General features: G+C 74.6%; 36 protein-coding genes (1 of these 36 running past the window's edge). 22 read left to right on the forward strand and 14 right to left on the reverse strand.

The genetic code is table 11. The features are described from left to right. The 8 genes from AB0D01_RS31265 to AB0D01_RS31300 all read left to right on the forward strand — a co-directional run. Nucleotides 1-1,899: condensation domain-containing protein (locus AB0D01_RS31265; RefSeq protein ID WP_363061155.1), on the forward strand; the 1,899-nt coding region annotated here is incomplete at its 5' end. After that, nucleotides 1,896-9,068 carry an amino acid adenylation domain-containing protein gene (locus AB0D01_RS31270; RefSeq protein ID WP_363061157.1) on the forward strand — a complete coding sequence of 2,391 codons (7,173 nt, stop codon included), beginning with the start codon at nt 1,896-1,898 and terminating at the stop codon, nt 9,066-9,068. The genes AB0D01_RS31265 and AB0D01_RS31270, both read left to right, overlap by 4 nt. 182 nt (nt 9,069-9,250) lie before the next feature. After that, on the forward strand, nt 9,251-10,060 hold the full coding sequence (locus AB0D01_RS31275; RefSeq protein ID WP_363061159.1) for a 2,3-dihydro-2,3-dihydroxybenzoate dehydrogenase: 810 nt from the start codon (nt 9,251-9,253) through the stop codon (nt 10,058-10,060). 96 nt (nt 10,061-10,156) lie between these two features. Beyond that, nucleotides 10,157-11,362, forward strand: coding sequence for an isochorismate synthase (locus AB0D01_RS31280; RefSeq protein ID WP_363061161.1), 1,206 nt, complete (start codon nt 10,157-10,159; stop codon nt 11,360-11,362). Continuing rightward, nucleotides 11,359-13,065, forward strand: a complete 1,707-nt coding sequence (locus AB0D01_RS31285; protein ID WP_363061163.1) for a (2,3-dihydroxybenzoyl)adenylate synthase — start codon at nt 11,359-11,361, stop codon at nt 13,063-13,065. The genes AB0D01_RS31280 and AB0D01_RS31285 overlap by 4 nt, the downstream gene beginning before the upstream one ends. Nucleotides 13,066-13,076: 11 nt before the next feature. Further along, complete coding sequence (locus AB0D01_RS31290; RefSeq protein ID WP_363061165.1) at nt 13,077-13,709, forward strand: isochorismatase family protein; 633 nt, start codon at nt 13,077-13,079, stop codon at nt 13,707-13,709. After that, the gene (locus tag AB0D01_RS31295; RefSeq protein ID WP_363061167.1) at nt 13,706-14,572 is read left to right on the forward strand and encodes a 4'-phosphopantetheinyl transferase superfamily protein; all 867 of its coding nucleotides are present in this window, start codon (nt 13,706-13,708) and stop codon (nt 14,570-14,572) included. Before AB0D01_RS31290 ends, AB0D01_RS31295 begins: the two co-directional genes overlap by 4 nt. Next, nucleotides 14,569-15,036 carry a DoxX family protein gene (locus AB0D01_RS31300; protein WP_363061169.1) on the forward strand — a complete coding sequence of 156 codons (468 nt, stop codon included), beginning with the start codon at nt 14,569-14,571 and terminating at the stop codon, nt 15,034-15,036. Before AB0D01_RS31295 ends, AB0D01_RS31300 begins: the two co-directional genes overlap by 4 nt. Before the next feature lie 116 nt (nt 15,037-15,152). Here AB0D01_RS31300 and AB0D01_RS31305 read toward each other — a convergent pair whose 3' ends face one another. After that, nucleotides 15,153-15,923 (reverse strand): AraC family transcriptional regulator, encoded by a 771-nt coding sequence (locus AB0D01_RS31305; protein ID WP_363061171.1) that lies wholly within the window; start codon nt 15,921-15,923, stop codon nt 15,153-15,155. 135 nt (nt 15,924-16,058) lie between these two features. Here AB0D01_RS31305 and AB0D01_RS31310 point away from each other — a divergent pair, with 135 nt between their 5' ends. From AB0D01_RS31310 to AB0D01_RS31330, 5 genes are all read left to right on the forward strand, one after another. Then, nucleotides 16,059-17,108, forward strand: coding sequence for an iron ABC transporter permease (locus tag AB0D01_RS31310; RefSeq protein ID WP_363061173.1), 1,050 nt, complete (start codon nt 16,059-16,061; stop codon nt 17,106-17,108). A gap of 5 nt (nt 17,109-17,113) precedes the next feature. Then, the gene (locus AB0D01_RS31315) at nt 17,114-18,214 is read left to right on the forward strand and encodes an iron ABC transporter permease (RefSeq protein WP_363061175.1); all 1,101 of its coding nucleotides are present in this window, start codon (nt 17,114-17,116) and stop codon (nt 18,212-18,214) included. Beyond that, the gene (locus AB0D01_RS31320; RefSeq protein WP_363061177.1) at nt 18,211-19,017 is read left to right on the forward strand and encodes an ABC transporter ATP-binding protein; all 807 of its coding nucleotides are present in this window, start codon (nt 18,211-18,213) and stop codon (nt 19,015-19,017) included. The genes AB0D01_RS31315 and AB0D01_RS31320 overlap by 4 nt, the downstream gene beginning before the upstream one ends. A gap of 13 nt (nt 19,018-19,030) precedes the next feature. Beyond that, complete coding sequence (locus AB0D01_RS31325) at nt 19,031-20,074, forward strand: ABC transporter substrate-binding protein (protein ID WP_363061179.1); 1,044 nt, start codon at nt 19,031-19,033, stop codon at nt 20,072-20,074. A 117-nt stretch (nt 20,075-20,191) separates the two neighbouring features. Then, on the forward strand, nt 20,192-22,021 hold the full coding sequence (locus AB0D01_RS31330; protein WP_363061181.1) for a siderophore-interacting protein: 1,830 nt from the start codon (nt 20,192-20,194) through the stop codon (nt 22,019-22,021). A gap of 123 nt (nt 22,022-22,144) precedes the next feature. Here AB0D01_RS31330 and AB0D01_RS31335 read toward each other — a convergent pair whose 3' ends face one another. Together AB0D01_RS31335 and AB0D01_RS31340 are read right to left on the reverse strand one after the other, a co-directional pair. Beyond that, entirely contained in the window at nt 22,145-23,719 is a 1,575-nt protein-coding gene (locus tag AB0D01_RS31335; protein WP_363061183.1) for an amidohydrolase, read from the reverse strand. Next, complete coding sequence (locus AB0D01_RS31340) at nt 23,719-23,937, reverse strand: MbtH family protein (RefSeq protein WP_363061185.1); 219 nt, start codon at nt 23,935-23,937, stop codon at nt 23,719-23,721. Before AB0D01_RS31340 ends, AB0D01_RS31335 begins: the two co-directional genes overlap by 1 nt. A 149-nt stretch (nt 23,938-24,086) precedes the next feature. Between AB0D01_RS31340 and AB0D01_RS31345 the strand changes: the two genes are divergently transcribed. Beyond that, nucleotides 24,087-25,166, forward strand: coding sequence for an alpha/beta hydrolase-fold protein (locus AB0D01_RS31345; protein ID WP_363061187.1), 1,080 nt, complete (start codon nt 24,087-24,089; stop codon nt 25,164-25,166). 45 nt (nt 25,167-25,211) lie between these two features. Here the strand turns inward: AB0D01_RS31345 and AB0D01_RS31350 are convergent, their stop codons facing one another. From AB0D01_RS31350 to AB0D01_RS31385, 8 genes are all read right to left on the reverse strand, one after another. Next, nucleotides 25,212-26,912, reverse strand: a complete 1,701-nt coding sequence (locus tag AB0D01_RS31350; protein WP_363061189.1) for an ABC transporter ATP-binding protein — start codon at nt 26,910-26,912, stop codon at nt 25,212-25,214. Then, entirely contained in the window at nt 26,899-37,950 is an 11,052-nt protein-coding gene (locus AB0D01_RS31355) for an amino acid adenylation domain-containing protein (protein ID WP_363061191.1), read from the reverse strand. The genes AB0D01_RS31350 and AB0D01_RS31355 overlap by 14 nt, the downstream gene beginning before the upstream one ends. Nucleotides 37,951-38,005: 55 nt before the next feature. Further along, nucleotides 38,006-39,793: an ABC transporter ATP-binding protein gene (locus AB0D01_RS31360; protein WP_363061193.1), complete on the reverse strand. Its 1,788-nt coding sequence runs from the start codon at nt 39,791-39,793 to the stop codon at nt 38,006-38,008. Beyond that, nucleotides 39,790-40,866, reverse strand: coding sequence for an iron-siderophore ABC transporter substrate-binding protein (locus AB0D01_RS31365; RefSeq protein ID WP_363061195.1), 1,077 nt, complete (start codon nt 40,864-40,866; stop codon nt 39,790-39,792). The genes AB0D01_RS31360 and AB0D01_RS31365 overlap by 4 nt, the downstream gene beginning before the upstream one ends. Before the next feature lie 114 nt (nt 40,867-40,980). Continuing rightward, on the reverse strand, nt 40,981-41,820 hold the full coding sequence (locus AB0D01_RS31370) for an ABC transporter ATP-binding protein (protein WP_363061197.1): 840 nt from the start codon (nt 41,818-41,820) through the stop codon (nt 40,981-40,983). A gap of 38 nt (nt 41,821-41,858) precedes the next feature. Next, nucleotides 41,859-42,893 (reverse strand): iron ABC transporter permease, encoded by a 1,035-nt coding sequence (locus AB0D01_RS31375; protein ID WP_363061285.1) that lies wholly within the window; start codon nt 42,891-42,893, stop codon nt 41,859-41,861. Nucleotides 42,894-42,982: 89 nt separating this feature from the next. Next, nucleotides 42,983-44,041, reverse strand: coding sequence for an iron ABC transporter permease (locus AB0D01_RS31380; RefSeq protein ID WP_363061199.1), 1,059 nt, complete (start codon nt 44,039-44,041; stop codon nt 42,983-42,985). A 99-nt stretch (nt 44,042-44,140) separates the two neighbouring features. Continuing rightward, nucleotides 44,141-45,496 (reverse strand): lysine N(6)-hydroxylase/L-ornithine N(5)-oxygenase family protein, encoded by a 1,356-nt coding sequence (locus AB0D01_RS31385; RefSeq protein ID WP_363061200.1) that lies wholly within the window; start codon nt 45,494-45,496, stop codon nt 44,141-44,143. A gap of 272 nt (nt 45,497-45,768) precedes the next feature. On the opposite strand from AB0D01_RS31385, the gene AB0D01_RS31390 reads away from it, so the two are divergent. Then, nucleotides 45,769-46,716 carry a methionyl-tRNA formyltransferase gene (locus AB0D01_RS31390; protein ID WP_363061202.1) on the forward strand — a complete coding sequence of 316 codons (948 nt, stop codon included), beginning with the start codon at nt 45,769-45,771 and terminating at the stop codon, nt 46,714-46,716. A gap of 119 nt (nt 46,717-46,835) precedes the next feature. Next, on the forward strand, nt 46,836-47,741 hold the full coding sequence (argB, locus tag AB0D01_RS31395) for an acetylglutamate kinase (RefSeq protein ID WP_363061204.1): 906 nt from the start codon (nt 46,836-46,838) through the stop codon (nt 47,739-47,741). A 159-nt stretch (nt 47,742-47,900) separates the two neighbouring features. Here the strand turns inward: argB and AB0D01_RS31400 are convergent, their stop codons facing one another. Beyond that, nucleotides 47,901-48,374 (reverse strand): GNAT family N-acetyltransferase, encoded by a 474-nt coding sequence (locus AB0D01_RS31400; RefSeq protein WP_363061206.1) that lies wholly within the window; start codon nt 48,372-48,374, stop codon nt 47,901-47,903. Between the two features lie 194 nt (nt 48,375-48,568). Here AB0D01_RS31400 and lanKC point away from each other — a divergent pair, with 194 nt between their 5' ends. The 4 genes from lanKC (at nt 48,569) to AB0D01_RS31420 (ending at nt 55,167) form a co-directional block, all read left to right on the forward strand. Further along, the gene (gene lanKC / locus AB0D01_RS31405) at nt 48,569-51,190 is read left to right on the forward strand and encodes a class III lanthionine synthetase LanKC (RefSeq protein WP_363061208.1); all 2,622 of its coding nucleotides are present in this window, start codon (nt 48,569-48,571) and stop codon (nt 51,188-51,190) included. A gap of 14 nt (nt 51,191-51,204) precedes the next feature. After that, nucleotides 51,205-51,342, forward strand: a complete 138-nt coding sequence (locus AB0D01_RS31410) for a SapB/AmfS family lanthipeptide (RefSeq protein ID WP_031143925.1) — start codon at nt 51,205-51,207, stop codon at nt 51,340-51,342. A gap of 67 nt (nt 51,343-51,409) precedes the next feature. After that, the gene (locus tag AB0D01_RS31415; RefSeq protein ID WP_363061210.1) at nt 51,410-53,386 is read left to right on the forward strand and encodes an ABC transporter ATP-binding protein; all 1,977 of its coding nucleotides are present in this window, start codon (nt 51,410-51,412) and stop codon (nt 53,384-53,386) included. Next, entirely contained in the window at nt 53,383-55,167 is a 1,785-nt protein-coding gene (locus AB0D01_RS31420; protein ID WP_363061212.1) for an ABC transporter ATP-binding protein, read from the forward strand. The genes AB0D01_RS31415 and AB0D01_RS31420 overlap by 4 nt, the downstream gene beginning before the upstream one ends. A gap of 41 nt (nt 55,168-55,208) precedes the next feature. Here the strand turns inward: AB0D01_RS31420 and AB0D01_RS31425 are convergent, their stop codons facing one another. Further along, nucleotides 55,209-55,817, reverse strand: coding sequence for a response regulator transcription factor (locus AB0D01_RS31425; RefSeq protein WP_363061214.1), 609 nt, complete (start codon nt 55,815-55,817; stop codon nt 55,209-55,211). A gap of 436 nt (nt 55,818-56,253) precedes the next feature. On the opposite strand from AB0D01_RS31425, the gene AB0D01_RS31430 reads away from it, so the two are divergent. Next, on the forward strand, nt 56,254-56,619 hold the full coding sequence (locus AB0D01_RS31430) for a transglycosylase family protein (protein WP_363061216.1): 366 nt from the start codon (nt 56,254-56,256) through the stop codon (nt 56,617-56,619). A 133-nt stretch (nt 56,620-56,752) separates the two neighbouring features. Continuing rightward, on the forward strand, nt 56,753-57,046 hold the full coding sequence (locus tag AB0D01_RS31435; RefSeq protein WP_363061218.1) for a VOC family protein: 294 nt from the start codon (nt 56,753-56,755) through the stop codon (nt 57,044-57,046). Nucleotides 57,047-57,090: 44 nt separating this feature from the next. Here AB0D01_RS31435 and AB0D01_RS31440 read toward each other — a convergent pair whose 3' ends face one another. Beyond that, nucleotides 57,091-57,671 carry the 3' portion of a histidine phosphatase family protein gene (locus AB0D01_RS31440; protein WP_363061220.1) on the reverse strand. It continues 49 nt past the right edge of the window, so 581 of the gene's 630 nt are visible here — the last part of the coding sequence; the start codon falls outside the window, past its right edge; its stop codon occupies nt 57,091-57,093.

A 57,671-nucleotide genomic window follows, 5' to 3' on the forward strand; every position in this document is an offset into this window, starting at 1 on the left:
CCCGACTACATGCACCCCACCCACTACATCCACCTCGACCACCTCCCCCTCAACCCCAACGGAAAACTCGACCGCAACGCCCTCCCCGCACCCGTGATCGCGCCCCGGCCCGAGCCCTCGACCGGCGCCGCGACCACGACCACGACCACGGTCCCCACCGGCACGCCCGAACAGGTGCTGTGCGCGCTCACGGCCGAGGTCCTCGGACTCTCGGCGGTCGGCCCGCAGGAGAACTTCTTCGAGCTGGGCGGCGACAGCATCGTCTCGATCCGCCTGGTCAGCCTGGCCCGCAAGGCCGGCCTGACCATCTCGGCCCGGCAGGTCTTCCAGCACCCGACCCCGGCCGCCCTGGCCGGCGTCGCGGTGGTGCGCGACGCCGCCGCGGCCCCCGCTCCCCGTCCCTCCGACGGCGGCCCCGGACCGCTGCCGCTGCCCCCGGTGGCGCAGTGGCTCGCCGAACGCGGCGGCCCCTTCGCCTCCTTCGGCCAGGCCCGGCTGGTCCGGCTGCCGGCCGGGGTGGAGCACGCGCACCTGACGGCCGCCCTCCAGGCGGTCCTGGACCTGCACGACGCCCTGCGCATGGACCTGACCGTGCACCACCCCGGGGTGTGGAGCGCGCGGATCCGCGAGTCGGCCGACGTACGGGCCGACGCGGTGCTCGAACGCGTCGACGCGGCCGGGCTGCCGGACGAGGGGCTGCGGGCGCTGATCGCCTCCGAGTCGGGCCGCGTGTCGGCCCTGATCGACCCGGCGGCCGGGGTGACCGTACGCGCGGTGCACTTCGACGCGGGTCCCGGGCAGGAGGGCAGGCTGCTGATCGCCGCCCACCACCTGGCGGTGGACGAGGTCTCCTGGCAGATCCTGATCCCCGACCTGCGGGCCGCGTACGAGGCGGTCGCCGCCGGGCGCGCCCCGGCCCTGGAGCCGGTGCCCACCTCGCTGCGCGGCTGGACCACGCACCTGCTCGCCGAGGCGCAGCACCCGCGCCGGACGGCCGAGTTGGAGCGCTGGTTGGCGGCGGCGCCGGGCCGGCCGCTGCTGGCGGACCGGGCGCTGGACCCGTCGACGGACACGGCCGGTACGGCCCGTCGGCTGAGCGTGCGGATGTCGGCCGAGCGCACCGCCCCGCTGCTCCAGGCGGTTCCCGCGGCCTTCCACGGCACCGTCGGTGACGCCCTGCTGGCGGCGCTGGCGCTGTCCGTCGGGGACTGGGCCGCGCGGACGGGCCGGGGCGACGGCTCCGGGCTCACCGTGGACCTGGAGGGCCACGGCCGGGAGCAGGAGTCGCTGCCGGGCGCCGATCTCACCCGTACGGTCGGCTGGTTCACCACCATCCACCCGCTGCGGCTGCCCGCCGGCTCGTACGACCCGGTCGCGGTTTCGGCCGGGCGCGAGGACGCCGGGGCCGTGCTGAAGGAGGTCAAGGAGCTGCTGCGCGGCGTTCCGGACGGTGGCATCGGGGCGGGTCTGCTCCGGTACGCCAACCCGGCCTCCGCCCGGCTGTTCGACCCCTCGGCGCGCGCCGAGGTCCTGTGGAACTACCTGGGGCGTCAGACCGGGCGGGCCTCGTCCGCCTGGGGTCCCGCGGCGGAGGCGGACGCCCTGTCGGCCCGCCGGGATCCGGCGCTGCCGCTGTCGCACGTCCTGGAGATCACCGCGGAGGTCACCGACGGGGACGAGGGGCCGGAGCTGACCGTGTCCTTCACCTGGGCGGGCGGGGCGCTCTCCCAGGACACGGTCGCCGCGCTCGCGGACGGCCTGTTCGGCGCCGTCGACACCTTCGCCGCCTGGGCCGAAGGCACCACCACCGGGGGGTACACCCCCTCGGACCTCGACCTGGTCGACCTCGACCAGGACCAGATCACCATGCTCGAAGAAATGTGGAGGGCCCAGCAGTGACGCAGGCGCGAATCGAGGACATGCTTCCGCTGTCCCCCTTGCAGCAGGGAATGCTGTTCCATTCGGTGTACGACCAGAGCGCGCCCGACGTCTACACCGTCCAGGTCTCCGTGACCCTGGCGGGCCCGCTCGACGCGGACCGGTTGGAGCGGGCGGGTGCGGCCCTGTTGCGGCGCCACCCGAACCTGCGGGCCGGGTTCTGGCACGAGGGGGTGCCGCAGCCGGTGCAGTTCGTGCCGGCGGAGGTGGCGTTCACGCTGGGCCGGGTGGACCTGAGCGACGATCCGTCGCCGTCGGCCGTGCGCCGCGTGGAGCGGGCCGAGCTGAGCCACCGCTTCGCCCTGCACAAGCCGCCGCTGCTGCGCCTGACCCTGGTGCGCCGGGGCCCGGACGACCACCTGCTGGTCATCACGGTGCACCACATCCTGGTCGACGGCTGGTCGATGCCGCTGCTGGTCGGTGACCTGCTGGCGCTCTACGACAACGGCGGCGACGTCGCCGCCCTGCCCGCCGTGCACCCGTACCGGGACTACCTGAAGTGGCTGAAGGCGCAGGACGGGCCGGCGGCCGAGGGGGCCTGGCGCGGTGCGCTGGCGGGTCTGGAGGAGCCCACGCTGGTGGCGCCCGCCGACCCGTCCCGGGCCGGGGTCCGGCCGGGGGTGCACCGGCTGGAGCTGTCGGAGGGGGACACGGCGGCCCTGAAGGCGGTGGCGCGCCGGCTGGGCACGACGCCGAGCACGGTGATCGAGGCGGCCTGGGGGTTGTTGCTGGGTTCCCTGACCGGCCGGCAGGACGTGGTGTTCGGACTGACGGTCTCCGGCCGGCCGGAGGAGCTGCCGGGCGTGGAGTCCATGGTCGGGCTCTTCATCACCACCGTTCCGGTCCGGTTGGCGGCCCGGCCCGCGGAGAGCGTGGCCGATCTGCTGCGCCGCTTCCGTGACGAGCAGAACGCGCTGCTGGCCCACCACCACCTCGGGCTGCGCCGCATCCAGAAGGAGGCGGGCGGCGGCGAGCTGTTCGACACGCTGGTGGTCATCGAGAACTACCCGGTGGACCCGTCCGCCCGGCCCGCCCTGTCGGGCGGGCTGCGGGTGGCGGACGTGTCGGCCCGGGACGCGACGCACTACCCGCTGACGCTCGCGGTGGCCCTGGACGAGCGGGCCGAACTGGCCCTGGAGTACCGGCCCGACCTGTTCGACGCCCGGGCCGTCGAGGGGATCGCGGAGCGGCTGTCGGGGCTGCTGCGGCAGGTGACGCGGACGCCCGAGGCCCCGGTGGGCCGGCTGGAGCTGATCACGGCGGGCGAGCGGGAGCTGCTGCGGGAGGGCTGGGCCGGCACCGTGCGCGACGTGCCGGCGGGTACGGTCGCGGACCGGTTCGCGGAGCGCGCGGCGGCCACGCCCGACGCCTGCGCGGTGGTGGCGGGCGAGCGTCGGCTCACCTTCGCGGAGCTGGACGCGCGGGCGGCCCGGTTGGCGACCCTGCTGGCCGGCCGGGGCGTGGGTCCGGAGTCGGTGGTGGCGTTGGCGCTGCCGCGGTCCGTGGACTCGGTCGTGGCGATCCTGGCGGTCCTCAAGGCGGGCGCCGCCTACCTCCCGATGGACCTGGACTATCCGGCGGACCGGCTGGCGCTGATGCTGGCCGACGCGGCTCCGGCGTGCGTGGTGACGGGCGGGGCCGCGACGGCCCTGCTGCCGGCGCCGACGGCGGGCGACCCGGAGCGGATCGTGCTGGGGTCCGCGCGGACCGAGGCCGAACTCGCCTCGTACGGGGAGCGGTTCGAGGGGCCCGCGGTGGACTCGGCGCACCCGGCCTACGTGATCTACACCTCGGGTTCCACGGGCCTGCCCAAGGGCGTGGTGCTGACCAGCGGTGGCCTGTCGAACCTGTACGCCAACCACCTGGCCGAGGTGTTCGCGCCGGCGGTCGGCGCGGCGGGCGGGCGCCGGATGCGCGCCCTGCACACCGCCTCCTTCAGCTTCGACACCTCCTGGGAGCAGCTGTTCTGGCTCGTCGCGGGCCACGAGCTGCACGTCCTGGACGAGACGGGCCGCCGCGACGCGGAGTTCACCGTCGGGTACGTGCGCGAGCACCGCATCGACGCGATGGACGTGACGCCGACCTACGCGCAGGCGCTGCTGGAGTGGGGGCTCCTGGCCCCCGAGGCTCACCGCCCGGGTCTGCTGCTGCTGGGCGGCGAGGCGGTGCCGGAGGCCCTGTGGTCCGAGGTGCGCGGCGCTCCGGGCGTGATGTCGGTGAACCTGTACGGGCCCACCGAGTACACGGTGGACGCGCTGGCGGCCGACCTGGCCGACTCGGCCACCGCGATCGTCGGCCGGCCGATCGGCAACACCTCGGCGTACGTGCTGGACGGGGCGCTGCGCCCGGTGCCGGCCGGTACCGTCGGTGAGCTGTACCTGTCGGGACACGGCACGGCGCGCGGCTACCTGGGGCGTCCCGCGCTGACGGCGGGCCGGTTCGTGGCCGATCCGTTCGGTGCGCCGGGTGCGCGGATGTACCGTACGGGCGACCTCGTGCGGCTGCGCGGCGACGGCCGGCTGGAGTTCCTCGGCCGGGCCGACGACCAGGTCAAGATCCGCGGGTTCCGGATCGAGCCGGGCGAGGTGGAGGCGGCGCTGAGCGCCGTGGCGGGGGTGACGACGGCGGCCGTGGTGGTCCGCGAGGACACGCCCGGGGTGAAGCGGCTGGTCGGGTACGTGACCGGTGACGTGGATCCGTCGGCGGTCCGCGCGGAGCTGGCCGCTCGGCTGCCGGACCATCTGGTCCCGGCGGCGGTGGTGGTGCTGGAGCGGCTGCCGTTGAACGTGAGCGGCAAGCTCGACCGGGCGGCCCTGCCGGCGCCCTCGCTGGGCGGGGCGGAGGGTTCCCGGGCTCCGCGCGACGAGCGCGAGCGGGCGCTGTGCGCGGTCTTCGTGGAGCTGCTGGGGCTCGCGTCGGTCGGCGTCGACGAGGACTTCTTCGCGTTGGGCGGCGACAGCATCGTCTCCATCCAGTTGGTGGCGCGGGCCCGCAAGGAGGGGCTCGTGCTGACCCCGCGCGATGTGTTCGAGCACCGTACGGTCGCCCGGCTGGCGGCCGCCGCGGGCAGTGCGGAGCACGGTGCCGGGCAGGCGCCGACGGCCGCCGGCCCGTTGGTCGAGCTGACCGAGGGGCAGCGGGAGCTGCTGGCCGGGGCCTTCCCGGCGCACGAGGAGGTGCTGCCGCTCGCGCCGCTCCAGGAGGGCCTGTACTTCCACGCGGTCTACGACGACCGGGCGCTGGACGTGTACCTGATGCAGAACTTCGTGGAGCTGCTGCACGAGGTGGACGCGGCGGCCCTGCGGACGGCGTTCGAGGCGCTGCTGCGCCGGCACCCCAACCTGCGTTCGGGGTTCTGGCACGAGGGCCTGGAGGGTCCGGTGCAGGTGGTCCCCTCCTCGTGGGAGCTGCCCTGGCGGGAGCTGGACCTCAGCGCGCTGGACCGTGAGGCGCAGGACGAGGCGCTGCGGGAGTTCTCGCTGGCCGACGCGGCGACCCGGTTCGACCTGGCGGCCCCTCCGCTGCTGCGGGTGATGTTGATCAAGTTCGCGGCGGACCGGTGGATGCTGTGCGTGACGCAGCACCACATCCTGACGGACGGCTGGTCGGAGTCGCTGTTCTTCGAGGAGCTGTTCTCCCTCTACGGCAACGGCGGCTCGGTGGAGGCGCTGGCTCCGGTGACCCCGTACCGGGACTACCTGCGTTGGTTGTCCCTGGTGGACACCGAGGAGGCGGCCGGGGCCTGGCGGGCCCACCTGTCGGGGTTGGAGCAGGGCACGCTGGTCGCGCCGGCCGATCCGAACCGGCAGCCGGTGACGGCCGAGGTGGTGGACCTGTCCCTGGACGAGGGGACCAGCGACCGGCTGCGGGCGTTCGCCCGCGGGTGCGGGGTCACCCTGAACACGGTGCTGAGCACGGCGTGGTCGATCGCGCTGGCCGGGATGACCGGCCGCGACGACGTGGTCTTCGGCGCGACGGTCTCGGGCCGTCCGGCGGACGTCGCGGGCGTGGACCAGATGATCGGCATGTTCATGAACACGCTGCCGTTCCGGGTCTCGCTGCGGGCCGACGAGAGCCTGCGCGACCTGCTGGTGCGGGTGCAGGCCGAGCACGCGGACCTGCTGCCGCACCACTACGTGGGCCTGGGACCGATCCAGCGGCTGAGCGGGATCGGGCAGCTCTTCGACACCCTGTACGTCTTCCGCAACACCCCGCTGGACGACTCGGCGCGCGAGGCCGCCGTGGCCCGGCACGGGATCGGGTGGACGCACAGCGTCGACGGGACGCACTATCCGTTGACGCTGGCGGTGACCCCGGGCCGGGCGCTGGAGCTGACGCTGGCCTACCGGCCCGACCTGTACGACGAGGACACGGCCCGGGTGCTGGCGGGCCGGCTGGCCGCGCTGGTGGGCCAGTTGGCGGACGGCGGCGCGCTGCCGGTCGGGCGGCTGGCGACGGTGGCCGAAGACGAGCGGGCGCTGCTGCTGGCCAAGGGTGACGACACCGGGTACGCGGTGCCGGACACCACGGTGATCGACCTGTTCGCCGCGCAGGCGGCCCGCACCCCCGAGGACACCGCCCTGGTGTTCGAGGAGGAGCGGCTGTCCTACGCCGAGCTGGACGCCCGTGCCAACCGTCTGGCGCGCGCCCTGGTGGCGCGGGGCGCGGGTCCGGAGGCGGTGGTCGCCCTGGGGCTGCCGCGGTCCGCGGACTTCGTGGTCTCGCTGTTCGCCGTGCTGAAGACGGGCGCCGCGTACCTGCCGCTCGACCTGGACCACCCGGTGGAGCGTCTCGCCGACATGGTCCGCGACGCCGCGCCGCTGTGTCTGGTGACGACGGGCGCGGTCGCGGGCCGGGTTCCGGTGGTGGCGGGCGTGCCGGCCCTGGAGCTCGACGCGCCGGCGGTCGGGGAGGAGCTCGCGGGGCTGTCCCCGTCCGCCCTGGCGGAGGAGGAGCTGACGGGGACGCGCGACGGCCGGCATCCGGCGTACGTCATCTACACCTCCGGTTCCACGGGCCGGCCCAAGGGCGTCGTGGTCCCCTACTCGGGGCTCACGAACATGCTGCTCAACCACCGGGAGCGGATCTTCGCGCCGGCGGTGGCCCTGGCCGGGGGGCGCCGGATGAAGGTGGCGCACACGGTCTCCTTCGCCTTCGACATGTCGTGGGAGGAGTTCTTCTGGCTGGTCGACGGGCACGAGGTGCACGTCATCGGCGAGGAGCTGCGGCTGGACCCGGCGGCGCTGACGGCGCACTACGACCGGGTGGGCATCGACGTCGTCAACGTCACCCCCTCCTACGGGCAGCAGCTGGTGGAGGCCGGTCTGCTGGCCGCGGACCGGCACCGGCCGACGCTGGTGCTGCTGGGCGGCGAGGCGGTCCCGGACGGCCTGTGGAGCCTGCTGGAGCGGACCGAGGGCACGATGGGCTACAACCTGTACGGCCCCACCGAGTACACGATCAACGCGTTGGGCGCGGACGTGGCCGACAGCGCGACCTCCTGCGTGGGCCGGCCCATCTTCAACACGCGGGCGTACGTCCTGGACAGCGCGCTGCGGCCGGTGCCGGTCGGCGTGCCCGGTGAGCTGTACCTGGCCGGAGCGGGTCTGGCCCGGGGCTACTTCGGGCGTCCGGCGCTGACCGCGGAGCGGTTCGTGGCGGATCCCTTCGGGGAGCCGGGCACGCTCATGTACCGCACCGGCGACCTGGTGCGCTGGCGTGCGGACGACGCGCTGGACTACCTGGGGCGGGCGGACGACCAGATCAAGATCCGGGGGTTCCGGATCGAGCTCGGCGAGATCGAGTCGGCGGTCGCCTCCGCGCCGGGCGTCGCCGCGGCCGCGGTGACGGCGCACACCGGCCGGGGCGGGGTGGGTCGTCTGGTGGCCTACGCCGTGCCCGCGGCCGGGGAGACCTGCGAGGCGGCGGCGCTGCGGGCGCACCTGTCGCGCACCCTGCCGGAGTACATGGTGCCGTCGGCGTTCGTCGAGCTGGCGGCGCTGCCGCTGACGGTGAACGGCAAGGTGGACCGGGCGGCCCTGCCGGTGCCCGAGTTCTCCGTCGAGCAGGGGGGACGGCCGCCGAAGGACGCCCGCGAGGAGCTGCTCGCCCGGATCTTCGCCGAGGTCCTGGGGCTGGAGCGGGTCGGCGTCGAGGACAACTTCTTCGAGCTGGGCGGGCATTCGCTGCTGGCGATGCGGCTGGTCGGCCGGATCAGGGAGGCCCTCGGGGTGCCGGTGCAGGTGGCGGCGGTGATGGCCGCGCCGACGGTGGCGGACATCGCCTCCCGGATCGGCGCGGACGCCCGCGAGGGCGCCCTGCGGGTGCTGATGCCGCTGCGGGAGCGGGGATCCGCCGCGCCGCTGTTCTGCTTCCACCCCGCCTCGGGGTTCGCCTGGCAGTACACGGGTCTGCTGCGGTACCTGGACGCGGACCGGCCGGTCTACGGCCTCCAGTCGCCGGGGCTGTCCGGGCCGCGGCCGGAGGTCGAGGACGTGGCGGGGCTCGCGGAGCTGTACCTCGACGAGATCAGGTCGGTGCAGCCGCACGGCCCGTACCACTTCCTCGGGTACTCCTTCGGCGGGACGGTGGCCCAGACGCTCGCCGCGCTGCTCCAGGAGCGCGGCGAGGAGGTCGCCTTCCTCGGGCTGCTCGACGCCTACCCGCCGGAGACGGAGGACTGGGCGTACGTGGAGGACCCGGCGTGGGAGGAGCGGCTGCGGCGCGAGGAGAGCGGCTTCCTGCTCTCGGTGGCCGGGCTGGAGGGCCCGCGGGACGGCGCCGAGGTCGACCGGGCGCAGGCGGTGACGGCGATCCGCGACAGCCAGGGCCTGTTGGCCGGCTTCGACGAGGCGCTCCTCGACGCGATCGTCGCGACGAACCTGCACTGCGTACGGCTGCTCGCGCGCAGCCGCACCCGGCGGTTCAGGGGTGACGTGCTGTTCTTCACGGCGGCGCGCACCACCCCGGCCGACGAGGCGCCCGCGCGCGTCTGGCCCCCGTACCTCGACGGGCGGATCGACGAGCACGTGCTGGACTGCGCGCACGACGAGCTGATGTCGCCGGCCGCCCTGGAGCGGATCGGTCCGGCGGTGGCGCGGGCGCTGGCGGCGCTCGACGGCCGGAGCTGACGGCCGCGTGGGGGCGGGGCCGCCGCGGCCCCGCCGGGGCGGCCCCGCCCCCACCGCAATTCCCCTGCCGGGTCGTTCCGTTCACGCGCGGAAACGTTCCGGCAGCGGAATGGGAGAACCAAGATTCTTAGGTTAGGCTTACCTTATTAGAGGGGGCGTGCATGTCTGTCACAATGCCCGGCGTGCCAGGACTCGCCGGACGCGTGGCCCTGGTCACCGGCGCGGGCCAGGGCATCGGAGCGGCCGTGGCCCGCTCCCTGTGGGAGCTGGGGGTCTCCGTGGCCGCCACCGACCTCCAGGGAGAGGCGGTCGCGGCGCTCGCGGACCGTCTGGCGCCGTCCCCCGGGGCGGACGACGGTCCGGCCGACGGATCGAGACCGATCCTGCGGCCCTACGCCCTCGACGTCACCGACCCGCGCGCCGTCGAACGGACCGCGGCCGAGGTCGGCGACGACCTCGGACCCATCGACATCCTGGTCAACGTCGCGGGCGTGCTGCGCACCGGACCGGCCGCCGAACTCACCGACGCGGACTGGTCGCGGACCTTCGCCGTGAACGCGGGCGGGGTCTTCCACACCGCCCGCGCCGTCGCCCCCGGGATGGCGGAACGCGGCCGGGGCAGCATCGTCACCGTCGCCTCCAACGCGGCCGGGATCCCCCGGACCGGCATGGCGGCGTACGCCGCCTCCAAGGCGGCGGCGGTGATGTTCACCAAGTGCCTGGGCCTGGAGTACGCCCGCCACGGGGTCCGCTGCAACGTGGTGGCGCCGGGATCCACCGACACCCCGATGCAACGGTCGCTGTGGACCGACCCCGAATCCCCGCGCCGCGTGCTCGACGGCGACCTCGCCACCTACCGCACCGGCATCCCCCTGGCCCGGATCGCCGACCCGCAGGACATCGCCGACGCCGTGGTGTTCCTCGCCTCCGACCGGGCCCGCCACATCACGATGCAGGACCTCTACGTGGACGGCGGCGCCACCCTGCGCTGACCGCGCGCCCGCGCACCGCTCCCGCCACGAGGCCCACCCACCCCGCCAACACCCGCCGGCGCGGCCGACCCGCCCGCCGTTCGAAGAGGAGTCACCGTGCCAACGGTCCACCCCGTCGCCACACCCCCCGCACCGGGCGACCCGTCCGCACCCGCCGTGGGTGCGGCCACCGCCCTGCTCGACGCCTACCGACCCGGCGCCCGCTTCCTCGCGACGCCGACCCGGACCCTCCTCGCGGACGGCGTGCGCACCGTGGTCCCCACGGGTGACTCCCCGCTCGCCGACCGCGTGCGCGCGGCCCTCGCCGACGCCGTGCGCGACGGCGACCCCTGGCCGGTGGTCATGGGCGCCGTGCCCTTCGACCACGAGGCCCCCGCGGCCCTCGTCGTCCCCGCGTCGGTGCACGACGGGCCGCCGCTGGGCACCGACCCCCTGGTGGCCCTGGACCCCACGGCCCCGGTCACCGGCGGATGGTCCGTGACCCCGGTCCCGCGGCCGGAGGAGTACGCCGGGGGCGTGGCCGCCGCCGTGCGACGGATGCGCGCGGGCGAGCTGGACAAGGTGGTCCTCTCCCGCACCCTCGAACTGCTCTCGCCCGAACCGCTGGACCTCCCGTCCATGCTCGGACGCCTCGCCCGTCGCGACCCGGGCGGCTACACCTTCGCGCTGCCCACCGGCCCCGGCCGCACCCTCCTCGGCGCCAGCCCCGAACTGCTCGTCTCCCGGCGGGGGAACCGTTTCGTCGCCAACCCGCTGGCCGGCTCCACCCCCCGCAGCGCCGACCTCGCCGAGGACGTGCTGCGGGCCGCCACGCTGCTGCGCTCGGAGAAGGACCTGCACGAGCACGGTGTCGTGGTGGACGCCGTACGCCGGGCCATGGCCCCGTACTGCTCCGAACTGCACGTGCCCGAGCGCCCCACCCTGGTGCGCACCGCGACGATGTGGCACTTGTCGACCACCGTGACGGCCGTCGCGGACGACCCGGAGCTGTGCGCGCTCGGCATGGCCACCGCCCTGCACCCCACGCCAGCGGTGTGCGGCACGCCGACCGACACGGCCCGTCGCGTCATCGAGGAGACCGAGCCCTTCGACCGGGGCTTCTTCACCGGTGTCGTCGGCTGGCAGGACGCGAGCGGCGACGGTGAGTGGGTCGTCACCATCCGCTGCGCCGAGGCCCAGGACCGACGGCTGCGGCTGTTCGCGGGCGCCGGCGTGGTGGCCGGCTCCGACCCCGAGGCGGAGACCGCCGAGACCGCCGCGAAGTTCCGTACCTTCCTCCAGGCCGTGGGAGCCGAACTGTGAGCGTCGACGCACCGCTGTGGCCCCGGGAGTTCGCCGACCGGTACCGCGCCGCCGGCTGGTGGCGCGGCGAGACCTTCGGCGGCGTGCTGCGCGAACGCGCCGCCGCCCACCCGGACCGGGTGGCGATCGTGGACCCGACGGGGGCGCCGGACGGCGGCCGGCGCGCCTGGACGTACGGCGAACTGGACCTGCGGGCCGACCGGATGGCCGCCGGACTGGCCGCCCGCGGCATCACCGCCGGCGACCGCGTGGTCGTCCAACTGCCCAACACGGCCGAGTTCTTCGAGGTCGTCTTCGCCCTCTTCCGGCTCGGCGCGCTCCCGGTGTTCGCCCTCCCGGCGCACCGGCACACCGAGATCGCCTACTTCTGCTCCTTCACCGAGGCGGTCGCCTACGTGATCGCGGACGTCTCCGGCGGCTTCGACTACCGCGAACTGGCCGCGTCCGTGCGCGAGGAGGTCCCGGGCCTGCGGCACGTCCTCGTGGCGGGGGATCCCGGCCCCTTCACCGCCCTGGCCGACGTGCCGATCGAGCCCTCGCGGCGCCGGCCGGAACCGGATCCGGGCGACATCGCCTTCCTCCAGCTGTCCGGCGGCAGCACGGGCGTGCCGAAGCTGATCCCGCGCACGCACGACGACTACCTGTACTCGGTGCGCGGGTCGAACGAGATCTGCGCCGTCGACGCCGACTCGGTGTACCTGGTGGCCCTGCCGGCCGCCCACAACTTCCCGCTCTCCTCCCCCGGTTCCCTCGGTGCCCTGTACGCGGGCGGGCGCGTGGTCCTCGCCCCGCAGCCCGTGCCGGACGCGGCGTTCCCCCTCATCGAGGCGGAAGGGGTGACCATCACCGGGCTGGTGCCGCCGCTGGCCCTGCTGTGGACCGACGCCGCCACCCGCACGGCCTACGACCTGAGCAGCCTCGACGTGCTGCTGGTCGGGGGCGCGAAGTTCAGCGAGGAGGCCGCCCGGCGGGCCGGTCCCGCCCTCGGCTGCCGGCTCCAGCAGGTGTTCGGCATGGCGGAGGGCCTCGTCAACTACACCCGTCTCGACGACCCGTCGGAGACCGTCGTCACCACCCAGGGCCGGCCCATCTCCCCGGACGACGAGATCCTCGTCGTGGACGACGAGGACCGCCCGGTGCCGGCCGGGACCACCGGGCACCTGCTGACCCGGGGCCCCTACACGATCCGCGGCTACTGGCGGGCTCCGGAGCACAACGCCCGCTCCTTCACCGCCGACGGCTTCTACCGGACGGGGGACGTCGTACGACAGACCCCGACGGGACACCTCGTGGTGGAGGGCCGCGCCAAGGACCAGATCAACCGCGGCGGTGAGAAGATCGCCGCGGAGGAGGTCGAGAACCACCTCCTGGCGCATCCGGCGGTCCACGACGCGAACGTGGTCGCGGAGCCGGACCCCTACCTCGGTGAGCGGACCTGCGCGTACGTGATCCTGCGGGACGGGGCGGAGCGGCCGACGGCCGTCGCCGTCAAACGCTTCGTGCGCGGGCGGGGGTTGGCCGCCTACAAGGTGCCCGACCGGGTCGAGTTCGTCACCGTCTTCCCCACGACGGGGGTCGGCAAGGTCTCGAAGAAGGACCTGCGGGCCGCCGCCGAGCCCGCCCCCGTCCCCGGGGCCCCCGCCGTCCCCTCCCCCGCGAGCGCCGCCCCGCCCGCCGCCTCCCCGCATCCCCAACCGCAGTGATCGGAACTCCCATGGCCCTGCCCACCATCGCCCCGTACCCCCTGCCGACCGCCGCCGACCTGCCCGCCAACCGGGTGGAGTGGGAGGTCGACCCGGCGCGGGCGGTCCTGCTGGTCCACGACCTCCAGAACTACTTCCTCTCCGCGTACGACACCACGAGCGAGCCCGTCACCGGTCTGCTGCGCCAGGTGTCCCGGCTGCGCAAGGAGGCCGTGCGCGCCGGCGTGCCCGTCTTCTACACCGCCCAGCCCGGCGGCCAGAGCCCCGTCGAACGCGGCCTCCAGCAGGACTTCTGGGGGCCGGGGCTGCCCGCCGACCCCGAGGCCGAGGCCATCGCCGAGGCGGTGGCGCCCGCGCCCGGCGACACGGTGCTGACCAAGTGGAAGTACAGCGGCTTCGTCCGCACGGACCTGCTGGAGCGGCTGCGCGCCCTGGGCCGCGACCAGTTGGTCATCACCGGTGTGTACGCGCACATCGGGGTGCTGATGACGGCGTGCGACGCGTGGATGCGCGACGTGCAGGCCTTCGTCGTCGCCGACGCGGTCGCGGACTTCTCCGCCCGTGAGCACGCGATGGCGCTCGAATGGGCCGCCGGCCGGTGCGCGTACGTGACCACGACCGACGCCGTCTGCGCCGCCCTGTGACCACCGCGCCGGCGGAGGCGGAGGCGGTCGCGGGAGCGGCCCCGGACGCCGTCCGCCCCTCCCCGGACGCCCCTGACGCGGGCCCCGCGCACGCGCCCGCCCCGCTGCGTCCGGTGGAACTGCCGGTGGAACTGCCCGGCCGGGCCCGGGTGTGGGCGATCCCGGTACCCGACAACGCCGGGGCCGCCAGGGCCCGGCTGCACGAGCTGGAACGCGAGGAGCGGGCCCGGGCGGCCCGGTTGCGCCGCCCCGACGACGCGGCCCGGTTCCTGGTGGCCCACGTCGGCCTGCGCGAACTCCTCGCCCGACGGCTCGGCACCGACCCGGGGCGGCTGGTGGTCGAACGGGAGCCCTGCGCCGGCTGCGGGCGCCCGCACGGGCGTCCCCACCTGCCGGGCGACCCCGTGCACTTCTCGCTCTCGCACTCCGGGGACCTGGTGCTCGTCGCCCTCGCCCCGGTGCCGGTGGGCGTGGACGTCGAGGCGGTCCGTCCCCCCGCCCCGGCGGCCCACCCCGCCGGCGCCCTGCACCGCGCCGAACAGGCCGAACTCCTCGCGCTGCCGCACCGGGAGCGGGCCGCCGCCTTCGCCCGCTGCTGGACGCGCAAGGAGGCGGTGCTGAAGTCCACCGGCCGGGGCCTGCTCGACGGGGCCGCGTTCCCCTACGTGGGCACCGGGTCGGATCCCGTCCAGCCGCACGGGCACCACGTACGCGATCTGCCGGTGGCGGAAGGCTTCGCCGCCGCCTTGGCGCTCCACCCCGGCCCGGTCCCGTCCGCCGCGCCGCGCTCCGTCCGCTCCCCCGGGGCCTCCCCGAAGTCCCCGCCCCGGGAACCGTCCCCAACCGAAGGAGTCCACCCGTGACCGACCGCCTCAACGCCGCCCGGCCCTACGCGCTGGGCCTGTTCCGCATCGTCACCGGCCTGTTCTTCGCCTGTCACGGCGCCGCCTCCCTCTTCGGGGTCCTCGGCGGTGCGCACGGCGGCGGCACGGTCGCGACCGGCGCCTGGCCGGGCTGGTACGCCGCGGTGATCCAGCTGGTGGCCGGCGGCCTGGTCCTGCTGGGCCTGGGCACGCGCGGCGCGGCCTTCGTCGCCTCCGGTTCGATGGCGTACGCCTACTTCACGGCCCATCAGCCGGACGGCCTGTGGCCGATCCAGAACCACGGCGAGTCCTCGGCGATGTTCTGCTGGGCCTTCCTCCTGCTGGTCTTCACCGGACCGGGCGCCTTCGCCCTCGACCGGCTCGTCGGCTCCCGGGCCGGCGCCGGCGCGGGGGACCGGGAACCGGCCGCCGAGCGGGCCCGGACGGCTCCCGCCGCCGGCTGAGCCGCTGCCCGACCGACCGCGCGAAGCCGATGGGCCCGCCCCCGACCGGGGGCGGGCCCATCGTCGCGTCGGCCCGCGCGGGGCGCGCGGCCCGCGCCCGGACCGGGCGGGGCCGCTCAGGCCGGGCGGCGTTCGTGGTCCTTGACGTAGCTGCCCGGGGTGCAGCCGAAGTACCGCCGGAACGCCAGGATGTAGCCGTTGGTGCTGGTGAAGCCCACCCGCGCCGCCACGTCCCCGACGAGCCGGCCCTCCTCCAGCAGGCACAGGGAACGGTTGAGCCTCAGCCGCGTGCGCCATTCCGAGAAGGCCATCCCCGTCTCGGCCAGGAACGCCCTGCGCAGACTGGTGGAGCTGGTGTAGAGGCCGGCCGCCCACTCGGTGGCGGTGCGCGGGTCGTCCGGCGTGCGGGACAGCTCCCGGGCGACGGCGGCGGCGTTGGCGCTGGTGGGCCGGGGCAGCGGAAGGCTGTCGGGGTGGGTGGCGCACAGCCGGGCGAACACCTCGTGCTCGCTCTCGGGGCCCTGCGTGCTGCGCAACCGGGCCAGCAGCAGCCTGCGCTGGTCGTCCGTCACGCCGACCGGGGTGACCTCCGCGTAGGGCAGCGGGTACGCGTCCGCCTCGAAGCCCTCGACCGCGATGACCGCGTCCTCGCTGAAGCGCGCCGCGTGCACGACGCCGGCCGGTATCCACAACGCCGCCGCGGCGCTGACCTCGTAGTCGCGCCCCAGGGCCGACACCGTCACCCGCCCCATGGGGACGTAGAGGAACTCGTGGAAGGTGTGGACGTGCGGCGGGTGCCCGTTCGCGTCGATCACCCCGTCGTGGACGTCGTCGACCTCGACGTCCCGGTGCCCGCGCTCCGCTGCCACGGCCGTCGACTCGGCCATCTCGCCCTCCCCTTCGTACGGTTCGCGACCGCGGTCCCTGAGTGGGAGGGTTCCGCCCCCTCCGTTGGACCAGGCCTACATTGGTAAGGCTAACCTAACTACACAATTGCTCGTACGAGGAGTTCCGGAACACCCATGACCCCAACCGCCCCGCCGGTGACGGCACCACCACCGGCACCCGCGAAAGCACGCCTTTCCCGCGGCACCTCGGTGCTGCTCGCGGCCGGCCTGCTCCTCGTGGTGGTGGTCGTCGCGAGCATCGGCCTCGGCGCCCGCGACATCAACGCCCTGGACATCCTCCGGATCCTCCTCCACCCCGGCGGCACCGGGTACGACCACGACGTCCTGTGGACCGAACGGATCCCCCGCACCCTCCTCGGGCTGGCGGTCGGCGCCTCGCTGGGGGCCTCCGGGCTCCTGATGCAGGCGCTGACCATGAACCCGCTGTCCGACCCCGGCGTGCTGGGCGTCGAACAGGGCGCCGCGACCTTCGTCGTACTCGGCATCCTCCTCCTCGACGTCGCCGACGCGGCCTCGTACTTCTGGCTGGCCCTCCTCGGGTCGGCCGTCACCGCCGCCCTGGTCTACCTGATCGGCACCCGCACCAACGCGGGCAGCACCACCATCGGCCTGGTCCTGGCCGGCGTCGCCATCGCCGCCGTCCTGACCTCGCTGATCACCCTGCTCGTCGTCCGCGACGAGGCCCTCTACTCCTCCCTGCGCTTCTGGTCGGTCGGACAGCTCGCCGGGCGCTCCCAGGTGCTCGCCGAGATCACCCCCTTCGCCGTCGCGGGCCTGCTGCTCGCGCTGCCGCTCGGACGTACGCTCAATCTGCTCAGCCTCGGCGAGGAGACCGCCCGCGGCCTCGGACTCCAGGTGCAGCGGGCCCAGTTGGCCACGGCCGCGGTCGCCGTCGCCCTGTGCGCCGCGGCCACCGCCGCCGTCGGCCCGGTCGCCTTCGTGGGCCTCGTCGCGGCACACGTGGCCCGCATGCTCGTCGGCGCCGACCACCGCTGGTCGCTGCCCCTGTCGATGCTGTGCGGGGCGATCCTCCTCGTCGGCGCGGACACCGTGGGCCGCGTGGTCCTCGACCACGGCGAGGTCCAGGTCTCCGTGATGACCGCCATCGTCGGCACCCCCTTCTTCGTGTGGCTGGCCCGCCGCCGCGACCTGGTCCGGATGTGAACGCCATGACCGGCACCCGCGTCACCGCGCACGCCCCCTCACCGGATCCCGTCGTGGCCGAGCCCGACGCCGTCAGGGCCACCGCGGCCCGACTGCGCCGCACCCGGCTCGCCGCGGGCCGCAGGGCCGCCGTGCTCGTCACCCTCATGGTGCTCGCCCTGCTCGCCCTGCTGGTGGCCTCCGTGCTCCTGGGCGGCCTGCGCAACATCCCCGCGGGCGACGTCCTGCCCGCCGCCTTCGGGCAGCGGACCGGGCTGGCCGACTACGTCATCCACCGCATCCGGTTGCCCCGAGCCCTGGCCGCGCTGCTCGCCGGAGCCCTGTTCGGGCTCTCCGGAGCGCTCTACCAACGGCTCATCCGCAACCCCCTCGCCACCCCGGACATCGTCGGCATCTCGGCCGGCGCGGGCGCCGGCGCGGTGACCGTGCTGCTGTTCGCCCCCGCGATCCCCTTCGGGGTGGAGGCCGCCGCCCTGGGCGGCGCCTTCCTCCTGGTGGGCCTCGTGATGGCGCTGAGCCGGCGCGGCGGCCGGGTGGACACCTTCCGCCTGGTGCTGATAGGCATCGGCATGGCGGCCGTCTGCACCGCCTACGTCAACTACCTGTTCTCCCTGGCCGGACAGCACAGCATCGCCCAGGTGACCCGCTGGCTCGTCGGCAGCGTGAGCGGCGCCACCTGGGACGGGGTCACCACCCTCGCGGTCGCCTTCGCCCTGTGCGCCCTGTGCGCGGCCCCCCTCGGCCGGGCCCTGCACGCCATGTCCCTGGGCGACCAACTCGCGGCCGGGCTCGGCACCAGGGTGGCGTCGGCCCGTACGGCGGCGCTGCTGCTCGGCGCGGCCGCCGCGGCCCTGGCCACCAGCGTGACCGGCCCGATCGGCTTCGTGTCCCTGGTCGCCGGACCCATCGCGGTCCGGCTGGTCGGCGGCGACCGGTCCCTGTTGCTCGCCGCCCCGATCGGCGCGGTCATGGTGCTCGGCGCCGACGTACTGGCCCAGCACGGCCCGCTGATCAGCCCGGTGCCCACGGGAGTCCTCACGGCGCTGCTCGGCGCCCCCTACTTCATCTGGCTGATTCTCCGCCGCAGGCAAGGAGCCACCTCATGACCAGCACCGCGGCCCCGGGCCTGGCGGCCCGGTCCATCACCGCCGGCTACGAACGCAAGCAGGTCATCGAGGACCTCAGCCTGGACGTGGCCACCGGCGAGATCACCGCCCTGGTCGGCCCCAACGCCTGCGGCAAGTCGACGCTGCTGAAGTCGCTGGCCCGACTGCTGCCGGTCGCGGCCGGATCCGTCCTGCTGGACGGCAACGACATCCACGCACTGCCCACCCGCGAGGTGGCCCGCCGGCTGGGCATCCTGCCGCAGTCGCCGATCGCCCCCGAGAGCATCACCGTCGGGGACCTCGTCTGGCGGGGCCGCCATCCGCACCAGCGGTTCGGCCGACGGCGTACGGCCTCCGACGACGAGGTCATCGCCCGGGCGCTCACCGCGACCGGCACGGCCGAGCTGATCGGACGGCCCGTGGACCAGCTCTCGGGCGGTCAGCGCCAGCGGGTGTGGATCGCCCTGGCCCTCGCCCAGGAGACGCCCACCCTGCTGCTGGACGAACCCACCACCTACCTCGACATCGCGCACCAGATCGAGGTCATGGACCTGCTCGCGGATCTCAACGAGCAGTCCTCCAAGACCATCGTGCTGGTCTCCCACGACCTCAACCAGGCCGCCCTGTACGCCTCGACCATCGTCGCCATGCGCGACGGTCGGATCGTCCGCCAGGGCACGCCCGAGGAGGTCCTCACCGAACGGACGGTCCGCGAGGTCTTCGGACTGGACTGTCTGGTCGTCCCCCATCCCCGCTCCGGCCGGCCCCAGATCTTCCCCCTGGGCCGACGCACCACCCCCTAGGAGAACAGTCCCCGTGTCCACCTTCGCCAGAACCCGCGGCGCGGCCGCCCTCACCGCCGGCGCCGTCTCCCTCGCCCTGCTCACCGCCTGCGGCGGCTCCACCGAGAAGGCGGCCGACGACAAGCCCGCCGCCGGCGCCTCCGCCGAGGCCGGCAAGGGCGCCTTCCCGGTGGCCCTGAAGAACGCCTGGGGCAACACCGAGGTCAAGAAGAAGCCCCTGAAGGTCGCCACCGTCTCCGACGGCGACACCTCCATCGCGCTCGCCCTCGGCGTGGTCCCCGTCATCACCCCTGACGTCGAGGACGGCGGCAAGGTCCCCGAGTACAAGCAGCGCGCCATCGACAAGCTCGGCGCCGGCAAGCTCAAGACCTACGACGACACCGACGGCACCGCCTACGAGGCCATCGCCGCCGAGGCCCCCGACGTCATCCTGGGCGTGAACACCTGGGAGATGGACAAGGACTACGACAAGCTCTCGCCGATCGCGCCGGTCGTCACCTACACCGACAAGAAGCAGGCCGACACCATGACCTGGCAGGAGCGGCTGAAGACCGCCGCCAAGGCGCTGGGCCTGGAGGCCAAGGCCGAGGAGGTCATCGCCGCGAGCGCCAAGGTCACCTCCGACGCCGCCGCCGCGCACCCCGAGTTCAAGGGCAAGACCTACACCTACACGGTGGTCCACCCCGAGCAGATCAGCTTCATGTCCTACGGGGCGCAGGACCCGGGCGTCTTCGAGCAGCTCGGCTTCACCAAGACCGACAAGGCGAAGAACTACGCGCCCGACAAGAACGGCGTCAGCCTGGAGAACCTGGACCAGCTCGACGCGGACGTGCTGCTCCTCACCTACCCCTTCGGCGACCGCGGCGTGATCAGCCCGGCCGAGCTGGAGGGCAACAAGCTCTTCCAGTCGCTGAACGCGGTGAAGAACAAGCACCTCGCGGTGATCCCGTCCGAGACCAACCTCGCCTCCTCCCTGGCCTACCCGGACCCGCTCAACGCCCCCTGGGTCGTCGAGAAGCTGACGCCGATCCTGGCCAAGGCCGTCGCCGGCCAGTAGGACCCGAGCCCCACGACGGCCGGCCCGCGCACCGACGCGGTCCGGCCGTCGTGGGCCGCCCGCGCACCGCACCGTCCCGTCGGCCGCCCCCGCGGCCGGTCCCCGTAAGGAGCCCCCATGTCGAGCCGCAACCCCCGTACGCTCGTCACCTTCCCCATCGTGCTGCGGGAGCTGACCGTACTGCGCGTCGCGGACGTCACCCCCGGGATGCGGCGGGTGACGCTCGGCGGACCCCAGCTGGCCGCCTTCACCAAGGACGGGCTGGACCTTCCGGCCCTGCGCACCGAGGGTTTCGACGACCACGTGAAGTTCTTCTTCGGGCAGGACGGGAACGCCCCCGTGCTGCCCGGCCAGAACGTCGCCAGTCTCGACTGGCCGACCGACGCCCGGCCGCTCACCAAGGACTACACGCCGGTGCGCTTCGACCCGGAGGCCGGCGAGATCGACTTCGACTTCGTCAACCACCCCGGGGGCGTCGCCTCCTCCTGGGCCCGGGACGCCAAGCCCGGTGACGTCACCTGGATCGCCGGCCCCAAGATGTCGCACGGCCACCCGGAGGGCGCCGACTGGCTGTTGGCCATCGGCGACGAGACGGCCCTGCCCGCCATCGCCCGCTGGCTGGAGGAGATGCCGGAGGGCACCGTCGCCCGCGTGTTCGTCGAGGTGGGCGAGGAGAGCCACCGTCAGGAGCTGCCGACCCGCGCCGACGCCGAGATCACCTGGGTGGTGCGCGACGGCGCCCCCGCCGGCGGCACCGACCTGCTGGAGCGGGCCGTGCGCGCGATGACCTGGCTGCCGGGCACCGTGTTCGCCTGGGCGGCCGGCGAGGCCGTGACCCTCAAGGGCATCCGACGCCACCTCGCGGTGGACCGCGAGGTCCCCCGCGAGCGGACGCACATCACCGGGTACTGGCGGCGCACCGAGCCGGTGGTCGCCCCGGGCGCGGAGGTCGAGGACGACGACGCGCACGAGCGGCTGCACGAACTGACCGAGATCGCGCCGGGCCTGGCGATCCGCGCCGCCGTCACCGTGGGCCTGGTGGACCTCGTCTACCAGGGGGTGCGCACGACGGAGGAGCTGGCGGCCCGCACCGGCACGCGGCCGGGGACGCTGGGGGCGCTGCTGACGTACCTGGTGTCCCTGGAGGTGTTCGCGCACGACGCCGAGGGCTACCGGCTGACCCCGGTCGGCGAGGAACTCGTCGAGGACGACCACTCGTTGGCCGAGTACGACCTGCGGGGCGCGCAGGCCGCCCTGGACCTGTCGCTGGTGGGCCTCCCCGAGGCGCTGTGGACCGGCCGCCCCGGCTACCGCACCGCCGCGGGCGCCCCGCTGGCCGAGGCCATGGCGACGGACGAGCGGCTGGGCGGTTCGGCGCGGGAGGCGGTGGAGGACGAGGCCCTGTGGATCGCGGGCGGGGTGGTCGAGGCCTACGACTGGGCCTCGGTGGAGTCCTTGACGGCGGCCGGACACGGCGCCGGAGCCGTGGTCAACACCCTCCTGAAGGCCTTCCCGTCGCTGCGCGCGAGGATCTCCGCGCAGCCGTCGGCGCTGGGCGTGGTCCGGGAGCGGGTCCTGCACACCGAGGTGCTGCCCCGGGTCGAGCTGCTGCCCACGACGGGTACGGTGCCGCCCGGCGACCGCGCCGTCCTGCTGTGCCGGCTGCTGGAACTGCTGCCGGAGGAGGACGCGGTGCTCGCGCTGCGCGAGAGCGCGCTCGCGCTGCCGGCCGGGGGCGAGCTGCTCCTGGTGGAGCCGGTGCGGGGCCAGGACCCCGAGGACGAGGAGGCGGCCCTGCACCACCTGCGGCTGGCCGCGGCCTTCGGCTCGGAGCTGCGCACCGAGGCCGGGTACGCGCGGCTGGTGGAGCGGGCCGGGCTGAGCGTGCGCGCCGTCACCGACATCGGCTGGGACCACCGCCTGTGGGTGCTGACCGGGGCGGCGTGACGCCGTCGCGCTGACGCCGTCGCGGTGCGCCCCGCCGGCGTGCCCCTCGGCGCCGGCGAGCCGGCCCGGGCCCCGTGTCGGCGGGGTGCGGGCCGGCTCGCCGTGTCGGGTCGGCCCGCCGCGTCAGGCCGGTTTGCCCGTCTCGCGGCCGTCGACGTACGTCGCGACCACCTCGATGTCCCCGATGCACGAGACGTCCACGCCCAGCGGGTCGTCCCCGAGGACGACGAGGTCGGCGCGTTTGCCGGGGGTGAGGCTGCCCAGGGTGTCCTCCCAGTGGCAGGCGTGGGCGCCCGCGACCGTGTAGGCGTGCAGGGCCTCCCGGACGGTGACGGCCTCGTCCGGGCCGATCGCCCGCCCGGAGCCGGACGCCCGCTCGACCATGAACTGGATCGCCCTCAGCGGGGATCCGTCCGTCACGGGTCGGTCGGAACTGCCGACCAGGGGGACCCCGTGGTCGAGGAAGCCCCTGCCCCGGTAGAGCCACGGCGCGCGGTGCGCGCCCATGATGTCGGCGTAGTCGTCGCCGAACGAGCGCAGGAAGTGGGGCTGGACGACCGCGGCGACGCCGAGCCGCGCGAACCTCGGCAGCTGGTCGGGGCGGACCAGGCCGGCGTGCTCGACGCGGTGGCGGGCCTCGGGCCGGGGGCGCAGGCGTTGGGCGCGTTCCAGGGCGTCCAGGGCCAGGTCGACCGCGCGGTCCCCGATGGCGTGGACGGCGAGCTGCCAGCCGGCCAGGTGGCCGTCCACGATCGTCCGCGTGAGGGCCTCGGGGTCCTCCTGCAACTGGCCGGCGTGCTCCGAGCCCTCGTACGGGGCGCTCAGCGCGGCCGTGCGCGCCATCATCCCGCCGTCGGTGTAGACCTTGAGCGCGCCGACGGACAGCCACGCGTCGCCGAATCCGGTGCGCAGGCCGAGATCGAGCGCGGCGGGGATGCCGTCGGCCTCGTGCGCGGCGACCGGACGCAGCCGGTCCGCGGAGACCATGAGCTGCACCCGGAGCGGCAACAGGCCGCTTTCCCGCGCGAGTTGATAGGCGCCGAGCTCGACCGGGCTGTGCCCGAAGAGGGCTCCGCCGATGCCCGCCTCGGCGCAGGCGGTGACCCCCTCGGCCAGGCAGGTGCGGGCGGCCCGTCCGATCGCCTCCGCCAACTCACGCTGGGCGTAGGGCAGTCGCAGGGCGCGGGCGGCGCCCATGGCGCCCTCGGCGAGGAAGCCGTCCTCGTGGGGGACGGCCGGGTCGAGCAGGTCGAGGACGGCGGTGTTGACGACGCAGCCGTGGCCGGAGTCGTGCAGCACGAACACCTTGCGCCCCCGGCTCACCGGGTCCAGTTCGGCGGCGGTCAGGTGGCGCCCCAGGGGCCGCTGGTCGTATCCCGCGAGGCTCACCCAACCGTCGGGCGCGTCCTGGCGGGCGACGGCCTCGGCCACGACGGCGAGGACCTCGTCGATCCGGGTGAGGCCCGCGATGCTCGCCGTGGTCTGCTTGAGGCCGGTCCAGGCCAGGTGGACGTGGGCGTCGACGAATCCGGGCAGCACCGTGGCCCCCTGGAGGTCGATCACCTCGCGCGCGGGCAGGCCGGCCACGGCCTCGTCCAGGCCGACGATCCGGCCGCGCCAGACGCCCAGTTCGCGGGCGAGGGGCCGGTCCGGATCCATGGTGAGGAAGCGGGCGTTCGTCAGCCTGGTGCAGAGCATCAGGGGCGGCCGTCCGCGGAACGGGCGAGGGAGTGGGGGCGCATGTCGGTCCAGTGGGTCTCGACGTAGTCCAGGCAGGCGTCCCGGGTGTCCTCGCCGAAGACGGTGCTCCAGCCGCCGGGTACCGCGGCGAACGCCGGCCAGAGGGAGTGCCTGCCCTCGTTGTTCACCAGGACGAGGAAGCGGCCTTCGGCGTCGTCGAACGGGTTGGTGCTCACGTCCAGTGCCTCCCGGTGGGGTCGGTCGGGTCCATGGAAAGGACACCAACATTAGGTTAGGCTCGCCTAATCGAGACGAGCTTAGCCCTCGCCCCCTCCCCTCACAAGGAGCCCCGGATGTGCCTGCCGACGGTACGGAGGGGCCGCCCGTGACCCCGTTCTCCGCCTACGGGCTGCCCGGTGAACCCGGCGACGAGGCCTTCTGGGCCGCGGCCCGCACGCCCGCCCCCCTCCCCGCCCCCGACGGCGGCTGGACGGCCCTGTTCCTGTGGCGCGGCGCCTCCCCGGCGCGCGTGGACTTCGAGAGCCGGCCCGGTCCCCTGCCCCTGCGCCGGTGGGGCGCGACGGACTGCTGGTACGCCGAGGTCCCCCTGCCGGCGCGGCTGCGGTTGACGTACCGGTTCCTGGTCGACGACGAGGCGTACGCCGACCCGCTCAACCCGCTCGGGGCGGGCGGAGACCGGTCGATCCTCGCCACCCCCGACGCCCCGCCCCAGCCGCACTGGCCCGCGATCGGCCCCGGCGACGTGCTCCCGCTGCCCGACACCCGGATCCGCTGGAACAGCGCACGGCTCGGCGGCCGGCGCACCGTGCGGGTCCACGCGGCGGGCGGCGGCGGGCCGGTGGTCCTGCTCCTCGACGGGGACGACTGGCTCTACCTGCACCCGGCCGTGACGGCCTTCGACGCGGCCGTCGCCGCCGGCGAGATGCCCCCGGTGACCCTGGTCTTCCTGCCCTCGGGGGACCGCCTGACCGAGTTCGGGTGCCGGCCCGAACTGTGGGAGGCGGTGCGCGACGAACTGCTGCCGCTGGTGGCGGAGTGCGGGTTGCCCGCCGACCCGGGGCGCCTGGTGGTCGCCGGACAGAGCCTCGGCGGTCTCAGCGCCCTGTACGCGGCCCTGGAGTTCCCGACCCTGGTGTCCCGCGTCGCGTGCCAGTCGGGGTCGTTCTGGTGGACGCCCGGGGCCATGGAGTCGGCGGACCCGCTGGGCGGCCCGGTCGGCGGGACCCTCGCGGCGCGCCTGCGCGAGCGCCCCGACCTGAGCGGTCTGCGGATCGCCTTCGACGTGGGCGAGCACGAGACGCGGATGCTGCCCCACTGCGCGCTCGCCGAGCGGCTGACCGAGGCCGCCGGGGCGACCGTACGGACCTCCCGGTCGGCCTCGGACCACGACCGCGCCGGCTGGCGCCACGCCCTCCTGCGGGACATCGCCTGGGCCCTGGGTTAGCCGGCCCGCCGGCCGCCCCCGGCGGCCCCCGGCCGGGCCGACGGGTCAGCGGGTCACCGCCAGGCAGTAGTCCTCGTCCCCTGCCAGCAGGTTGCGGTGGGTGTCCTCGGCGGTGACGACCCCGTCGTCCACGACGAGGACGCGGTCGGCGGCGTCCAGGAGCGCCGGACTGCTGGTGATCACCACGGTGGTGCGGCCCCGGCGCAGCCGCGCCAGGTTGCGCGCGATCAGCTGCTCGGTGACCGCGTCGACGGCCGTCGTCGGATCGTGCAGGACGAGGATCTCGCTGTCGGCGGCGAGGGCGCGGGCCAGGGAGAGCCGCTGGCGCTGCCCGCCGGAGAGGTTCGCGCCCCGGTCGCGGACCCCGTGGTCGAGCCCCTCGCGGTGGAGGGCGACCACGTCGGTCAGCAGGGAGGCCTCCACGGCCTCGGCCACCGTCCGGCTGGTGCCCGACGGGTCGATGTTCGTCCGCAGGGTGCCGGCGAAGATCTCCGCCTCGTACGGGTTCACCAGCAGGTGCGCGCGGACGGCGTCGAGCGCGAGGTCGGCGAGCGGCTGCCCGCCGAGCCGGACCGCGCCCTCGTAGGCGCCGGGCGCGACCTTCGAGCCGAGGACGGCGGCGAGGTCGGCCGCCGCGCGCGGCTGGTAGACCGCGATCGCCACGAACTCCCCCGAGGCCACCCGGAAGTCCAGCCCGCGCAGCGCCCCGTAGCGGACGTGGTCCACGGCGAGGTCCCCGCCCGGGGCCGGCGGTCGCTGCCCCGGGACGGTCGCCGGTGGGGCGCCCAGGACCAGCGCCATCCGCTCGGCCGAGGCCCGCGCCATCATCACGTACTTCGGCATCTCCGAGAACAGCCGCAGGGGCTCCATGATGAACTGGGCGAGGCCGACGGCCATGACGAGTTCCCCGATGCCGATCCGGCCGGCGAAGGCCAGCCAGCCCGCGGTGAGGGTCACGGCGGCGGCGAGGACCGCGTTGAGGGCCAGGGCGGTGCCCGCGTAGACGCCGTTCACCCGGGCGACGGTGACCGCCTGCTGCTTGGCCTCCGTGCTGACCGCGCGGTAGGAGCGGAACGCGGCGTGGTTGCCGCCGAAGCCGTGCAGCGGGCGCAGGCCGGTGATGAGGTCGGCGACCTTGGCGCCCGCCCGCGCCACCCGGGCCTGTTGCTCCCGGGTGCTCGATCCGATCCGCTTGGACATCACGCTGAGGACGGTGAGGATCAGGGCGGTCCCCACGATCACCAGCAGCCCCAGCCGGATGTCGGCGAGGCCCAGCGCGACCGCCGAGACGAGCACCGCTACCAGGGAGCTGATCAGCAGCGGCACCACCTCGATGATGTCGGCCGTCTGGTCGGCGTCCTCGGTGGCGATGGTGAGCACCTCGCCGGACTTGAGGTCGAGGTCGTGCGCCACGGGTTGCAGCCCGCGATCGGCGACGGCGACCCGCCAGCGGTGCGCCTCGGTGGTGTTGGCCTTCTGCAGGACGCGCATGCCGAACCGCCACGACAGGGACACCGTCGTGGTGATCACGGCCAGCGCGGCGATCGACAGGGCGAGCCCGCCGGGGCTCCGGTCGCGCATCGTGTGCTCGACGATGAGGCCGAGCGCGATGGGGAACGCCGTCTCGCCGGCCTGGTAGAGGCCCATGAGGACGGTGCCGGCGAGCATGGCGCCGACGTTGCGGCGCAGGGCGACGCGGAGGATGTCGGACCCCCGGCGGGGTCGCTGAGTGTCAGGAGTTGTCATCGAGATGGAGGGCAATCGCTTCCGGGGTGCGCAACGTGAACAGGTCACGAATGGTGATCACAGGACCGTACTCGCGGCGGAGCAGCCCGATCAGCCGCACCGCCAGCATGGAGTGTCCCCCGAGGGACACGAAGTCACTCCCGGCGCCCACCTCGTCGTCGTCGAGGTCCAGCGCCTCGGCGAAGAACCGGCACACCGAGGTCTCGGTACCGGGCCGCGGCTCGCGCCGCCCGGCCGTGGTCAGCGCGCCGAGCGGCCTGGCCTCGGGGAGCGCCCGGGTGTCGGCCTTGCCGTTGACCGTGAGCGGGATGGCGTCGACCCGGGCGTAGTGGGTGGGCCGCAGGAAGTCCGGCAGCGCGGCGCCGACCTCGCCGGCCACCGTCTCCAGGTCGGAGCCTTCCAGCACGAGGTACGCGGCGAGCAGGTACGCCCCGTCGACCCGCGGGTCGGGCTGGGCGACCGCGGCGACGAACCGCACCGCGGGGTGCGCGGCGAACGCGGCCTCGACCTCGCCGGGTTCCACGCGGTGGCCCCGGATCTTGACCTGCTGGTCGGTGCGGCCGAGGTAGGCGAGGTTGCCGTCGGGGCGGCGCACCACCAGGTCGCCGGTGCGGTACATCCGCTCGCCGGGGGCGCCGAACGGGCAGGCGACGAACCGCTCCGCGCTCTGGCCGGGCTGCCCCAGGTAGCCGCGGGCGATGCCGATCCCGGCCACGTACAGCTCGCCGGGAACGCCGTCCGGCAGCGGGCGCAGCCAGGGGTCCAGCACGTACACGTCGGTGTTGTCGATGGCGACGCCCACCACCGGGTCCTCGCACTCGAAGGTGCCGACGCCGAGGGTGTTGATGGTGTATTCGGTGGGGCCGTAGAGGTTGTAGCCGACCGTCCCCTCGGTGTCGGCGAGCCGCCGCCACAGGGTGGGGGTGACGGCCTCGCCGCCGAGCAGGACCAGCGCGGGCCGCCGGTCGGGGTCGTCGAGCAGGCCCTCCGCGAGGAGTTGCTGCGCGTAGGTGGGGGTCACGTTGACGACGTCGACGCGGTGTTCGCGGCAGTAGTCCGTCAGCCGGGGGGCGTCACGGCGCAGTTCCTCGTCGCAGACGTGCACCTCGTGTCCGTCGGCGAGCCACAGCAGCTCCTCCCAGGACATGTCGAAGGCGAAGGACACGGTGTGCGCGACGCGGAAGACGCGGTGGCCGTGGTCCGCGAGCACCGGCTCGAAGATCCGGCGCTGGTGGTTGACGAGCATGTTGGTGAGGCCGGCGTACTCGGTGACCACGCCCTTGGGTCGTCCCGTGGATCCGGAGGTGTAGATCACGTAGGCGGGGTGGCGCAGGCGCTCGGGGTCGTCCGGGGCGAACGTGGTGTACGGCTCGGCCTCGGGCAGGGGGCGGTCCAGTTCGATCAGTTCGCCGGTCAGTCGGGGGGAGACGGCGCTGACGGTGAGGACCACCCCCGGGGCGGCGTCGGCGAGGATCGCGGCGATCCGCTCGTCGGGGTGGTCCAGCTCCAGCGGCACGTAGGCGGCGCCGGTGCGCAGTACGGCGAACAGCGCGACGATCGAGTCGAGGGAGCGGGGGATCGCCAGGCCCACCGTGCTGCCGGGGCCGATGCCGCGCTGCACGAGCGCGCCCGCCACCGCGCGGCTGCGGTCGCGCAGTCGGCCGAAGGTGAGGACGCGGCCGTCGGCGACGAGCGCGGTGCGTTCGGGGTGGCGGTCGGCCGCCCGGTCGAAGCGGTCGACGACGGTGTCCGTGCCGATGTCCGTGCGCGGGGTGCTCCCGGGGTCCGGTGCGAGGCCGGGCAGGGCGCCGACCGGCCCGGTGGAGCGGGCCAGATCGTCGAGGAGGCGCAGGTAGGCGTCGAGGAGGCGGCGCGCGGCCGGCGTGTCGTGGTCGCGGTACTCCAGTTTGACGGTGAGGCGCTCGCCGGGGGTGACGACCCAGGTGAAGGGGTAGTGCGTGGAGTCGTCGGCGCGCACCGAGGTGATGCCGTGACGGGCGTTCATCTCGGCGAACGCGTCGAGGTTCAGGAAGTTCTGGAGCACGAACAGGTTGTCGAACAGGGCGTCGTGTCCACCGGCGCGCTGGATCTCGCCGAGCCCGAGGTGTTCGTGTTCCATGGCCGCCACCCGCGCCGTCTGCACGGCCGACAGGTACTCCCGTACGGTGTCGTCCGGCCGAGCCCGGGTCCACAGGGGGACGGTGTTGAGGAGGACGCCGACGACCTCCGACAGGCCCTCGCCCTCCCGGCCGGAGACGGTCACGCCGAAGACGGCGTCGCCGCGGCCGGTGTGCGCGCCCAGCAGGAGGCCGAAGGCGCCGGTGAGCACGGTGTTGAGGGTGACGCCGTGTTCCTTGGCGGCCTCCCGCAGCCGGCGCGAGGCCTCGGCGTCGAGGGTGTGCACGAGCGTGCGCGGCAGGTCGTCGACGAGGGCGGGCGCGGAGCCGGCGAGCAGGGTCGGCCCGGGCAGGCCGCTCAGGTGCTCGGCCCAGAACCGCTGCGCGGGGGCGGGGTCCCGGGCGTCGAGGGCCCGGGCGTACTCCTCGAAGGTCGGGGTGGCCGGGACGGGCGGGGCGAGTTCCCCCGCGACGGCGGCCCGGTAGGCCTCGAACAGGTCCCGCAGCACGGTCTCGCGGGACCAGCCGTCCCACAGCAGCAGGTGGTAGCTGAGCAGCAGGCCGTCGCGGTCGTCGGGCAGCCGCACGACGGTCAGCCGGACCAGCGGCGGCTCGCCCGGGTCGAAGCCCGTGTCGCGGTCCGCGACGAGCAGGGCCTCGACCTCGGCGTCCGTGGCGAGGGCGAGGGTGCGGACGGGGACCCGGCGGCCCGCGGCCAGGAGCTGGACGGGGCTGCCGTCCTCGTCGGCGCCGAAGCCGGCGCCGACGACGGGGTGCCGGCCGATCACCCAGGCCATCGCGTCGGCCAGCGCGTCGGTGTCGAGACGGCGGTCGAAGGTGAACCAGCTCTGCGCGACGTAGTGTCCGGCCGGGCCGGCCAGCTGGGCCTGGAAGTACAGGCCGCGTTGGAGCGGGGTGACGGGGGCCGTGCGCTCGGCCGTCGCGGCGGTGTCCGCGATCCGCTCCAGGGCGCTGAGCCAGTGCGCGGTGATGGTGTCGGGGACGTCGTCGGCGAGGGTGAAGGCGGCGTGCAGCGCGCCGGTCGCGGCGTCGGTCCAGGCGTTGACCTCGACGGCGTACGGGGCCCCCTCGTCCGCGCCGGTGACCCTCGGGACCTGTGACTCGTCGCCCCGGCCGAGGTAGTTGAACAGCACGCGCGGGCGGGCCGGCAACAGCGGGGCCGTCTGCGGGTTGAGGTACCGCAGCGCGCCGTAGGCCACGTGCGCGGACTGCGAGGGCCGGCGTTCGGCGACCTCGCGGGCCGCGGCCACCGGGTCGGTGTGGGCGGTCAGGCGCACCGGGGCGATCGCGGTGAACCAGCCGACGGTGCGGGTGTAGTCGTGGTGGGGCAGCGCCGGTACGCGGCCGTGGTGTTCCAGGTCGACCGCGAGGTCGGTGGGTTCCGGTTGGACGTGCGTCAGCGCGGTGCGCAGGGCTCCGCAGAGCAGTTCGGTGACGCCGACCCCGAGGACGGCCGGCGCCGTCCTGGTCACGAGGTCGGCGGTCGCGGGGGCGAGCACGACCCGCGTCTCGCGCACCCCGCCGGCCGCCGCGGGCAGGGTGGGCGCGCGCAGGGTGGTGATCCAGTGGTCGAGGTCCTCGGCCGGGTGGGTGGAGCGCTCGGTGAGGGCCGCGGCGTAGGCGGCGTAGGAGGTCGTGGGGGGTGGCAGCGGGGCGCCGCGCAGGGCGGTGTCCAGGTCGTCGAGCAGGATCAGCCAGGAGACCGCGTCGACGGCGAGGTGGTGGGCGGTGACGACCAGCGTCCGGCTCGCCTCCAGCCAGGTGAACGCGACGACCTCGGCGTTCTCGGGATCGAGCCGGTCGGCGGCCTCGTTCGCGGCGGACGCGGGGTCCCCCGTCGCGGTGCGTACGACGACCCGCGAACGGGCGGGGGTGGTGCTCAGGGACCACACCCCGTGCGCGTCGATCCGCAGCCGCAGCCGCAGGGCGGGGTGCGCCGCGACGACGGCCAGTGCGGCGCGCTCGACGTCCGCGAGGCCGGCGCCCTCGGGCGTCTCCAGCGCCCTGGCCTGGGCGAACCGGGCGAGGGAGCCGCCCAGTTCGCGGCGGCGCAGGATGATCGGGGTGGGGGTGAGCGGGCCGTCCTCGTGGACGGCGGTCGTGGGCGCCGGCGCGGCCCGGTGGTGCGTGGCGGTCGCCGCCAGGTGTCCGGCGAGGGCGCGCGGCGTCTTGAGGAGGAACACGTCGCGCGGGGCGATCGGCAGCCCGAGCGCCCGGGCCCGGTTGACCACGGTGATGGCGAGGATGCTGTCGCCGCCGGCCCGGAAGAAGTCGGTGTCGGCGTCCACCTCGACGCCGGGCAGCGTCGCGGTGAGGATCCCGACCAGCGCGGTCAGCGCGGCGTCGCCCGCGGGGTCCGTCGCGGGGGTGTCGGTCCCGCCGTGCCGCTCGGTCTGCTCGGCCTGCTCGGCGCTTCGGGCGGCCTCGGCCCGTGCGGTCAGGGCCGCGCGGTCCAGTTTGCCGTTGACCGTCAGCGGCAGTGCCTCGGCCGGCAGGACGCGGGCGGGCACCATGTGCGCGGGCAGCAGGGCCGACAGCCGACCGAGGAGGTCCGCCGGTGCCCGACCGACGACGTGCGCGACCAGGTGGTCCGCGTCGGCCACGGTGACGGCCGCGTCGACCACCCCGTCGAGGCCCCGGATCGCGGACTCCACCTCGCCGAGCTCGATGCGGAAGCCCTTGAGCTGCACCTGGTCGTCGGCGCGGCCGATGAACTCCAGTTCGCCGTCGAGCGTACGGCGGGCCAGGTCGCCCGTGTGGTACATGAGGGAGCCGTCCCCGGCGAAGGGGTCCGCGACGAAGCGGCCCGCGGTGAGCGCGGGCCGGCCGAGGTAGCCGAGGGAGACCTGTGCGCCGGCCACGTAGACGGCGCCCGTCCGGCCCGGCGGCACCGGGCGCAGGCGCTCGTCGAGGAGGTGGGTGACCAGGCCCGGGATGGGGCCGCCGATCGGGCTGGTGCCGGTGTCGCGCGCGAAGTCCTCGTCGGTGAGGACCCGGTGGGTGACGTGGACGGTCGTCTCGGTGATCCCGTACATGTTGACCAGTTCGGGCGAGGCGGTGCCGTGCCGGTCGACCCAGTCGCGCAGCCGGTCGAGGTCGAGGGCCTCGCCGCCGAAGACGATCCGGCGCAGGGCGGGCAGCGGCTCGCCGAGGTGGCGGTCGGCCTCGACGAACCGGTGGAAGGCCGAGGGGGTCTGGTTGAGGACGGTCACGCCGCGCTCGCGCACCAGGCGGTGGAAGTCGACCGGCGAGCGGGTCAGTCCGTAGTCCGGTACCAGCAGTTCACCGCCGTGCGCGAGCGCGCCCCACAGCTCCCAGACCGCGAAGTCGAAGGAGTACGAGTGGAACTGGACCCACACGTCCCGCGGTCCGAAGCCCATGGCGGCGCGGGTGTTGGCGAGCAGGGCCAGCACGGCGGAGTGCGGGACGACGACGCCCTTGGGGCGGCCGGTGGAGCCGGAGGTGTAGATCACGTACGCGGGATCGTGCGGGTCGGCGGCGTGCGCGGGGGTCCCGGCCGCGTCGGCCGGCAGCGGCTCCCCCCGGACCAGCAGGCGGGCCGGCACGCCGGCCCGGGCCAGCAGGCCGGCGAAGCGTTCCCGCTGGTCCGGGTCGACGTACACGACCTGCGGGGCGGAGTCGGCGAGGACGTACTCCAGCCGCTCGTCCGGGTAGGCGAGGTCCAGCGGTACGTAGGCCCCTCCCGCGGAGACGATCGCGACCAGGGCGACCACCTGCTCCACGGAGCGGGACACGGCGACGGCGACCCGCTCCCCGGGGCCGACGCCGGCCGCGCGCAGGGCGCGGGCGAGCGCGTCCTTGGCGGCGGAGAGTTCGCCGTAGGTCAGGGACCGGGTCCGGCCGTCGAGGGCGCACTGGGTGACGGCCGTGGCGGCGGGATCGCGCCGCGCGGCGGCGTCGAAGAGGGCGCCCAGGTCGCCGGGGGCGGGCGGTTCGAGGTGTCGTCCGCCCCCGGAGGGCCCGGCGGTCCCGGAGGCCGCGGATGTCCCGGATGTCCCGGAGTCCCCTGCCGCGACCGGTGCGCCGGCCGGGGTGCGGCCCGGGTTGCGGGTCAGGGTGTCGACGGGGGCGTCCGGCCGGGTGAGGAGGCCGGTCAGGACGGTGGTGAAGGTGTCCAGGATCGCCCTGGCGCCGCTCTCGCGCACCAGCGCGCCGTCGTGGATCAGGTTGAAGCGCGGGCGGCCGTCGGCGGCGCGCTCCACGACGAGGGTGAGCGGGTAGTGCGGGGCGCCCTCGTTGACGACGTCGGTGACGACGAGGGTGTCCCCGTCTTCCCGCAGGGCCTCGACGTCGGTGGCGACGTCGAAGACCACCAGGGTGTCGAAGAGGGTGCCGGCGCCGGCGAGGCGGCCGATCCGCGCCAGCGAGACGTGCTGGTGGGCGAGGACGGCCCCGTGCCGCTCGCGCAGGGAGGCCAGCAGGTCGGCGGCGGTCGTGGCGGTCGTCCACCGGGCGCGCACGGGGATCGTGTTGATGAAGAGGCCGACCATGTCCTCGATGCCGGGCAGGTCCGCGTCGCGCCCGGAGACCGTCGACCCGAACACCACGTCCTCGCGGTGCAGGATCGCGCCCAGCGTCAGCGCCCAGGCGCCGTGGACGGCGACGCTCAGCGGCACCCCGGCGGTACGGGCCGCCGCGTCGAGGTCGTCGGCCGGCTCCAGCACGGCGTCGGCGAACCGGTCGGAGGGGGTGTGGCCCTCGGCGACCAGCGACGGGCCGGGCAGCTCGGCGAGCTGCCCGCTCCAGACGCGGTCGCTCTCGTCCGCGTCGCGGGAGGCGAGCCAGCGTACGTAGTCGGCGAAGCCGCCGAGGGGGTAGGCGGTGCCGGGGCGGTGGTACTCGGCCAACAGGGCCCGCAGCACGGCCGGTACGGACCAGCCGTCGGCGATGATGTGGTGCACGGTCTGGACGAGGACGGCGCGCCCGGCGCCGGTGCGCACGAGGGTGAAGCGCATGAGCGGGCCCGCGGCGAGGTCGAACCCGGCGCGCCGGTCGCCCTCGGCGAGGGCGCGGATCTCCGCGTCGCCGGCCCCGGGGAGGTCCACCGTGGTGAACGGGGCCTCGCGCCCGCCCTCCAGTACGGAGACCACGCGGCCGTCGGCGAGCGCGGTGAACCGCGCGGCCAGGTTGGGGAAGAGGGTGAACAGCCGGGTCGCGGCCCGCGCGAGGCGTTCGGCGTCCACCTCTCCCCGCCGGCTCTCCAGGGTGAGCAGTTGCTGTTCGACGTAGTTGGCCGCGGAGTCGTCGTCGAAGACCGAGTGGAAGTAGAGGCCTTCCTGGAGCGGGGTCAGCGGCAGGACGTCGCGCAGGTTCGGGCCGTCCAGATCGTCCACGTCGACCTGGGTGAGGGGGGCCAGGGGGAAGTCGCTGGGGGTGTGGCCGCCCGCGTCGAGTGCGGCCAGGGCGATCAGGGTCCGGCGGAACCAGGTGCCGAGGGAGGCGATGTCCTCGTCGGTGAACATCCCGTCGGGCCAGGAGAGGGTGGTGACCAGTTCCAGGTCGCCGTTCGCGTCGGGTTCGGCGATCGCGTTGAACTCCAGGGCGCGCGGCAGCCGCATCCTCGGGTCGCGCCTCTCCCCCAGCTGGTCCGTGCTGCCGGAGATCTCCCAGTCCCCGCCGGATCCGGCCCCGTGGCGGCCCAGGTAGTTGAACAGGACCTGGGGCGCCGGCGCGTCGAACGCGGCCCCGCCGAGGTGGCGCAGGACCCCGTAGGAGAGGCCGGCCGCGGGCACCCGGGCGAGGTCCTCCTTGACGGCCTTGAGGGCGGCGGCGAGGTGGGCGGGGTCGGTGGGGTCGTCGGCGGGGCCGGGGTCCACGGTCACCGGGAACAGGGTGGTGAACCAGCCCACGGTGCGCGACAGGTCGGGCTCGAAGCCGGCGGTGTCGGCGACGTGGCGACCCTCGCGGCCGTGGCCCTCCAGCTCGATGTGGGCGAACGTCTGCTCCTGGCCGCGTTCGCGGCGCCACCGTGCCAGGGTGACGGCGAGTGCGGTCAGCAGGACGTCGTTGACGCCCGCGTGGAACCGCGCGGGGACGGGTCCCAGCAGCGCGGCGGTGGCCTCGGCGGTCACGCGCAGCGTCGTCGTCCGTTCGCGGGCGACGGTGTCCGCGGCGGTCAGGGGGCGCCGGCCCAGCGGGGCGTCGGGCCCGGGCAGCGGGCGCCGGTAGTGGGCGAGGTCGCGGTCGAAGCCGGTGCGCTCCAGCAGCTGCGTCCAGCGCCGGAACGACATGGCGGGCCGGGGCAGGGCGATCGGGGCGCCCGAGGTCGTCTGCCGCCAGGCGGTGGCGAGGTCCTCCAGCAGGATCCGCCAGGACACCCCGTCGACGACCACGTGGTGGGCGACCAGGACCAGCTGGCGGTGCGCGCGCCGCCACACGGCGCGCAGCATCACGCCGCCGGCCGGGTCCAGTGCGGCGCAGGCACCGGCGAGGCACTCCTCCAGGGGCCGGTCGCTCTCCTCCCATCCGAGCGCGGCGCCGTCCGCGGGCGGTACGTCGAAGCCCCAGTGGTCGCCGCGGACCAGGCGGGCCCGCAGCATGTCGTGCCGTTCGACCAGGGCGGAGAGGATCCGGTCGAGGGCCTCGGCGGTCAGCTCCGCCGGGGTGTTCACCACGACGGACTGCACGAACCCGTCGACGGCGTCGGTGGTCTCGCCCAGCCAGCGCACGATGGGCGAGCCGGGGACGGGGCCCGTCGGGACGTCGTCGTGGTCCGCGGGGTCGGCCTCCTCCCGTCCGGCCACCGCGGCCAGGGCGCCGATGGGGCTGTGGGTGAAGATCTGTCGCGCCGTGACGTGCAGGCCGGCCGCGCGCAGGGTGCCGAGCAGGGATATCGCGAGGATGCTGTCGCCGCCGAGTTGGAAGAAGTCCTGGTCGACGCCGACCCGGTCGAGCCGCAGCACTTCCGCGACCGCCGCGCACACGAGGCGCTCGTTCTCGGTGGTGGGGGCGACGGCGTCGTCCGTCGCGATCTCGGGCTCGGGCAGCGCGGCGCGGTCGATCTTGCCGTTCGCGGTGAGCGGGAACTCCTTCGTCACCACGATGTGGGCGGGCACCATGTACTCGACGAGCCGGTCGGCCGCCCAGGCCCTGACCTCGTCGGCGCGCAGGTCCTCGCGGCCGCCGGCCGGGATCACGTAGCCGACCAGGTAGGTGCCGCCGGCGCTGTTCTTCCTGGCGACGACGCAGGTGTGGCGGACGTCGGGGTGTTCGGCGAGCCCGAGTTCGACGTCCTCGATCTCCAGCCGCATGCCGCGGATCTTGACCTGGTTGTCGGCGCGGCCGAGGAAGTCCAGGGAGCCGTCCGGGGCGTAGCGCGCGAGGTCGCCGGTCCGGTAGAGCCGGGACCCGTCGGAGGCGAAGGGGTTGGCGACGAAGCGGGAGGCCGTCAGGGCGGGGGCGCCGACGTAGCCGCGTCCCAGGAGGAAGCCGCCGACGTAGAGTTCGCCGCCGACGCCGACGGGCACGGGGCGCAGCTCGTCGTCGAGGACGTACAGCTGGGTGTTGGGATTGGCCCGGCCGATGGAGGTCGACAGGCGTTCGGCCTCGCCCCGGTAGATGACGTGGGAGACGCCGATCGTCGTCTCGGCCGGGCCGTACCCGTGGTACAAGGGGATGTCGAGGCGGGCGCGGAAGCGCTCGTACAGCTCGGGGGTGAGGACCTCGCCGCCGCACCAGACGTGGCGCAGGCTGTCCAGGCGCCCGGATTCGCCGGCGATGTCCAACAGGACGTCGAGCATGGAGGAGACGAGGTAGGTGAAGGTGACCCGCTGCTCGGCGATGACGTCGAGCAGGTGGTGCGGGTCGCGTTCGCCGCCGGGGCGCAGGACCACCAGTCGGCCGCCGGACACGAGCGGCAGGAAGATCTCGTTGATGGAGATGTCGAAGGACAGCGGCGCCTTGAACAGGGAGGCGTCGTCGTGGCCGAAGTTGAGGATCTCCTCGACCTGCCAGAGCAGGCGTTCGCTGATCGCCTCGTGGCGGATCATCGCGCCCTTGGGGCGGCCGGTCGATCCCGAGGTGAAGATCACGTAGGCGAGGGCGGCGCCGGGGACGGTGATGCCGGTCCCCTCGCCGGAGTGGGAGCCGTGGCTCCAGTCGTCGAGGTCGACGGCGGCGGCCGGGGGTTCGCCCTCGTCGTGGAGGCCGGTGGAGTTGAGTTGCAGGACGACGCGCGCGTCCTCGACGACCACGGCCCGGCGGCCGGCCGGCCACTTCGGGTCGAGCGGCACGAACGCGGCGCCCGCCTGGAGCACGCCGAGGAGGGCGATGACCATTTCGGCGCCGCGTTCCAGCGAGACGCCGACGACCTGTTCGGCGGATATCCCGCGCGCGAGGAGGTGGTGGGCGAGTTGGCTCGACAGCTCGGCGGCCTCGCGGTAGGTCAGCGACCGGTGCTCGTCGACGATGGCGACGGCGTCCGGCCGGGACCTGGCCTGCTCGCGGAACATCTCCACCAGGGTGGGGCGGCTCCGGTCGGCGCCGGTGGCGTTCCACTCGGCGAGGGTGGCGATCCTCGACGCCGCGTCGAAGGGGCCGAGGGTGGCGAGGGTGCGGTCGGGGAAGTCGGCCAGGTCCTCCAGGGTCAGGCGGGCCGCGTCCGGGTCGACGCCGGGCGGGACGAGGATGCCGAGGCCGTCCTCGACGAGTTCCCAGCCCGGGGCCCCGGCCGCGCCCTTGTCGACGCGGCCGAGGACGTCGGCGAAGGGGGTGTCGGGGGTGAGTTCCGTGCCCTCGGGTCCGCCGCCCGTCGCCCAGTGGGCCAGGGCGACGGCGCAGGCCGCGACGACGGTTCTGTCGTCGTGGTCGCCGATCCGCCGGCGCACCCCGGCCAGCCGCGTGGGAGAAAGCCGCACGACACGAGCGGTCCGTTCCGTCATGGAAGACTCAACGCCCTTTCCAGATCAACCGATCGAGCCGCCCCGGTCCGGGCGGCTAGCTTCCCTCTCGCCAGGCGCGCCACAGTCGCGCGTAGCGGCCTCCCAGGGACACCAGTTCTTCGTGGGTGCCCTGTTCCACAACGCGTCCGGCGTCCAGCACGGCGATCCGGTCCGCCGCCATGGCCTGGGTGAGCCGGTGTGCCACGAACAGCGTGGTCCGGCCCGCGCAGGCGGCGAGTACGGCCCGTTCCAGCTCCGCCGCGCCCTCGCTGCCGGCCTCGGCGGTGGACTCGTCGAGCACCACCACCGGGGAGCGCGCCAGCACCAGGCGGGCCAGGGCGATCTGGGCGACCTTGGTGGCGTCCAGGCGCTCGCCCCCCTCGCCCACCGGGGTGTGCGCTCCCTCGGGCAGGGCGGCGACCCAGCCCTCGGCCCCCACCGTGCGCAGCGCGTCCATCAGTTCGGCCTCGGTGGCCTCGGGCGCGGCCAGGCGCAGGTCGTCGGCGAGGGGGCCGGAGAACACGTGCGTCTCCTGCGTCAGGATGCTGACCAGGGCCCGCGCCCCGGCCTCGTCCAGGTCGGCGAGGTCGGTGGGTCCGACGCGCACCGTCCCGGCCTGGGGGCTGCCGATGCCGGCGATCAGCGCGGCCAGGGTCGACTTGCCCGCGCCCGTCGCGCCGACGAGGGCCAGCGAGCCGCCCGCCGGGATCGTCAGGTCGACGTCCCGCAGGACCGGCTCCTCGGTGTCGGGGTAGCGGAACGTCAGTCCCGTCACGGTCACCGGGTACGGCACGACGACCGCCGGCGTGACGTCCGGGTCGCCCACCAGCCGGCCGTCGCCGCCCTCGCCGAGCACCCCGACGAGGCGGGTCAGGCTCGCGCCGGACTTCTGGGCCTCGTCGAAGGTGAACATGATGGAGCCGAGGGGGGTGAAGAGCCGGTGGAAGAGCAGGGGGGCCGCCGACACGTCGCCCAGGCTCGCGGCGTCGGCCTCCAGCAGGACGTACCCGACCACGAGGATCAGGGTCAGTCCGATGAACTCGGCGCGGTTCTCCCGGCCGACGAAGCGGCCGAAGAGGCGGAACACCTCGATGCCGAGGTCGCGCACCCGCCACGACTCCCGGGTGACCCGGTCGCGGACGGCGCCTTCGAGGCGGTACGCCCGGACGGTGTCGATCCCGTTCAGACCGCTGATGAGGGCCTGCGCCCGGTCGGCCTGGACCGCGCGCTGCCGGCGGTAGAGCGGGGCGGAGCGGGGCAGGTACCAGCGCAGGGCCAGCGCGTACGCGGGCAGGGCGGCGGCGCCGGCCAGGCCGAGTCGCCAGTCGAGGCCGAACATGCCGACTGTGGCGATGGCGACGAGCACGCCGGCCGAGAAGACGGTGGGGACGGCCGAGCGGATGCCCCGGGAGATCACGGCGACGTCGTCGCCGACCCGGGACAGCACGTCCCCGCGGCCGACCTCCTCGACGCGGGCGCTCGGCATGCCCAGCACCGCCCGGACGGCCCCCTCGCGCAGCTTCGCGAGGAGGTCCGCGCCCAGGCGGCCGATCAGGTACGTCGACAGGGCGGTGGCCGCCGCGCCGAGCAGCGCGGCGGCCACCATCCACGCCCCCGTCGTGACGAGGATCGAGCGCGGTTCACCCGCGACGACCCCGTCCACGACGCGTCCGAGCAGGAGCAGCGGCAGGACCTGGAGCGCCGCTCCGGCCACCGTCGTCAGGGCCGTGGCCAGGGTCAGCCACGGCACCTCGCGGCAGTGGGCCACCACCCAGCGGGCGGCTTCGCGTCCGCCGGTCGTGCGCAGGGTGGCGGGGGTGGGGATCGTGTCGGTCGTGCTCACACCCGACCGACCGACTTCACGAGCTCGTCGATCGCGTAGGGCAGGGAGGGCAGGGTGCCCTGGGAGATGGCGGCGCCGACCGCGGGGCCCTCGCTGTCCAGCAGGTAGGAGACCTTGCCGTTCTTGACGGCGGAGAGGTTGTTGAAGAGTTCGGACTTCTTCAGCGCCTCCTGGTCGGCCTTGTCGCTGATGACGAAGAGGCGGTCGACGTCGATGAGGTCCATGCGCTCGGGGGACAGCGTGGTGTAGAACTTGCCGCCCGCGATCTTGTCGATCTCGGTCTGCCCCTTGAAGCCGATGCCCGTCACGAGCCGGCCGCGCACGTCGGTGGTGGTGAACGGGGCCACCGAGTCCTTGTACCAGGACAGCGCCACGGCGGTCTGGCCGGCGAACTCCGGGTTGGCCTTGCGGGCCGCTTCGAGCTTGCCCTCGATGCCCTTCACCATCTCCTGGCCCTTGGCCTCCTGGCCGAGCGCCTTGGCGATGTGGACCGCGTTGTCCTGCCAGGGGGCGCTGAAGGGCTCCTTCTCGGCCTTGGTGCGACCCACCGTCGGGGCGATCTTGGAGAGCTTGTCGTAGGCGGCCTGGTCGATCTCGGAGTAGACCGCGACGATCAGGTCGGGGCGCAGCGCCGCGATCTTCTCGTAGTTGGGGCCGGAGTCGCCGTTGTTCATGACGACCTCGGGGCGGGTGTCGCCCCACTTGTCCTTCACCCAGGGCCACTGGGTGTTGATGTCGGGGGTGGTGCCGGGCGGGTTCGGGTACTGGTCGACCATGCCGACCGGCTTGATGCCGAAGGCCAGGATGTTCTGGTCGTCGGTGTAGCCGACGGAGACGACCCGCTGCGGGGCCTTGGTCACCTTCGTGGACCCGAAGGCGTGCTCCACGGTGACGGGGAAGGCGCCGGCCGCGGCGGCCGGGGTGCCGTCACCCTTGGTGTCGCTCTTCTTGTCGCCCTTGTCCTCCGATCCGGAACCACATCCGGTGAGGAGCCCGAACCCCAGGGCCGCGGCGGACAGCAGAGCCGCCGGTCGCCGCCAGGAGTCCATACGTACCGTTCGATGGAGGAGCATCCGCAATCCCTTGCTTTCCGTGCCATCCATTGCAGTCCCGCCCGAGGGCAGCCAAACCCTACCGTGCCCTAGTGAGGCAAGCCTAGCCTTACTTGCCTCGTATCTTTGACCGACCTAATCCGGCCGGACGTGGGCCCGCCCGATCGGCACGATCAACGGCCGGTCCCCCACCGGGTCCTCGATGACCCGGGCGCGCAGACCGAACGCCTCGTGCAGCAGATCGGGGGTCACCACGTCGCGCGGATGACCCTGCGCCAGGATCGCACCCGCCTTCATCACGACGAGGTTGTCGCTGTAGCGGGTGGCCAGATTGAGGTCGTGCAACACCATCACCACCGTGCATCCGCCCTCGTGCAGGTCGTCCACGAGGTCGAGCACGTCGATCGCGTGCGCCAGGTCGAGATAGGTCGTCGGCTCGTCCAACAGCAGCAGGTCGGTGCCCTGGGCCAGGGTCAGCGAGATCCACACCCGTTGGCGTTGGCCGCCCGACAGCGCGTCGACCGGACGGTCGGCGAGATCGGCGACGCCGGTCATGGCCAACGCCTTCTCCACGACGGCCGCGTCGTCCGAGGACCACTGGCGCAGCCAGCTCTGGTGCGGATGGCGCCCCCGGGCGACCAGGTCGGCCACGGTGAGCCCGTCGGGGGCCACCGGCGCCTGCGGCAGCAGCCCGAGCTTCTTCGCGACGTCCCTGGTCCTGAGCGCGGCGATGTCCTCGCCGTCCAGCACGACCGTCCCCCTGGTCGGTTTGAGCAGCCGCGAGAGGGTGCGCAGCAGGGTCGACTTCCCGCAGCCGTTGGGGCCAATGATCGTGGTGATCACCCCCGGCGGGATCGACACGTGCAGGTCGTCGATGACGGTGCGGTCGCCGTACCCGACGGTGACGCCCCTGGCCGCGAGGCGCGCGGTGTCGAGCGCCCCCGGCTTGGTCCCGGTGGTGTGCGAGGTGGCCACGAGTCCCCCTGACATAGGCCCGGCTGAGGATGGATCGGTCAACGGAGGTTCGCCCGGACCAGGAGGTAGACGAGGAAGGGACCGCCGATCGCGGCGGTGACCACGCCGACCGGCAGGGTGATCGGCAGTGCCGTACGGGCGACCAGGTCCGCGCCGATCAGCAGCAGGGCCCCGGTCACCCCGGAGGCCACCACCGGCGGGGTCGGGCACCGGGTCAGGCGCATCGCGACCTGCGGGGCGACCAGCGCCACGAACGGGACCGGGCCGGCAGCGCTCACCGCCACGCCGGCCAGCAGGACCGCGCACAGCAGGAGCGTCGCCCGCACCCTGGTGTGGCGCACGCCGAGGCCCGCGGCCACGTCGTCGCCCAGGTGCATGGGCTTGAACTGGAACGAGGCGCACGCCACGACGGCCAGCAGGACGACCGCGCACCACGACGCCACCCGGACGTCGTCCCACGACCGGTTGTCCAACGAGCCGATCAGCCAGGCCTGGGCCCTGGCCACGTCCCTGATGTCGGCCTCGACCAGCAGCCAGGTCGTGACGGCCTCCATCACGGCGCTCACCGAGATGCCGATGAGGATGAGCCGGAAACCGTCGACCCCGCGCCGCCAGGCCAGGAAGTAGACGAGCAGGCCCGTCAGGAGGCCGCCCGCGAGCGCCGCCCCGGACAGGCCCACGGAGTCCACCACGGCCGCGGCGGTGCCGCCCGACACCGTCACCAGGAACACGGCGACGACGCCGGCGCCCCCGGTGATCCCCAGGATGTCCGGACTGGCCAGCGGATTGCGCGCGATGGACTGGGTCAGGGCCCCGGAGACGCCGAGGGCGACGCCGACCACCGCCCCGGCCAGGGCCCGCGGCATCCGCAGGTCCATGACGACGAACTCGTCCACCTGCTCGCCCCGCCCCAGGATGGTGGCGACCACCCGGGGCAGCCCGATGGGGAAGTCGCCGACCCCGATCGACAGGCAGAACAGGAGGAAGGTCAGCGCGGCCAGCAGCAGCGTGACGCCCGCGTGCCAGGGCCGCCACACGAACGACACCCGGCCGATCCGTACGCCCGGCGTCAGGCCCGGCGCCCGCGCGGACCCCGCCCCGCCCGCGTCCGTCCGCGCGCTCGCGCCCGCGCCCGTCACCGCGTTCACGTCCAGGTCTCCGCTCACACGTTCCTCAGCTTTCCGCGCCACACCAGGACCGCGAAGAACGGGGCCCCGAGCAGGGCCACGACGACGCCCGCGTCCAACTCGCCGGGCCGCACCAGCAGGCGCCCGGCGATGTCGCAGACCAGCAGTCCGATGGCCCCCAGCAGGCCCGCGTACGGCACCAGCCAGCGGTAGTCCGGCCCGGCGAGGTACCGGGCCACGTGGGCCACCATGAGGCCGAGGAAGGCGATGGGGCCGCACGCCGCCGTCGCCGCGCCCGCCAGCAGGGTGATGGCGGCGATGCCGACGGTCCGGCTCAGGGCGATGTTCACGCCGAGGGCCCGCGCCACGTCGTCGCCGAGGTTCAGCAGGTTGACGGCCGGGAGGGTGGTGAGGGCCAGGACCAGCCCGACGCCGACGAACACGGACACGGGCCGGATGACGTCGTACCCGACGCCGGCCACGGACCCCGAGTTCCAGAAGCGGAACGCGTTCAGCGAGGCCTGGTCCGACAGTGCGACGGCCGTCGTCATCGCCGCCAGGAAGACCGTGATGCCCTGCCCGGCCAGGGCGAGCGTCAACGGGTTGCCCGCCCCCCGGCCGACGCTCGACAGCCCGAACACGACCACGCCGGCGACCGCCGCCCCGAGGAAGGCGAACCACACGTACTGGTAGGGGTTGGAGAGCCCGAAGACGGCGACCACCGACACCACCGCGAAGGAGGCGCCGGCGTTCACGCCCAACAGGCCCGTGTCCGCGATCGGGTTGCGCGTGTAGCCCTGGATGAGCGCGCCGCCCACGCCGAGGGCCGCGCCCGCCACGATCGCCAGGAGCGTCCGGGGCACCCGTACGGTCTGCACGATGAGTCTGATGTCGGTCAGTCTCCGGTCGGCGTCGGGACCGGCCCACAAACCGTGCCACACCTCCCCCGGACCGAGTGCCCGCGCGCCGACGGCCAACGACACCACCGCCGCCGCCAGAAGGATCAGCACGAGTGCGGCGGAGCCGACAACTCGGCGCCGACGCAGGCCTGTTGTGCCCTTGAGCACAGGACGCTCGACTGCAATCGTGCCCATGTCGCTGTACGTTACCCTTCGATCCCCCGTGTAAAGCCTGCCCTGCCGAGCCGCCCGCCGGCCCTCCCGGTGTCGCCCCGGGCGGGCCGGCGCGGGCGGTCATCCGGCCATGCGACCCGTACCGTCGACGACCCTGCGGACCGCGTCGGCGTCGGGGGCGAGGCCCCGGTCGACGAGGGAGTCCAGGATCTCCCCGACCCTGACGGCGGTGTTGGACAGCAGGGACGACGTGATCCCGTGCGTGTGTTCCGTACCGCCCTGCACGTAGATCCCGCAGCGCAGGTCGGGGTCGGTCGAGACGCGGTAGTCGCGCTCGACGCGGACCCGGCCCTCGTCGTCGCGCAGGCAGCGGTCGGCGACCTCTCCGAGGAGGCCGAGCGGGTCGGCGGGCAGGTAGCCGGTGGCGAAGACCACCACGTCCGCGTCCAGGTGCGTCTCCTCGCCGGAGACGAGGGAGCGGACCGTCGCGCGGACCCGGTCCGAGGTCTCCTTGACCTCGACCAGCCGGGAGACGTTGAGGAAGCGCAGGCGCTCGGTGCCGAGCACCTTCTCCCGGTACATCCGCCGGTAGAGGTCGTCGATCAGGTCGATGTCCACCACGGAGTAGTTGGTGTTGCCGTGGTAGTCCATCAGCCTGCGCTTGACGTGCTCCGGGGCGTCGAAGTACTCGCCCACCGCCTCCGGGTCGAAGATCCGGTTGGCGAAGCTGCTGTCGTCGGCGGGGCTGTACCCGTACCGCGAGAAGACGGCGCAGACCTCGGCCTCGGGGAACCTGCCGTGCAGGTACGCCACGTTCTCCGCGGCGCTCTGGCCCGCGCCGACGACCACGAAGCGGGTGGGCGCGGCGCCTTCGAGGTCCTCGACCTTGGCCAGCAGGTCGGAGTTGTGCCAGACCCGTTCGGTGCGCTCCACCCCGTCGGGCATGACGGGGCGCAGGCCGGTGCCGATCACGAGGTTGCGGGCCCGGTGGACCGCGAGGCCCTCTCCCGAGCGGACCGTCACGTCGAGGTGCTCGACGACCCCGTCGCGCACGACGGGTGCGACGCCGACGACCTCGTGGCCGTAGGAGACCATGTCGTCGACGCGACCGGCGGCCCACTCGAAGTAGTCGTGGAACTCGACCCGCAGCGGGAAGAGGCTCTTGTGGTTGATGAAGTCGACCATCCGCCCCCTGCTCTGGAGGTAGCACAGGAAGCTGAAGTCGCTGGTCGGGTTCCGGAGCGTCACCAGGTCCTTGAGGAAGGACACCTGCATGGTCGCGTCGTCGATGAGCATGCCGCGGTGCCACCCGAAGGAGGACTGCTGCTCGAAGAAGAGGGCGTCGATCGCCCCCTGCCCGCCGGCACGGGCGTTGTGCTCTCTGACCGCGATGGCCATGGCCACGTTGGACGGCCCGAAGCCGATGCCGATCAGGTCGTGAATCAGGGGGGCTTCGCCATGACGAGGCTGTGCCATGTCACTCCCATCGTGCGTGGGCGACCACCGAGCCGGATGGGGCGGGGGAGGCGCCGGTGGTGCATCGGGGAATCGCGGGGGTCGGGCAGGCCGGCGGAACCGGAACCCGAAACTTAGGCAAGGCTAAGCTGATCAGGAGGACACTGTCGATAGACAAAACGGGCGCCCGGAATCCACAGGTCGTCAACCGGCGTATCACCGGGCCCCGTTGCGCACTTAGGCAAGCCTTGCTTTACTCCATGGTGGCCGGCCCCCGTATCAAGGAGGAACCCATGCGCGTCGTCATGTTCGGTTACCAGACCTGGGGGCACCGCACCCTGCAAGCCCTCCTGGATTCCGAGCACGACGTGGTCCTGGTCGTGACGCACCCCAAGAGCGAGCACGCCTACGAGAAGATCTGGAGCGACTCGGTCGCCGACCTCGCCGAGGAGCACGGCGTCCCGGTGGTGATCCGCAACCGTCCCGACGACGACGAGCTGTTCGAGCGCCTCAAGGAGGTCGATCCGGACGTCATCGTGGCGAACAACTGGCGGACCTGGCTCCCGCCGCGCGTCTTCAACCTCCCGCGCCACGGCACCCTGAACGTGCACGACGCGCTGCTGCCCCGGTACGCCGGCTTCTCGCCGCTGATCTGGGCCCTCATCAACGGCGAGACCGAGGTGGGGGTGACCGCGCACATGATGAACGACGAGCTCGACGCCGGCGACATCGTGCACCAGGAGGCGGTCCCCGTCGGGCCGAGGGACACCGCCACCGACCTCTTCCACCGCACGGTCGACCTCATCGCCCCCGTCGTCGTGCGCGCCCTCGACGCCATCGCCTCCGGGCGGACGGAGTTCACGAAGCAGGACCGCTCCCAGGCCAGCTTCTTCCACAAGCGCTCCGTCGAGGACAGCCGCATCGACTGGGCCTGGCCGGCGGAGGACCTGGACCGTCTGGTCCGCGCCCAGTCCGAGCCGTACCCCAGCGCCTTCACCTTCCACCGGGGCCGACGGCTGGAGATCCTCACGGCCCGCGTCTCCCTGAACCGCTACGGCGGCACGCCCGGCCGCATCTTCTACCGCGAGGACGACGGCGTGGTGATCGTCGCGGGCGCCGACGCCCGCACCGGCCGCAACCACGGGCTGGCCGTCACCCGCGTACGCACCGAGGACGGTCGGGAACTGCCCGCGACCGAGTACTTCACCTCCATGGGCGGGTACCTCACCCACCGCCCCTGACCCCCGCCCCCGACCCCCGCCCCCGACCCCCGCCCCGCCGGGGAGGCGCCGCCCACCGCACCGGACCGCTTCCGCGAAAGGGAAGGTCGATGACGCACCTCACGCCCCGGGGAACGCCGATGACGACCCGTACCGTGATCGAGTCCCCACCCCGGCCGGCGCCCCGGCCGGACGCGACGGTGGTGGTGAAGTTCGGCGGCAACGCCATGGTCGACGAGGAGCTGAAACGGGCCTTCGCCGCGGACGTGGTGTCCCTCAGCCGCGCGGGCCTGCGGCCCGTCGTGGTGCACGGCGGCGGTCCGCAGATCAGCGCGCTGCTGCGGCGGCTGGACCTGGGCGTGGAGTTCGTCGCCGGGCTGCGGGTCACCACCCCCGAGGTGATGCAGGTGGTGCGCATGGTGCTCGCCGGCCAGGTGCAGCGCGAGCTGGTGGGACTGGTGAACGAGCACGGCCCCTTGGCGGTCGGACTCACCGGCGAGGACGCCCACACCCTGACCGCCGTGCGGCGGCCGGCCCGGGTGGACGGCCGGGAGGTGGACATCGGGCTGGTCGGCGAGGTGGTCGAGGTGGACCCGGAGACGCTGCGCGCGCTGCTGGACCGGGGCCGGATCCCGGTCGTCTCCCCCGTGGCCCGCGGCACGGACGGCCAGGTGTACAACGTCAACGCGGATCTCGCGGCGGCGGCGCTGGCCGCCTCCCTGGGCGCGGAGAAGCTGATCGTGCTGACGGACGTGGCGGGGCTGATCCCCGACTGGCCGCACGGCGGGGACGTGGTCGAGCGGCTCACGGCCGGCGAGCTGGAGGCCCTGCTGCCGTCGCTGGACGGGGGGATGGCCCCGAAGATGGAGGGCTGCCTGCGGGCCGTGCGCGCCGGGGTGCCGATGGCCCACGTCCTCGACGGGAGGGTGCCGCACTCGCTGCTCCCGGCGGCCTTCGACCACCGCACGGCGGGCACCGTCGTGGTCCCGGACCTCCCGGGCGCCGCGAACCTGCCGGGCGTCCCGGAGCACACCGGGCCCGCCTGAGCGGCCGGGCCCGTACGGGCGCGCGGGGCGGGCCGGCCCGGTGGACACCTCGTCCGCCGGGCCGGCCCGCTTCGGCTTCCGGTATCGGGGTCGGGTCCGGCCTCTCCCCGGCTTCCGCGTCCGGGGGCGGCGCCGGCGCACGCCGCCCCCGGGCCGCCGTCACAGGGTGAGCGCGTAGACCCGTGAGCCCCGGTCGGGGTCGAGGGCGGAGGCCCAGGCGGCCGGCGCCCGCTCGGGGGCGACCGGTTCGAAGCCGTGCCGCAGGAACAGTACGGCGGATCCCCGGGTGGCCGTGAAGATCCGGCCGGCGGCCAGTCGCCGGGCCCGTGAGAGCGCGGCGCGCAGCAGCGCCGATCCGATGCCCAGGCCCTGGCTGCCCCGGGCGACACAGAAGTTGTGGAGCACCGCCACGCCGTGCCCCTCGTCCCGTACCGCGACGCAGCCGGCCGGGCGGCCGCCCGCGTCCTCCACGACGAGGAACTCGCGCAGGTGGGCGCGGTAGTGGTGCGGGGGGCGGGCGCGTAGCTCGCCTGACGGTACGAAGGCCCGTGAGAGGGCGTACAGGGCGTGTGCGTCTCCCGGGCGGGCCGGACGGACCGGTGCCGCGGGGAGCTCGACTGCGACTGGAATCACATTACTTAGGTTAGCCTTACCTATTTTCCAGGGTAAGGGGGGACCCCCCGTCCCGCGCGCCCCTTCACCCGGAGGGAGCCGCACGGGCTCCCCGCACCCGTGCGGATCGCACACCCCGTCGGTGACAGGCGTGACTGTCGCGGCCCCCGCTGCGGCTGACACCGTGGTCGACGTCACCGACCGAGGGAGCAGGTGTGAACAAGGGGTACGCGGCGTTCTGCGACGCCGACCGCTGGTTCTACGACGCGCCGTACCACCGCGCCGAGGAGCTCTACCCCCTGGCGCTCGCGCCCGTACCGGCCGGGTGGCGTGCCCACCGCAGCGGGGACTGGCTCGCCCTGCGGCCCCAGGACGCCGAACTGCCCGCGCAGGGCTGGAAGATCCACGTGTCGGCCTGCCTGGACAACGCCGAGTCGATCCTGCGCCGGGTCCACACCCACTGCGTGGAACGGCGGATCGCCTTCAAGTTCGTACCCGGCCGCCACCTGCTGCACCTGCGCAACGCCAAGTACGCCGACCGCGCGGCCGGCGGCAAGTTCATCACCGTCTATCCGGCGGACGAGGAACAGTGCGGCCGGATCGCCGAGGAGCTGGACGCCCTGCTGGCCGGCGAACCCGGCCCCTACGTCCTCAGCGACCTGCGGTGGAACGACGGCCCCGTGCACCTGCGCTACGGCAGCTTCACCCTGCGGCACTGCTACGACGAGCGGGGTGAACTGGTCCCGGCCGTCGAGGCCCCGGACGGCCGACTGGTACCGGACCCGCGCGGCCCGGTGTTCCAGCCGCCCGAATGGATCGAGACGCCCGCCTTCCTGCGGCCCCACCTGGAGCGGCGCGCGGCCGTCACCCTCGCGGGCATCCCCTACACCGTCGAACGCGCCCTGCACTTCTCCAACGGCGGCGGCGTGTACGCCGCCCGCGACGACCGCACCGGCGAGCCGGTGGTCCTGAAGGAGGGGCGCCCGCACGCCGGGCTCGCCGCCGACGGCGCCGACGCGGTGACCCGGCTGCACCGCGAGCGGGAGGCCCTGGAGCGGCTCGCCGGACTGGACTGCGTCCCCGCGGTGCACGGCACCTTCACCGTCGGCGAACACCACTTCCTGGTCATGCAGCACCTGGAGGGCAAACCCCTCAACACCTACTTCGCCCGCCGGCACCCGCTGATCGAGGCCGACCCCGAGCCCCGGGAGCTGGCCGCCTACACCGAATGGGCGCTGAAGATCCACCGGCGGGTGACCGAGGCCGTCGAGGCGGTGCACGCCCGCGGCGTCGTCTTCAACGACCTGCACCTCTTCAACATCATGGTCGCGGAGGACCCGACCACCGGTGAACCGTCGGTGGCCCTGCTCGACTTCGAGGCCGCCTCGCGCGTCGGCGACGGGCGGCGGCAGACGGTCGCCAACCCGGCGTTCGTCGCGCCCGCCGACCGGCGCGGCGTCCGGGTCGACCACTACGCCCTGGCCTGCCTGCGCCTGGCCCTGTTCCTCCCGCTGACCAGCCTGCTGGTCATGGACCGGGCGAAGGCGGCCCACCTGGCGCGGATCGCGGCCGACCTGTTCCCCGTGCCCCGACGTTTCCTCGACGAGGCGGTCGAGGAGATCCTCGCCGGCCCCGACGGCCCCACCGGAGGGACCGGCCGGATCCCCGCTCCCGCGGGCCCCTACCTGCCCGTCGAGCCGCGCGACACGCAGGCGGCCCTGGCCTCGATGACGGCCGCCCTGCGGGCGAGCGCCACCCCCGACCGCGAGGACCGCCTCTTCCCCGGCGACATCGCCCAGTTCGCCGGCCCCGGTGGCGGGACCTGCTTCGGGTACGGAGCCGCCGGCGTCCTGTACGCCCTCGCCGAGACCGGAGCCGAACCCTGGCCCCTGGCCGAGGAATGGCTGCTGGCCCGTACGAAGGAACCCGCCTCCGGCACCCCCCTCGGCTTCTACGACGGCCTCGCCGGGATCGCCTGGACCCTGGACCGCCTCGGTCACCGCGACCGGGCCCTGACCCTGGTCGAACGGCTGCTGGCCGAGCCCTGGCAGTCCGTCGGACCCGACCTGCACGGCGGCCTCGCCGGGATCGGCCTGGCCCTGGACTCCCTGGGCACGGACACCGGCGAGGGCGCCCTGCACGAGGCGGCCCTGCGCTGCGCCGACCTGCTGTCGCGCGGGGTGCCCGGCGTCCAACGCGCCGGCCTGCTCCACGGCCGCAGCGGACCCGCCCTGCTGTACCTGCGCCTGTACGGGCGCACGGGAGACCCGGAGCTGCTGACGCGTGCGGGCCTGGCCCTCGACGGGGACCTCGACCGTTGCGTGACCAGCGCCTTCGGCACCCTCCAGGTCGACGAGGGATGGCGCACGATGCCCTACCTCGGCGCCGGCAGCGTCGGCATCGGCATGGTGCTGGACGACTGGCCCGCGCACGCGGAGCGGGAGCGCTTCGACACCGCGCGCCGGCAGATCGTCCGGGCCGCCCAGGCCACCTTCTACGCGCAGCCCGGCCTGTTCCGCGGCGCCGCCGGGATGATCCTCCACCTCGCCCGGACCACCACGCCCGGCCCGGGCACCGGACCCGAGGACATCACCCGCCAGATCGACGCCCTGGCCCGGCACGCGGTCCCCTACCGAGGCCATCTGGCCTTCCCCGGCGAGCAGTTGATGCGCCTGTCCATGGACCTGTCCACGGGCACGGCCGGCGCGCTCCTCGCCCTCGGCAGCGCCGCACCCGGCGGGCGCGCGCACCTGCCGTTCCTCCCGCCGCCCACCGCGGCGGCCCCAGAGCCGGTCCCCCTCGCGGGGGCCGTGACCCATCGGAACACACACCAGTGAAGAGGTACGCAGTCATGACGCTTCTCGACCTGCAGTCGATGGACACCGTCAAGGAAGAGACCACCGAGGCCGCCCACCTGACGGGCGGCGGCAGCCGCGCCAGCCTCCTCCTGTGCGGTGACAGCAGCCTGAGCATCACGACCTGTAACTGATCGGGTCTCTGCCGGGCCCGGTCGGTTCGCCGACCGGGCCCGTTCCCCGTCCCTGGAGCCGCCGCACATGAGCCCGCCCGACGCCGCGCCCGACGCCGCCCGCGACCACGCCCGCGAGGACGCCGGGAAGGACGCGACCGCACGCGCCGCCGACCGGGTGCTGAAGACCGCCGCCCGCCCCGGCGCCGGCCGTACCGCCGCCGTGTTCGGGTGCTCCGTGGCCGCCGCGGGCGCGGCCCTCGCCGAACCGGCCGTCCTCGGCCACGCCCTGGACCTGCTGCTGCGCCGCGACCCCGCCGCGAGCACCTGGATCGTGTGGTGCGCCCTGGTCGTGGCCGCCGAAGTGCTCCTGGACGCCGCCGTCGCACGGCTCACCGGCGACGTGGACGCCCGCACCACCGCCCGGCTGCGCGGACTCGGCCTCGCCCGACTGCTGCGCACGGCCCCGCACCTCGCCGCCCGCCACGCACCGGGCGAGGTCGCCGCCCGACTCACCGCGCACGCCGCGGAGGCCGGGATCGTGCCGGGCGCCCTCGCCCGCGCCGGCGCCGATCTGTTGCCGCCGCTCGGCGCCGTCGTCGCGCTCCTGCTCATCGACGTGTGGACGGCGTTGGCCTTCCTGGCCGGCCTCCCCCTGCTGGCCCTGCTCCTGCGCGCCTTCGCCCGCGACTCCGGCGCCGGCGTGAGCCGTTACCAGAAGGTGCAGCTCGCGATGGCCGGTCGCCTCGTCGAATCCCTCGCCGGGGCCCGGACCGTCGCCGCCGCGGGCACCGAGCGGCGCGAGGTGGCCCGGATCCTGGCGACGCTGCCCGAACTGGGCCGCGAGGGGCGGCTGATGTGGCGGATCTACGGTGCGGCGATGGCCCGCACGGCCGCACTGATGCCCCTGCTCCTGTACGTGGTCCTGTGCGTGGGCGGCTTCCGGCTCGCCGCCGGGGCCCTCGGAGTGGGCGGACTGCTGGCGGCGGTGCGCTACGCGGGACTCGCCGCCGGGGTCGGCGCGGTGACCGGCCGGCTCTCCGCGGTGGTCCGGGGCAGGGCCGCCGCCCGGCGCGTGGCCGACCTCGCAACGCTTCCCGAACTACCGCAGGGCGAGCGCGAGTTGCCGCAGGGAGGCCCCGGTCGGCTGGAGCTGCGCGGGGTCCGCCTGGTCCGCGGGGGCGTCACCGTACTGCGGGACGTCGACCTGGACCTCCCCGGCGGCGCCACCGTGGCCGTCGTGGGGCGCTCCGGATCCGGCAAGACGCTGCTGGCCGCCGCGGCCGGGCGGCTCACCGCGTGCGACGCCGGCCACGTGCGGCTCGACGGGGTGCCGCTGGAGGAGCTGTCCGCCGACGCGCTGCGCCGGGAGGTCGGCCACGCCTTCGACCGGCCCGATCTGTTCGGTACGGGCGTCGGCTCGGCCATCGCCTTCGGCGCGGGTCCCGCGCCCGACCCCGGGGCCGTGCGCGCCGCCGCCCGGGCCGCCGGCGCGGACGCGTTCGTACGGCGCCTGCCCGAGGGCTACGACACCCCCCTCGCCGAGGCCCCGCTGTCCGGCGGCGAGCTGCAACGCCTGGGCCTGGCTAGGGCGTTCTGCCACGCGGGCCGGCTGCTGATCCTGGACGACGCCACCTCCAGCCTGGACACCGTCACCGCCCGCGAGGTGGAGCGGGCCCTGGCCCACGAGGTGCGGGCCACCCGACTCGTCGTGGCGCACCGGATCTCCTCGGCGGCCCGCGCCGACCTCGTCGTGTGGCTGGACGCCGGACGGGTCCGGGCGACCGGCACCCACGCCCACCTGTGGTCGGACCCCGCCTACCGCGCCGTCTTCACGGCCGAGTCCGAGGCCGGGCGCGGGCCCGGGTCCGGGGCCAAGCCCGGGTCCGGGGCCAAGGCCGCATCTGAGGTCGAGGCCAGGGCCGGAGCCGAGGCCAGAGCCGGAGCCGGAGCCGGCGCCGAGGCCGAGCCCGGGACCGGGCCCGGCCTCCGGGAGGAGTCGGGGCCGGGGGCCGGGCGGGGGCCGGGCGGGGGCGCGGGGGGCGGGCGGGAGGCGGTGCGGTGAGCGAGTACGGCACCTGGCGACGGCTCGCCCCCGACGGGCGCCGCTTCCTGCGCGGGCGCTCCCGCACCCTGGGCCGACTCGCCCTGTGGTCCCTGCTGGAGGCCGCCCACACCTTCCTCGGCGGCTACGCGGTGGCCCGCGCCCTCGACGACGGCTTCCTCGCGGGACGGACCGCGACCGGAGTCGGCTGGCTCGTCGCCGCCGCGGCCGGCGCCCTGCTCGGCGCGTGGGCCCTGCGCGGGGTGTTCCAGGGCCTCGCCGACCTGGTCGAACCGCTGCGCGACGGCCTGGTCCGGCGCGCCGTGCGCCAGGCACTGCGGCGGGCGGTCGACGACCCGCGGACGGCCGCCGATCTCGGCGCGGTGTCCCGGCTGGCCCAGCAGACGGAGATGGCCCGCGACTCCTTCGCCGGCCTCGTGCTGGTCGCGCGGTCCTTCGTGTTCACCGCGGTGGGGGCGCTGGCCGGAATGGCCGCGCTGGCACCGGTCATGCTCCTGTTCGTCCTGCCGCCGCTGGTGTTGGGCACGGTCTGCTTCCTGGCGACGCTGCGCCCCATGGCCCGGGTGCAGGAACGGGCCCTCGACACCGACGAGGCCCTCTCCGCGCGGGCCGGCGCGCTCGCGGCGGGGCTGCGCGACGTGGTGGCCTGCGGCGGCGGGGCGGCGGCCGCCGCTCCGTTGGAGGCGTTGATCTCCCGCCAGGAGGCGCTGACCCGCCGTCTGGCCGGGTGGGCCGCCCTGCGGACGCTCGCGCTCGCCGTGGCCGGCCGGCTCCCGGTGGTCGCGCTGCTGGCCGGGACGCCCTGGCTGCTGGACCGGGGCGTCGGCGCGGGCGCCCTGGCCGGCGCGCTGACGTACCTGGTCCAGTCGCTGCTGCCGGCCCTCGACGCGCTGATGACGGCGGTGGGCTCCGCCGGCACCCGGCTGCTGGTGGTGCTGTCCCGCTTCACCCCGAAGCCGGCGCACCCCGCGTCCGGCCGGGCCGAACCGCGTGATGCGCCCCGGGAGGGCGGGCGGTCCCGACCGGAGCCCCGGGAGGACGACGGGCCCCGGGCCGCCGGGGTCCCCGCCGCCGAACTGCGGCGGGTCCGGTTCGCGTACGGGGCCCACGCGCACCCCGTGATCGACGGCCTCGACCTGCGCGTCGCGGCCGGCGAACACCTGGCCGTGGTGGGGCCGAGCGGAATCGGCAAGTCCACGCTCCTGGCCCTGCTGGCCGGGATGCTGCCCCCCGACCGGGGGACGGTGTCGCTGGCCGGCTCCCCCGCCCGGCGCCCCCGGGGAGGGGGGCCCGACCCGCACCGGACCCTCCTGCCCCAGCAGGCGTACGTGTTCACGGGCACGGTCCGCGAGAACCTCGGCCACCTCTCCCCCGGGCCGCCGGGTACGGCGCGGGCGGACCGGGCCGCGCGGGCCCTCGGCGCCGCCGCCCTCGTGGAGCGGCTCGGCGGTCTGGACGCCCCCGTCGACCCGGCCGCGCTGTCACCGGGCGAGCGCCAGCTGTTGGCCCTCACCGCCGCCTGCCTCTCCCCGGCCCCGTTGCTCCTGCTCGACGAGGCCACCTGTCACCTCGACCCCCGGGCCGAGGAACGCGCGGAACGGGCGCTGGCGCGGCGGCCGGGCACCCTCGTCGTGGTGGCCCACCGGATCTCGTCGGCGATCCGGGCCGACCGGGTCCTCGTACTCGACGGAACCCGGGCGGTGTGCGGCACCCACGCGGAACTCCCGGCGAGGTCGGCCCTGTACCGGGACCTGGTGGGCCGGTGGGGCGCGGACTCCTGACGCCGCCCGCGTCCGCGCCCGCGCGCGCCGGGCCGCCCCGATCAGACCCAGCCGGCCCGCCGGGAGATCCGGATGGCGTCGATCCGGTTGCGGGCGCCGGTCTTGCGGGTCGCGGCGGCCATGTAGTTGCGTACCGTCCCGCTCGCCAGGTGCAGGGCGCGGGCGATCTCCGCCACCGAGTCGCCCTCGGCGGCGCGGGCCAGCACGCTCAGTTCGCGCGGGCTCAGCGGCATCGGTTCGGCCTCCATCAGGGCCGAGGCCAGCGAGGCGTCGACGAACCGCTCGCCGGCCGCGAGTTTGCGGATCGCCCGCACGAGTCGGCGCGGCGAGCCGTCCTTGTCCACGTAGCCCGGGGCCTGCGCCTGGAAGGCCTTGCGCAGGGGTCCGGGCGTGCGCGAGGTGGCCAGCACCAGCAGCGGGGTGGGCGGTTCGAGGGCGGGGCGGGCCGACCGGCCGTCGGGGGTGAGCAGGGCGGACGCCCCCGGACAGTCGAGGTCGACGACCGCCACGTCTGGTCGTAAGAACTCCGCCTGGCGGGCGGCGGTTCGCCAGCCGGCGGAGGTCACGTCGAAGTCCCCTTCGGATCTCAGCAGGGCCGCCAGTGCCGACCTGACGAGTGCGGTGCTGTGCAGGACGAGGACTTTGGTCATCGGGCTCTCCTCAACACGGGCGGCGATCGATCAGCACCAAGCGGGTGCCCACCCGCCGCCCGGCCGGAACGTCCGCGCTGCGGGGGCGTGGGGGCGGGTGGCCGAACCCCGCGCCCCCGCGCACGCGCACGCGTACCGCGACCCGCCGCCCCACCTCGGCAACCTCCCCCGCCCGCGCGGCGGACGCATCGCGGCGCGGCGATCCGGATGGGCCGGTTCCGGGCACATCTCCCCCGCGCGCGGCCTCGCTCGGGGTCCCGTCGGGCCCATACGGAGCCCGTAGAGCGTCCGTTCGGGTGGCTTCGCCCCCTCAGCGACCGCACGTGCCGCCGACCGCGCGCCGGTCCGTGCTCTGCTGTGGCCACGGCCGCGGGACGGTCGTACGCGGGCCCGCCCGCTGTTCGTGGCAGGCCGCACCTACAGCGAAGGAGGACTGATGAGGCAGCGAGGAAGGGAGCGGACGAATCGAGGCACGAACGGCCGACTACGGGCCTTCACACTGTTGTTGACCGTCACGCTGTTGGACGTGACCGGGGCGTACGCCGCATCGGTGCACTCCAAACCGAACCCCGACTGGAACGCCATCGCCCGGTGCGAATCCGGGGGGAATTGGCGGGCGAACACCGGCAACGGCCATTACGGGGGGCTGCAGTTCACGCAGTCGAGCTGGAACGCGGCGGGAGGCCGCAAGTACGCTCCGCGTGCCGACCTCGCCACGAAGGCGGAACAGATCGCGACCGCGCGAAGACTCGCCGAGATCCAGGGCATGGGAGCCTGGAGCTGCGCCCGCCGCCGGCGCTGAACGGACCGCCGCACCACGCGTGGTAGGAATGCGGGAGAGGGACGGGGAGAGGACGGGTCCGAACGGGACGGCCACCGGGCCCCCGTCACCGGCCGTCCGACCGGACGTCCGTCCGCGCCACCGGGAGCAGTTCGTGATCATAGACCTCGCCGTGATCTACACCGACCGTCTCGACGCCTGCCGCGATTTCTACGCCGGCGTCGGGCTCGACCTCGTGGCCGAGCGGCACGGCGGGGGCCCGGAACACTACGCGGCGACGCTCGCCGACGGCGGGGTCCTGGAGTTGTACCCGGCCGTGAGGCGCCCGCCCACCGGGTACTTGCGCCTCGGCCTCACCGCGCCGCCGCACGCCGCCGGCGCCCTGCCCCCGGGCCGGCACACCCTGACCGACCCGGACGGACGCACCGTCGTGCTGACCGTCGCCTGAAACCCGTACGCGACGGGCCGGTCGGTCGGGATCCGCGGCGGGGGTCAGTCCCCGAGGTGGGCGGTGTCGCCGAGGCGCACCAGCTGCCGGTTGTGGAAGAAGTCGTCCTCGCGCAGGTGCGTGATGCTGCCCGAGGGCGCCCGGAAGTTGACGTACCCGAGGGATTCGATCGGCATCCCGATCCAGGCCGCCACGACGAACGTCAGGGTGAATCCGTGCGCCACGACGATCTGGTACTCGCACGGGCTCCGCAGGATCTCGTCCACGGCCGCGTAGACCCGCCCGGCGAACTCGGCCCGCGTCTCGGACCCCTCGACGCCCTCGAAGTGGCCCATCCGGTCGCCGGTGGCGGGCGGGGGCACGAACCGCCGGTCCAGCCACTCCTGGGGCCTGCCCTCGGCCTCCCCGTACGACTTCTCGCGCCACCGGCGGTCGAGCGCGGGCTCCACGCCGAACACGGCGCCGATCTCCTCGGCCGTGCGCCGGGTCCGCTTCAGGTCCGAGGAGAACAACTCCACCCGGGCGTCCTCGGGGATCTCGCTCCGCAGGGCGCGGGCGATGGCGGCGGCCTGTCGCAGTCCTTCGGGGGTGAGCGAGGAGTCGTGCCAGCCGCCGACCAGGTCCT

This window comes from Streptomyces sp. NPDC048606 (assembly GCF_040650855.1).
In the GTDB taxonomy this organism is placed as follows: domain Bacteria; phylum Actinomycetota; class Actinomycetes; order Streptomycetales; family Streptomycetaceae; genus Streptomyces.

What these genes read in the sequence shown, in the direction of transcription:
- AB0D01_RS31415 (WP_363061210.1), top strand. Translation starts at nt 51,410, where the DNA reads ATGAGCCCGCCCGACGCCGCGCCCGACGCCGCCCGCGACCACGCCCGC.
- AB0D01_RS31310 (WP_363061173.1), top strand. Translation starts at nt 16,059, where the DNA reads ATGACCCCAACCGCCCCGCCGGTGACGGCACCACCACCGGCACCCGCG.
- AB0D01_RS31315 (WP_363061175.1), top strand. Translation starts at nt 17,114, where the DNA reads ATGACCGGCACCCGCGTCACCGCGCACGCCCCCTCACCGGATCCCGTC.
- AB0D01_RS31385 (WP_363061200.1), bottom strand. Translation starts at nt 45,496, where the DNA reads ATGGCACAGCCTCGTCATGGCGAAGCCCCCCTGATTCACGACCTGATC.
- AB0D01_RS31335 (WP_363061183.1), bottom strand. Translation starts at nt 23,719, where the DNA reads ATGCTCTGCACCAGGCTGACGAACGCCCGCTTCCTCACCATGGATCCG.
- AB0D01_RS31390 (WP_363061202.1), top strand. Translation starts at nt 45,769, where the DNA reads ATGCGCGTCGTCATGTTCGGTTACCAGACCTGGGGGCACCGCACCCTG.
- AB0D01_RS31380 (WP_363061199.1), bottom strand. Translation starts at nt 44,041, where the DNA reads ATGGGCACGATTGCAGTCGAGCGTCCTGTGCTCAAGGGCACAACAGGC.
- AB0D01_RS31410 (WP_031143925.1), top strand. Translation starts at nt 51,205, where the DNA reads ATGACGCTTCTCGACCTGCAGTCGATGGACACCGTCAAGGAAGAGACC.
- AB0D01_RS31290 (WP_363061165.1), top strand. Translation starts at nt 13,077, where the DNA reads ATGGCCCTGCCCACCATCGCCCCGTACCCCCTGCCGACCGCCGCCGAC.
- argB (WP_363061204.1), top strand. Translation starts at nt 46,836, where the DNA reads ATGACGACCCGTACCGTGATCGAGTCCCCACCCCGGCCGGCGCCCCGG.
- AB0D01_RS31425 (WP_363061214.1), bottom strand. Translation starts at nt 55,817, where the DNA reads ATGACCAAAGTCCTCGTCCTGCACAGCACCGCACTCGTCAGGTCGGCA.
- AB0D01_RS31365 (WP_363061195.1), bottom strand. Translation starts at nt 40,866, where the DNA reads ATGCTCCTCCATCGAACGGTACGTATGGACTCCTGGCGGCGACCGGCG.
- AB0D01_RS31330 (WP_363061181.1), top strand. Translation starts at nt 20,192, where the DNA reads ATGTCGAGCCGCAACCCCCGTACGCTCGTCACCTTCCCCATCGTGCTG.
- AB0D01_RS31305 (WP_363061171.1), bottom strand. Translation starts at nt 15,923, where the DNA reads ATGGCCGAGTCGACGGCCGTGGCAGCGGAGCGCGGGCACCGGGACGTC.
- AB0D01_RS31350 (WP_363061189.1), bottom strand. Translation starts at nt 26,912, where the DNA reads ATGACAACTCCTGACACTCAGCGACCCCGCCGGGGGTCCGACATCCTC.
- AB0D01_RS31355 (WP_363061191.1), bottom strand. Translation starts at nt 37,950, where the DNA reads ATGACGGAACGGACCGCTCGTGTCGTGCGGCTTTCTCCCACGCGGCTG.
- AB0D01_RS31320 (WP_363061177.1), top strand. Translation starts at nt 18,211, where the DNA reads ATGACCAGCACCGCGGCCCCGGGCCTGGCGGCCCGGTCCATCACCGCC.
- AB0D01_RS31430 (WP_363061216.1), top strand. Translation starts at nt 56,254, where the DNA reads ATGAGGCAGCGAGGAAGGGAGCGGACGAATCGAGGCACGAACGGCCGA.